This is a genomic window from Providencia sp. PROV261 (genome assembly GCF_028477945.1).
Taxonomy (GTDB): Bacteria; Pseudomonadota; Gammaproteobacteria; order Enterobacterales; family Enterobacteriaceae; genus Providencia; species Providencia stuartii.
This window is the reverse complement of sequence record NZ_JAMPMC010000011.1, coordinates 57,672-115,342: the sequence shown is the minus strand read 5'-3', so window position 1 is coordinate 115,342 and position 57,671 is coordinate 57,672. Positions and strand designations below refer to the sequence as shown.

The following is a 57,671-nucleotide window of genomic DNA, read 5'->3' as shown; positions in this document are numbered from 1 at the left end:
ATGGCAAAAATATCGGGCACGCTAAATTATCAAGGGTTTGAGCACGCTGATATTGTGGTTGAAGCTGTCTTTGAAGATCTCTCACTAAAACAAAAGATGGTTGCAGAGGTACAAGAGGTCACCCACGGGAAGGCGATTTTTGCCTCGAACACCTCTTCATTACCTATTCATCAAATCGCTGAAAATGCAGCTCACCCTGAAAAAGTGATTGGCCTACATTATTTTAGCCCTGTTGACAAAATGCCACTGGTTGAAGTGATCCCTCATCAGCAAACAGATGCAGAAACCATTGCGACGGTGGTGGCTTTTGCGAAACGCCAAGGTAAAACGGCCATTGTTGTGGGGGATGATGCAGGCTTTTATGTGAATCGTATTTTAGCGCCTTATTTGTGTGAAGCGGCTGAATGTTTAATGAGTGGCGAATCAATTGAACATATTGATAGTGCGCTTGTTGATTTTGGCTTCCCTGTTGGGCCATTTAACTTATTAGATGAAGTCGGTATTGATGTCGGAACTAAAATTTTACCTATTTTAGTCAATCGCTTTGGTGATAGGTTTAAGGCTCCTGAGCTTCTGGATAAAGTGAATAAAGACGACCGTAAAGGCAAGAAAAATGGGAAAGGCTTTTATTTGTATGGGCATCAACCCGCATCTAAATTGATGTTCTGGAAAAAATCTAAAAAGCGTCAGGTAGATAGCAGTATCTATTCATTAATCGGTATTCAGCCACAAAATCATTTGAGCAAAATTGATATTGCTGAACGCTGTGTGATGTTGATGCTCAATGAGGCTGTTCGCTGTTTAGATGAGAATATTATCCAAAATCCACGAGATGGGGATATTGGCGCGGTATTTGGTATTGGCTTCCCGCCATTCTTTGGTGGGCCATTCCGATATATGGATAACTTAGGTATTCAAAAAACAGTAGATACGATGAATCAGTTAGCTGAGCGTTACGGTGATAAATTCCGCCCTTGTGAACGCTTGTGTCAGATGGCACAAACAAATGAAACCTTTTTTCCAGCAAACAAAAGTTGAGTATTGTGAAGCCACTTTCAAGCAGCCATAACGGTGGCTTCTTTAATTAACAACCTGAAATACCACTTAGCGTACAACTGTGTATTTTAAGGTACGATGATGTAACCAAAAAGCCTGATGTATTTGCTTTAATATAGCAATCATCGGGTTTTTTATTGATTGAAAATAGAAAAAGCTAGATGGTCTCTAATGTAGTTAATTGGTAGGTCAGAGGGGCCGATGGGAGCGGGAGCAATAAGGTAATTAGGCCACTGCTGCATGCTTTTCAGACAAAATTAAACGCAAAAAATTACTTAAATCATTTTATTTGTCGGTAGTTTGATGCAGAATCACTTTTCGCCCCACTGATGGTGACTCTGACAATAAATTATTTTAACAAAAAGATTAGCCAGTGCTATTTGCTAGGCTACTCAGATGGTGGATTATGCAAGTTTATATTATGCGTCATGGTGATGCCGCACTACAGGCTGCAAGTGATGCGGCAAGAGCGTTAACTCAAAAAGGGAAAGATGATTCGGTATTGATGGCTCAATGGTTGAATAAACGTCATCCAGAGATTGATCATGTCCTAGTAAGTCCTTATCTTCGAGCAGAGCAAACACTACAAACTGTCCGTGAGCATCTTAGCCTACCTGAACAAGCTACGGTAATGGAGATGTTAACACCCGGTGGGAATGCGGCATTTGTGGCAGATCATATTCGTGACCTAGCAATAATGGGAGCGAATGCCGTATTGGTGGTATCTCATCTACCTCTTGTCGGGTATTTAGTTTCAGAGTTATGCCCTCATGAAGCACCTCCGATGTTTATCACTTCTTCGATTGCCTGCATTGAAATGGATGTGAAGCACCATAAAGCCCATTTAGATTGGATGCTCAGCCCAGCTCAATTACTCTCAGTCAATCAGTAATGGCGACCAGTTAGCCCCTAGGGGCTTTTAAACGGTCTGTTGTCGTGATGAAAAATGGCTAAAGTTGTATTGTGTAATATGAAGACGCTGAAAATTGCTAGCGCCTAATGTGTTCTTGAGTTTCAATTAATAAGAGTAGTGACGCATTCCCGCCCCATTCTTTAGGTGCTTGATGAAAAGCAAGAATATCTGGGTGTTGGGCTAACCACAGTGGCGTTTGCTGCTTTAAAATATGCTTACCATGGCCGTGCATAATGCACGCACAAAAGACATTTTCGCGTTTACATGCGGCAATCAGCGCCCCAATTTCCTGTTTCGCTTCTAATTGCGTTAAGCCATGCAAATCAAGAAAAAGTTCAGGAACATAATCGCCTCGACGCAATTTTTTCAGTTCGTAAGGGCTAGAGCCGGGTTTCAAATAGCGAGTTGGGCCTTCATCTTCCAATTGAGGTTGAAATTCATCTGAAAAATAAAATGAAGCATCGATTTGTTCTTGTTGGACTTTTTTACTTGAAGGATGAGTGACTTTTGTTCGCACAGGAGTATGCAAGATTTGATCTTGTGCTATCTTTTTTGTGCCGCGAATAGCTTCTTTAAATAGATGAATGTCATCTTTGTCTAATTCAAATTTATTTTTCATTCGATTAATTATCTTAGCTAGCTGTTTAATTATCTTTTTCAGATAGTACTTATCTACATTAGTGTAACCTATTTTTGATGACGAAGGTTATAGCTGTGGATTATAAGATTTAACTAACAAAATTTTAACGTTATGGGCAGTTTACATTGACAATTGTAGCTGTATTGACTAATTGTATATACATATATATACCTGTTATCTATTGCAGTGGTAAATGTACTTATTAAACCCATAGGATCTGTTATGTCATTTAAAACACTTGCTCATGATGTCGTCTGGCGAAATGGCCGCATTGCTACAATGGATCTGGGATCTAACGTGGCATATGGACTCTTAGAAAATCACGATATGGTCACGCGAGAGAATAAGATCGTGGCGATTGAACCAAAAGGTGAGTTAGATACAGCTAATTGTAAAGTAGTGGATCTAGAAGGGCGCTTAATTACACCAGGTTTAATTGATTGCCATACGCATTTGGTTTTTGGTGGCAATCGTGCGGCCGAGTGGGAGCAGCGGATGAATGGTGTCTCTTATGAGACTATTAGCCAACAAGGTGGTGGGATTAACTCTACTGTACGTGCCACGCGAGCGTTAAATGAAGATGAACTCTATCAGGTTTCACAACCGCGATTAGAGGCGCTGATCCGTGAAGGTGTCACAACCATTGAGATGAAGTCAGGCTATGGCTTGGATTTGAAGAGTGAGCAAAAACAGCTCATGGTTGCCAAAAAATTAGCCGAAGCATACCCAGTAACAGTCAGTTCAACTTTGCTATCAGCGCATACGGTACCGCCTGAGTATAAAGATAAAGCTGATGAATATATCGATCTAATTTGTACGGATATTATGCCAACATTGTGGCAGCAAGGGTTATTTGAAGCCGTTGACGTCTTTTGTGAGACGGTGGGCTTTTCGCTAGAACAGAGCCAAAAACTATTTGCAGCCGCACAAAAATTGGGGATCCCAGTCAAGGGGCATGTTGAGCAGTTGTCCAACCTTGGAGGCAGCGAACTGGTTGCTAGTTATCGGGGGTTGTCGGTTGATCATATTGAGTATCTTGATCTTAATGGTATTCGTGCACTAAAAGAGAGTGGAACAGTAGCCGTTTTACTTCCGGGCGCCTTTTATTTCTTGAGAGAGAAAAAATTGCCACCTATAGAACTGTTGCGTGAACATCAAATACCAATGGCGGTATCAACGGATTTTAACCCTGGCACAAGCCCTTTCGCTTCACTACGTATGATCATGAATATGGCTGCTGTACTATTTAGATTAACACCTGAAGAAGTATGGGCTGGAGTTACCTGTCATGCTGCGAAAGCATTAGGTCGCGAGGCAAGCCATGGACAGCTTAAGGTCGGCTATCAGGCTGACTTTGTGGTTTGGAATGCGGTTGACCCCGTTGAGATGATTTATGAGCAAGGTAGCCAGCCATTATATATGCGAGTTTATCAAGGCAATATTAGTCATCATAACTCATAAGTGAATTAAAGTATCAGATAGTTTGCACGCTGGTGGAGTAGGAACGGGATGAGAATATAAACCGTTCCTTCAAATAGAATAATGTCGATAAAATCAGCTGATTATTAGTTATTTTTGTTAGAAATTCATTAAATCATAAAATTCCTATTGTTTGGTGTTGCCAACATTATCAATTTGTTGTGTGGTAATATATGCCGTAAGGGGTTTTTGTTAGCCTTTAATTGGTAAATAGACTTGTAGGATATTTACAGAGGGTTAAGTTTTATTTGCGACTGTCAGAATATCCGCTATTTGATAGCACAACTTAATAGTATAACGGTAACCCTAAGTTTTTACTTTAAGGGTTTGGCATTTTACTTTTTAAAATGGAAACGATTGTGACAGCAGAAAAAAAAGGTAATAGAGACAACCCGATCCCGCTCTATTTGCAAGTAAAACAGTTAATAACAGAAAAAATCCATACAGGTGAGTGGCAGGCGAATGATCGTGTTCCCTCGGAATCTGAATTGGTCAAACAATTCGAATGTAGCCGTATGACGGCAAATCGTGCATTAAGGGAGCTGACAGCAGAAGGGCTGTTAGTCAGGGTTCAAGGGGTCGGTACATTCGTCGCAGAGCCAAAAGGCCAATCAGCGCTATTTGAAGTTCATAGCATCGAGTCCGAAATTCTGGCAAGAAATCATCAATATAGCTGTAAAATTATCAAGCTAGAAGAGGTTGCTGCATCGGTTTCGTTGGCTGCGGAATTGAATATCGCCCCTGAAACAAGGGTATTCCATTCAATTATTATTCATTACGAAAATGATGTACCAGTGCAAATTGAAGATCGGTATGTCAATGCGCTAGCGGCTCCTGATTATCTACAACAAGACTTTTTGACCATCACTCCTCATGATTACCTTTCTATGGTGGCGCCATTAACAGAAGGTGAGCATATCGTTGAGGCCATTGAAGCCGATGAGCGCGCCGCTAAATGGCTGAATATTGCGTTAGGCTCTTCTTGCTTATTAATTTCAAGACGTACATGGTCCCAATCATTTGTGGTGACTAGCACGAAATTATTATTTCCGGGGCATCGCTATAAATTGAAAGGGCATTTTACCTCTTAGTATCTCAAGGCAACGCTATTTTATGGGGTTGCTTTCCTAGCGTATTTTATCGAATAAATGTTGAAAATCACGTCTATATTGACCATGAGTAGAAGGTTTATCTTAATCTCATGGTGAATTTTGATATTTCCCGCTAAAACCCTTGAAATATGTGAATTAATTGTAAATTTAATGTGATCTCACTGGCAGATTTAGAAGAAAATTTAACCACCAATTTGATGTGGTTTTTTTATAATCCATTGAAACATAATATGTAATTATTATTTATCTGCATTTCATTCTCAATTTTGATGTTAAATAGGGTATTGATTGTACATGTATATACAACTATACCTATATAAAGACGTTATCAGTACAAGCTGAATCTATCGAAAGAGGGTATGAATGTGACAACGATAAATAATAAATACAGAAATGGTGATATCAGAGCACCACGAGGTAACACTCTCAGCGCGAAAAGCTGGTTGACTGAAGCCCCTTTACGTATGCTGATGAATAACCTAGATCCTGATGTTGCCGAAAATCCACATGAACTGGTCGTTTATGGCGGTATTGGTCGTGCGGCACGTAATTGGCAGTGCTATGACAAAATTGTTGAAACACTTAAAAATTTAGAGAGTGATGAAACTCTACTGGTCCAATCTGGCAAGCCCGTTGGCGTCTTTAAAACCCATGAAAATGCCCCTCGCGTATTAATCGCAAACTCAAACCTTGTACCACATTGGGCTAACTGGGAACACTTTAACGAATTGGATGCGAAAGGGTTGGCAATGTATGGTCAAATGACGGCGGGTAGCTGGATTTACATTGGTAGCCAAGGCATTGTTCAAGGGACTTATGAAACTTTCGTTGAAGCAGGGCGCCAACATTATAATGGTGACTTAACTGGGCGCTGGGTACTCACGGCAGGGTTAGGCGGTATGGGCGGGGCGCAGCCGTTAGCAGCAACACTCGCGGGTGCCTGTTCACTGAATATTGAATGTCAACAAAGCCGTATTGATTTTCGCTTGCGTACCCGTTATGTGGATGAGCAAGCGACCGATCTGGATGATGCATTGGCGCGTATCAAAAAATACACCTCGGAAGGGAAAGCTGTATCAATCGCCTTATGTGCTAACGCGGCTGAAATCTTACCAGAGTTAGTGAAACGTGGCGTTCGCCCAGATATGGTTACCGACCAAACGAGTGCTCACGATCCTCTCAATGGTTATTTACCTGTTGGGATGAGTTGGGAAGAGTATCGCGAGCGTAGCGTGAAAGATCCTGAAGGCACAGCGAAAGCAGCAAAAGCATCGATGGCTGAACATGTTAAAGCGATGCTCGCCTTCCAAAAACAAGGCATTCCAACATTTGATTATGGTAACAATATCCGTCAAATGGCCCTTGAAATGGGCGTCAAAAATGCTTTTGATTTCCCTGGGTTTGTACCTGCTTATATTCGCCCATTATTCTGTCGCGGTATTGGTCCTTTCCGCTGGGTGGCGTTATCCGGTGATCCTGAAGATATTTATAAAACAGATGCAAAAGTAAAACAGCTTTTACCTGACGATAAGCATTTACATCGTTGGTTAGATATGGCGCGTGAACGTATCAGCTTCCAAGGCTTACCCGCACGTATTTGTTGGGTTGGCTTGGGGGATAGGGCGAAATTAGGTTTAGCTTTTAATGAAATGGTAAGAAGCGGTGAAGTTTCAGCGCCGATCGTGATTGGTCGAGATCACCTTGATTCAGGATCAGTTGCCAGCCCAAACCGCGAAACAGAAGCGATGAAAGATGGTTCAGATGCCGTCTCTGATTGGCCTTTACTGAATGCCTTATTGAATACAGCAAGTGGAGCAACATGGGTTTCATTACACCATGGTGGAGGGGTCGGTATGGGCTTCTCTCAACATTCAGGGGTGGTGATTGTGTGCGATGGCACTGATGAAGCTGCTGAGCGGATTGCTCGTGTTCTACACAATGACCCAGCGACAGGTGTCATGCGCCACGCTGATGCGGGTTATGATATAGCGATTCAGTGCGCACAAGAAAAAAATCTTAACCTACCGATGTTAAAAACACGCTAAGAGGAGCCGGGCATGACTAAGTTAACTATCCATCCAGGAAAAATGTCACTGAATGATTTGCGTATTGTGCTTGCACAGCCTGTAACGGTTGCTCTCGATAAACGCTCTCATTTGGCAATCGAAAAAAGTGTGGCAACGGTAAATAAGATTATTGCTGAAGATAAGACGGCATACGGTATTAATACAGGATTCGGTTTATTAGCCAATACCCGAATCGCTGCAAAAGATCTGCAATCGCTGCAACGCTCTATTGTGATGTCACATGCAGCGGGCGTGGGTGAACCGCTTGATGACGAATTGGTTCGTCTGATTATGGTTTTAAAAATTAATAGTTTAGCTCGTGGCTTCTCTGGTATTCGATTAGAAGTGATTGAAGCCCTAATTGCGTTAGTGAATCACCAAGTTTATCCCTTTATTCCTGCTAAAGGTTCAGTTGGTGCCTCTGGTGATTTAGCACCTTTAGCGCATATGAGTTTGCTGCTACTTGGTGAAGGGAAAGCACGCTATCAAGGTAAATGGCTCAGCGCTAAATCGGCACTTGAAAAAGCAGGGCTAAAACCGTTGAAACTGGAAGCGAAAGAAGGTCTAGCACTATTAAACGGCACCCAAGTATCAACGGCGTTTGCGCTAAAAGGGTTATTTGAAGCTGAGAACTTGCTGCTAAGCGGTATTGTTTGTGGCTCTCTGAGTGTGGAAGCGGCATTGGGGTCACGCAAACCATTTGATGCGCGCGTCCACGAGGTGCGTGGTCAAAAAGGGCAAATTGATGTTGCAAGACTATTTCGTGAGGTGTTAACACCAACGAGTGAGTTGGCTCAATCTCATGAAAATTGCGTTAAAGTACAAGACCCTTATTCGTTACGTTGCCAGCCTCAAGTGATGGGGGCCTGTTTGACGCAAATTCGTCAAGCGGCTGAGGTAATTTTAATCGAGTCGAATGCTGTTTCTGACAACCCATTAGTCTTTACTGATAATGGTGACATTATCTCTGGCGGTAACTTCCACGCGGAGCCAGTGGCAATGGCTGCGGACAACATCGCGCTTGCTTTAGCCGAAATCGGTGCACTGTCTGAACGACGTATTGCGTTATTGATGGATACGCACATGTCTCAATTGCCACCATTCCTCGTTAATAATGGCGGGGTCAACTCTGGTTTTATGATTGCTCAGGTAACTGCGGCAGCATTGGCGAGTGAAAATAAAGCATTAGCACACCCATCCAGTGTTGATAGTTTACCGACCTCGGCAAACCAAGAGGACCATGTCTCTATGGCGCCAGCAGCAGGCCGCCGCTTGTGGGAAATGGCAAAAAATGTGACAGGCATTTTAGCCATTGAATGGTTATCGGCATGTCAAGGGATCGACTTCCGTGAGGGCTTAAAATCAAGCGAGGTATTAGAAAAAGCCCGTCACATATTGCGTGATAAAGTCGCGTATTATGATAAAGACCGCTATTTTGCCCCTGATATTGATGCGGCAATTCAGCTCATTACGGAACAAAAGCTATCAACATTGTTCCCTGAAAACTCGGTTTTTCCTAAATAATACATCACGCAAATAATAAGCGGTCGGCAATGTATCGGCCGCTTGTAGTATTTATCTGCACGACCATTATTAAAAATAGTACCCATTAATCTTCAAGCGACATGAGAGATAGATATCTGTCTGTCACCTTAGTGAGCTTGTGTCTACTCATCATTCTGATAAGTAGCTTGAATGATTTAGGGTATATAAAAAACGAAGGATAAATCATGCAAAGCACAACAAAACTTACGCGTGGACTTTCTGCGCGTCACATCCGGTTTATGGCCCTCGGGGCAGCGATTGGTACAGGTCTTTTTTATGGTTCAGCAAAAGCGATTGAAACGGCAGGCCCTGCGGTTTTAATTGCTTATATTATTGGTGGCGCGGCGGTTTTTATGGTGATGCGCGCCCTAGGGGAAATGGCGGTACATAATCCCCTTGCTGGCTCCTTCTCACAGTATGCAAGTCACTATTTAGGTCCACGAGCAGGTTTTTTTGCTGGTTGGACATATGTTTTTGAAATGCTCATTGTCTGCTTAGCAGACGTCACCGCATTTGGTTTTTATATGAAGCTCTGGTTTCCTGAGGTCGCTCAGTGGATCTGGGTTTTGAGTATCATCTGTTTTATCGGGGCAATTAACCTTTGTCATGTAAAAGTATTTGGTGAAATGGAGTTCTGGCTCTCTATCATCAAAATTGTTGCAATTATCGCGATGATCATCGGCGGTGCGGCGATTATGGTGTTTGGTTTTGGGCAAGCCTCTGAGCATGCAGTCGGTATTACAAACCTATTTGAGCACGGTGGCTTTATGCCAAATGGGATCGGAGGGGTTATCGCATCGTTTGCCGTGGTAATGTTCGCCTTTGGGGGCATTGAAGTCATTGGTATTACGGCAAGTGAAGCTAAAAATCCTGACGTAACAATTCCTCGTGCTATCAATGCGGTACCAATTCGTATCCTACTCTTTTATGTCTTAACTTTATTTGTCTTAATGTGTATTTACCCTTGGAATCAAATTGGTCACCAAGGCAGTCCATTTGTACAAATTTTTGATAGCCTAGGCATTGCATCGGCCGCAAACATTTTGAACGTGGTAGTGATCACCGCAGCAATCTCCGCTATCAACAGTGACATCTTTGGGGCGGGCCGTATGATGTATGGTATGGCACACGAAGGGCAGGCGCCGAAAGTATTCACTAAACTGACCAAAAATGGTGTGCCATGGATGACCGTACTGGTGATGTCAATTATTTTGCTGGTTGGGGTGGTATTGAATTATCTGATCCCTGAAAAAGTGTTCTTAGTGATTGCATCGATTGCAACCTTTGCCACGATTTGGGTATGGCTGATGATCTTGGTATCACAGGTAGCCATGCGCCGCAAAATGACGCCAGAGCAGGTGAGTAAACTGAAATTCCCTGTACCATTATGGCCAGTTGGTCCAGCACTTGCCATCATATTTATGCTATTTATCTTTGGGGTACTCGGTTATTTTGAAGATACACGTATTGCTTTATATGTGGGTATTGTTTGGTTGGTGATTTTAGCCGTCGTTTATGCACTGTGGGTTAAACAACCCAATGCGGAGACTGACGTAAATTACAACGCTGAGTCGGTAGAATAACGACTTATCCTAAGAGGCCTCCAGTTTAAACAGGGGGCCTTTTGACATTAAATAGCTTCCCCTCTGTTTTCCTCGCGATTTTATTGTATTAATCTGCTGATTTGTGTCTCACTTCGTGGCAAACTTGAACACTTTCGATATACAGTCTGGAGAAACCCTTCTTGGAAAAGATCTTCGTTGATGAAGCTGTTGCTGAGCTTCATACCATTCAGGACATTTTACGTTGGACAATGAGCCGCTTTAATGCTGCCAATGTTTATTATGGTCACGGTACTGATAATGCATGGGATGAAGCGTTACAATTAGTGCTACCAACGCTTTACTTACCTCTTGATGTACCGGATGAACTATTGACCTCGCGCCTGACTCCAACGGAGCGTCATCGTATCATTGAACGTGTATTGCGTCGTATTAATGAGCGTGTTCCAGTGGCTTACCTGACTAACTGTTCGTGGTTCTGTGGACATGAGTTCTATGTGGATGAGCGTGTATTAATTCCTCGTTCACCAATTGGAGAGCTTATCAACAACCATTTTGTTGGCTTGTTGGCTGATGAGCCGCGAACGATACTTGATATGTGTACAGGGAGTGGCTGTATCGCAATCGCCTGTGCGTATGAATTCCCTGAAGCGGAAGTGGATGCGGTCGATATCTCGACCGATGTGCTTGCCGTTACTGAACACAATATTGCGAATCATGGTTTAGAGCACCGCGTTATTCCTATCCGCTCTGATCTGTTTAGGGATATGCCTGACGTTAAGTATGATTTAATTGTGACTAATCCACCTTATGTTGATGCTGAGGATATGGATGATTTACCGGAAGAGTTCCGCGTTGAGCCTGAATTGGCGCTAGCGGCGGGAAGCGATGGTTTAAAATTGGTGCGTCGTATTTTAGCAAATGCACCACGCTTTCTGAGTGATGAGGGTGTATTGATCTGCGAAGTCGGTAACAGTATGGTACATCTGATTGAACAATACCCAGAAATTCCCTTTATTTGGTTAGAGTTTGAGTATGGTGGTGATGGAGTATTTATGTTGACGCGTGAGCAATTAGTTGAACATCATGCTCATTTTCAACTTTATATTGATTAAGAAAATATTGCGCGGCATTCTAATCAACCACAACATCAAAATAACAATCATGAAATATTAATTAGGAATTTGGTATGGCAGGAAATTCAATAGGGCAACTGTTTCGGGTTACCACTTTTGGGGAATCTCATGGCTTGGCTTTGGGGTGCATCATTGATGGTGTGCCACCAGGGCTAGCATTAACAGAAGCCGATCTACAAGGGGATCTTGACCGCCGCCGTCCGGGAACGTCTCGTTATACTACTGCACGTCGAGAGCCTGATCAGGTCAAAATTCTATCTGGGGTATTTAATGGCGTCACTACGGGAACCAGCATAGGCCTATTGATTGAAAATACCGATCAACGTTCTCAAGACTACAGCGCAATTAAAGATGTCTTTAGACCAGGGCACGCAGATTATACCTACGAACAAAAATATGGTCAGCGCGACTACCGTGGAGGCGGGCGCTCTTCTGCTCGTGAAACGGCTATGCGTGTTGCGGCTGGAGCAATCGCTAAAAAATACCTACAAGAAAAATTGGGGATCACGATACGTGCCTGTTTGACACAAATGGGGCCAGTGAAATGTGAAATCAAAGATTGGTCTATTGTTGAGCAAAACCCTTTTTTCAGCCCTGACCCTAGTCAATTAGAAGCGCTAGATGAGTTACTAAGAGGGCTAAAAAAAGAGGGAGATTCGATTGGCGCGAAAGTGACTGTCGTGGCTGAGAATGTACCAGCAGGATTGGGAGAGCCTGTATTTGACCGCTTAGATGCAGATATTGCTCATGCTTTAATGAGTATTAATGCTGTTAAAGGGGTTGAAATTGGGGATGGTTTTGGAGTAATTGGCCTGAAAGGGAGTGAAAACCGCGATGAAATCACTCGCGAGGGCTTCACTTCAAACCACGCTGGGGGCATTCTAGGGGGGATAAGTAGCAGCCAACCTATTATTGCGCATATCGCGATGAAGCCAACCTCCAGTATTACCGTTTCAGGTAAAACGCTAAATCGTGATGGTGAAGAAGTTGAAATGATCACCAAAGGTCGACATGACCCTTGTGTTGGTATTCGAGCCGTACCTATTGCAGAAGCAATGATGGCGATTGTATTGATGGACCACTATTTGCGTCACCGTGGGCAATGTGCTGATGTTATACCCACAATGAAACCATTTTCAGGATTGTCGTAAAGAGTGCGTAAGGGGGCATCGTCTCCCTTATTGTTAATATGAAGGTTTGGATGATGCCTCCTTAAAAATACCTCATCTGGGCAGTGATACTCTGTGGGCTTATATTTGTTTATCAGCGGCAGAGTAGATTACGTATCGCCGTAATGGCAATTCTGTTACTTGGATTAAAAATGGATTGGCTGACTGTTGTTGCACCTGAAATTTATTTATTACTTTTCTGTGTTGCATTGTTCGCGGGATTTATTGACTCCATAGCTGGCGGCGGGGGGTTATTAACCATCCCTGCATTACTTTCTGTCGGTATAACGCCTGTTGAGGCACTTGCAACTAACAAACTCCAAGCAGTTGGAGGTTCGTTTTCATCGTCACTCTATTTTGTTCGACGTAAAGCGATTAACTTACGAGAGCAAATGTTCCCCTTTATCATGACGATCATTGGTGCCATGTTAGGCGCCATCTTGATCCAAATGATTAATACGGATTTTCTCAAACAGCTCTTGCCTATCATGGTTATCTGCGTTGGCCTGTACTTTTTGTTAACACCGTCAATTGGTGCACAAGATCGTAAGCAACGTATTAGTATGCCTGTTTTTGGGGTTGCTGTTGGTATGACGATGGGTTTTTATGATGGCGCATTTGGGCCGGGAACTGGGTCATTTTTAGCATTAGGCTATGTGTTATTGTTGGGGTATAACCTTGCTAAAGCGACTGCCCATGCTAAGTTACTGAACTTTGCCTCAAATTTTGGCTCTTTAATATTTTTTATTATCGGAGGTCATGTTCTTTGGGTGCTCGGTTTTGTTATGCTTATCGGCCAAATGGTTGGCGCAAGACTAGGCGCTCGCTTGGTGTTAACGAAAGGGCAAAAACTGATCAGGCCAATGATTGTGATCATCTCTTTGCTGATGAGTATTAAATTGCTCCATGACAGCCATGGCGATGCCATCAAAGCTTGGGTTGTTTCATTATTTTAAAATGATTTGAATTTCCATGATTAAACATCATTATCAGCAGTTGATTGATATTTTTGAACAGTGCTTTGGCGAAGAGTACAACACCAAATTGGTGAAAGGTGACGATGAGCCAGTTTATTTACCGGCCGATGAGCAAACACCTTATCATCGCATTGTCTTTGCACATGGTTTTTTCACCAGCGCACTGCATGAAATTTCGCATTGGTGCATTGCGGGAGAGGCAAGACGCCAGCAAGTCGATTATGACTACTGGTATTGCCCCGATGGTCGTGATGAAAAAACGCAATGTGCATTTGAAGTCGTTGAAATCAAACCTCAGGCGTTAGATTGGTTATTTTGTGTAGCGGCTGGCATTCCTTTTAATGTCAGTTGCGACAATCTAGAAGGGGATTTTGAGCCTGACCGTATCGCATTTCAGCGCAAAGTACATGGCCAAGTGATGGAATATTTAGCAAATGGTATTCCTGAAAGGCCATTACGCTTTGTGAACGCGTTACAAACGTTTTACAATACTCCACCACTTTGTGCAGAAGACTTCCCTTATCCGGAAGATATTTTTGCCTAATGACACATTAACGAGAGTAAGGATTAAGCATGCTTGCGGATTTTGAAACACGCATACTGACAAAAATTGATGATATGGTCGAACACGCAAGTGACGATGAATTATTTGCGGGCGGCTATTTGCGTGGGCATCTAACCCTTGCTGTCGCAGAGCTTGAACAAGAGAATGAAACCAGTGTTGATGCACTTTATCAACGTGTTGAAGAGAGTATTCAGCAGGCAATTAAAGGGGGAGAGCTCACCCCACCAGATCAAGTGCTGGTTTTAGGTATGTGGAAATCCTTACTGGATGACGTGCGTTAATCTCACACTATATTGATTATTAAGAGGAGGAAGCTCCTCTTTTTTATAGGTTTATTTTATGTTTCATATTCGCCAAGCACAGCCGTGCGACGCAAAAAAACTCCCTACTATCGAGCGCTCTGCCGCGCAAGTATTTCGTGGTCATCATCAATTTGCTTGGATTGCTGACGATGAAGTGCAATCAGAGCAAGATCATCTACAGTTTATTCAGGACAATAGGGAATGGGTGGCGGTAGATAATGACGATCAGCCCATTGGCTTTATTAATGTCGACAAATTAACGCATAGCCTCCATATCGGTGAAATTTCTGTGTGCCAATCGTGGCAGGGTAAGGGCGTAGGTCGGGCATTAATTCAGCATATTCTCCATTATGCGTTACAACATCACTTTGACTATGTGACGCTAACCACTTTCCGTGAAATCCCTTGGAATGCACCGTATTATCAGCGTTTTGGATTTTCTATCATTGATGAAGAGGCTCTACCCACTGAGCTAGAAGAAATTCTACAACAAGAAATTGATGCTGGGTTTAATGCTGCTGATCGTTGTGCAATGAGGATTAAAACAGTCCGTCCGAATTAAGATAGCAGTAACTTACTGTTTTTAGACGTTAATAGCCGCATTGAACGAATGCGGCTATTTTTTGCTGTTCATTCATATCGCTTTTTAAGCGATAAAGCGCTCGATATTATTACGTCAATAGAGCACAGGATTCAGTTATTTTATGATGTTTTCTTGTAGCATCACTTTAACTTCACGGCCTTTGAGCAATTTTCTCACCCAAAAGCGGTTAGGGTGCAATGCGGCTAACGTTTCATCATCTAAAGGCAGTGGTTCATTAAAGATTTGTGCGGCGAGTAACTCACCACACAAAGGCGCGGTTGAAAGCCCTCGTGAGCCTAACGCCCCTAAGATAAAGAGATTAGGATAGGTTGGGGCGAGTACAATATTTGCCTGTTTTTCCATCTGTTCAGGTAAATTTTCATAAGCTGCCATTAATTGCGTAAAGTGAGGGATATTCCCCACTAGTGGCATATGGTCGCGGATCACACAGCGGATCCCTTGGCGAGCTTGTTGAGCAGAAACATCAACCTCTTCTGGCCAACTCACATCGGGCAAACTATTGAGCAGTTTTTGGCGATTATCTTGCTGGTCTACTTCACTGTATGCAAAATCTAAGTGGTTACGCTGGTAACTTGCCCCAATACAGTGCTGCTGGTTATTGGGATTTACTGGGGTTAAATAACCTTCATAGCATAATACATTGTTAAGTTGGCTTAATGATGGTGTCGTTGGGATATGACTCACTTGCCCTTTCACGGGGGTCACTGGAAGTTGTTGGGTTTGTTGAAACTGGGTAAGTAAATGACCATTAGCAATGACAACCGTTTGATGCAAATATTGTTGCTGTTTGCCGGAAACATTCGCTGATAAAGTCCACCCTTCCTCAGAATGCTGTAATTGCTCAACATCGTGATTAAAATGAAATTGAACGCCTTTTTCAGCGAGATAGCGCATAAGGCTTTCACATAATTGAGCGGGGCAAAGCCATCCCCCTTTAGCATAATGAATACCAGCATGGTTAACATCAAGACCTGCTAACTCGGTTAACTGCTCACGTGTCTTTGCAGCCGCGAACGCAGCAGGCCACTCAGTTTGCAGCATCGCATCAATTTTTTTGCGGCTTCTTTCATGGTAGGCTAGCTCAGAAACACCACACCATTGGCTATCAAATGGGATCCCCGATTGGGAAAGATGACGATAAAAGCGGTGCGCATAAGGGAACGCACTGACGAAAAAACGCTCTAGAGGGTTATCACGCCCATTGAGAAGTGGGTAGACCGCCCCTTGGCGGTTGCCAGAAGCATTTTGTGCCACTTGTTGGTCTTTGCAATAGAGCGTGACGTTAGCACCGCGCTGATTTAAGGCATAGGCGGTGGTTAAACTGGCGAGACCTCCGCCTATGATAGCAACATCGGTTGGTATTGCAGCTGGCTGACGAGCGAACCAAGGTGTCATCATTTCGTCATGCTTATCCGCTAAGCTGCCTGTTAACATTTCCCGTTTACGACCAAAACCTTTAATTTTTTTGATAGTGAAACCCGCTTGTTGTAATCCGCGTTTCACAAAACCCGCAGAGGTAAAGGTCGCAAAAGTGCCTCCTTGGCGGGCAAATTTAGCCATTGCAGTGAACAGTTGTTCGCTCCACATTTGTGGGTTTTTAGAAGGTGCAAATCCATCTAAAAACCAAGCATCTATCTTATTGTTTAAATTGCTATTAAGTAGAGGTAATTGTTCATTTACGTCACCAAACCATAAATCAAGAATGATTTCCCCATTTTTTAAGATAATACGTTGGTTACCGGGTAGGGGATCAGGCCATTTTTCACAGAGCATTTGGGAGAGTGGATCTAGCTCAGGCCAACGGCTGTGGGCTGCTTTTAGGTCTTCTTGGCTGAGGGGGTATTTTTCAAAACTGATAAAGTGTAAGCGTTGTAGTTTTGCGTTGGGATGATTTTGCTTAAACTCTTCAAAACATTGGCATAAAGTAAGAAAGTTTAACCCAGTACCGAAGCCTGTTTCGGCAATAACACAGGTTTCAAAAGGATGTATTTCAAAGCGCGTTGGAAATTGATTTCCTTGTAAAAAAACGTAGCGAGTTTCTTCAAGTCCATCTTGATTAGAAAAATAGACATCATCAAATTGTTCTGATACTGGCGTACCTTCATCATTCCAGCTAAGGCGGGCTGTTTGCACGGCTGACTTTTTCACACTTATGCCTGTTCTTATCCAAATAATCATTGAATTTTAGCGCCGAACAGGCATCAAGGCTACCTTTGAACAAAAATGTTATTATGTTCGATGAAAAAAAAATACAAATATTTACCCTGATCGGACTTGTTCAGCTTACAAGTGTAAGCTAAAGTGACAACCTGTAATCCCGTACTCACATTATTAAAAGACATGAGGTAATGAATGAAGCGTGCAGTCATCACTGGCCTGGGTATTGTTTCCAGTATTGGTAATAACCAGGAAGAAGTACTGGCTTCTCTGAAGGAAGGTCGTTCCGGGATCACTTTCTCAGAAGAATTCAAAGAGGCGGGGCTGCGTAGCCACGTCTGGGGTAATGTAAAAATGGATACTGACGGTCTGATTGATCGTAAGATCCGCCGTTTCATGAGTGATTGCTCAGTTTACGCCTATCTGTCTATGGAGCAGGCAATTAGTGATTCGGGTTTAACAGACGAACAAGTTTCGAATTTACGTACTGGTTTAGTGGTTGGTTCTGGCGGGGGCTCTCCGCGTAACCAAGTTGCTGGCTCTGATGGTATGCGTGCAAAAGGCCTTCGTGGTGTAGGCCCTTACATGGTTACACGAGCTATGGCATCTGGGATCTCAGCTTGCTTAGCAACACCTTTTAAAATTAAAGGGGTGAACTACTCAATCAGCTCTGCTTGCTCCACTTCTGCACACTGTATTGGTCATGCAGTTGAATTGATCCAGTTAGGTAAACAAGACGTTGTATTTGCAGGTGGCGGTGAAGAGTTGAGCTGGGAAATGACCTGTGAATTCGATGCAATGGGTGCATTGTCAACAAAATACAATGATACTCCAAGCAAAGCATCAAGAACCTACGATACTGACCGCGATGGTTTTGTTATTGCAGGTGGCGGTGGTATCGTGGTGGTTGAAGAGCTTGAGCACGCGCTCGCTCGTGGTGCCCATATCTACGCTGAAATTGTTGGTTATGGCGCAACGTCAGATGGTGCTGACATGGTTGCCCCTTCAGGTGAAGGTGCAGTACGTTGCATGCAAATGGCTATGCAAAGCATTGATGGTAAGGTTGATTACATCAATACACATGGTACTTCTACCCCTGTGGGTGATACGAAAGAGCTCGAAGCGATTCAAGAAGTATTTGGTAATGACTCACCCGCTATTTCTGCCACTAAGGCAATGACAGGGCACTCTTTAGGTGCTGCGGGTGTTCACGAAGCCATTTATAGCTTATTAATGTTAGAGCATGGCTTTATTGCACCAAGTATCAACGTCGAAAACTTAGACCCTAAAGCTCAAGGGCTGAATATTGTTACGAAACCGACAGAGCAAGCATTAGAGACAGTTATGTCTAACAGCTTTGGCTTTGGGGGGACTAACGCAACGTTAGTGATGAGCAAATATAAAGGCTAATTGGTCTTTCACGCTATCAAATTAAAAGCGAGAACCTCGATTCTCGCTTTTTTTTATGGTCAATCACCGCCGCCGCCACCGCCACAATCTCCTCCACCTGAATCACCGCCTGAAAAGTGGCCACTATGGTTATCGTCAGAACGACTTGTATGATGATGGCTGTCTGAATCACTGCTTGGTGATAAATAGGGCGGATGTGATGATGATGTATTTGACGGAAAACGGAACACATCTTTTTTAATATTAATCACTTTTGCTTTGTTATCCACTACGCCAATTGTAATGACACTGACATTCTTAGTGAGGCGTAGTACCAATTTGCCATCGCAATACAGATGGACTTTACCAACCGTTTTCGCTAATAGCTCACCATTATCTTTATACGTTATTGTGGCAGGGTACTCGCTACTGATTTGGTATAGGTTATTGAATACAGTCACAAATTGATTATGATGAAGTGGCTTAGGCTGCCATTTAAAAAAAGCTTGTAACAATTTAAGCATAACAAATAATGTCGTCTAAGAGTGCTCACTGAGTATAAATAGGTAAAGGGAACATTGGCTGACTTGCTGAATGTTTAACGCCTTGTACTAAATGCAATGTGATGCTCAGTAATAAAAAATGCCCCTAACTACCGGTCGGGGCAAAGTTTACAGAGAAATCGATGAGATAATATAAGCTTAATCCGAGAGGGTGGATGGTTGGTGTTGGCGCTTTTTACGTATTAATTTAATAATTGGTGGTAGAGCGAGAACAAGTACAGCTATTACCAGTAAGCATTGAGAAATCGAACTACTCCAAAGAATATCGAAATCACCATTACTGATAGATAAAGAGCGACGTAAATTTTGTTCCAACATCTCGCCAAGAACAAAGCCAAGGATCAACGGCGATAATGGGAAATTCATTTTCCGTAGGATATAGCCAAATATGCCAAGTCCCATCATGAGTAGTAAGTCAAATGTAGTACTGTGAACCGCGTATACTCCAACGGCTGATATGGTGGCGATTGTCGGTACTAAGAACCAAAGTGGCACAGAGAGCATGCGTGTGAATAGCCCAATTAATGGAATATTCATGATCAATAAAACGATATTGGCTATCAACAATGCCGCGACTAATCCCCACACAATATCCGGTTGTTCCGTGAACATGCCAGGACCTGGAGTAATGTTATACAGTGTTAATGCGCCCATCATAACGGCGGTCGTACCTGAACCGGGAACCCCAAGGGTCAACATTGGGATAAATGAGCCACAGGCTGAAGCATTATTAGCAGCTTCTGGCGCTGCAACACCTCGTACATCACCGTTACCAAACTGGTTGTTAGCCCCACTGATTTTTTTCTCTGTCATATAGGTAATAGCACTGGCGATGGTAGCACCTGCTCCGGGGAGGACACCGACAAAAAAACCGATAAAAGAGGAGCGTAACGTAGGGCCAGCACAAGCTTTAGCCTCTTTACGATTGAACAGCATACGGCCTGTTTTACGGATCAGCCCTTGGCCTGTTGCAGTTCCTTCTAACATCAATAGAATTTCACTAACGGAAAATAGCCCAATAACGAGCACAATAAATTGGATGCCATCCGATAAATTGACACTATTGAAAGTAAAGCGGTACTCACCAGAGTTTGCATCAACACCCACCGTGGCGAATGCGAGGCCAATTAATGCAGCCAGTAGGGATTTAACTGGGTTTTGGCTCATCATACTGCCAAGGCACGCGATGGCAAATACCATGAGCGCAAAGTATTCGGCGGGGCCGAACGCCAGCGCCCATTGTGCAAGTAATGGGGCGAATAGAATGATCCCGAAGATAGCGATAGTAGAGCCGATAAAGGAACTTACCGCTGAAATTGATAACGCCACCCCACCTTTACCCTGTTTTGCCATAGGGTAGCCATCAAGGGTTGTCATAATCGCGGCAGCATCACCGGGCACGTTTAATAAAATAGACGAGATTCGACCGCCATATTCACAGCCTAGGTAGACGGTTGCCAACAATATTAAAGCCGATTCAGCAGGCAGTTTAAGGGCAAAAGCGAGCGGTAAAAGTATTGCAACGCCGTTTACTGGCCCTAATCCAGGCAACATACCGACAACCGTACCAATAAAGCAACCGATAAGTGCGATCACTAGGTTTTGTGGAATTAGTGCCACTTCAAAGCCTTGTGAAAGGTACATCCAAGTTTCCATGGCTATCTCCTTAATTAAACAAGTTGCCAATTGGCAAAGTGACATCCAGTAGCTTGTCGAAAGCATAAAAAAGCGTGATACCTAATACTGGGCCGGAAATGATGGCAGCAATAGGTGTCGCGCCAAACAGCAACGCAATACTGATAGTCAATAGAGAGGTCGATAACGGGAAGCCTAGCCACTCAAATACCCAAGCATAGATAACCAATGAAAGGATGAGTAATACTAAGCGACGTAACACATATGCCTTAGGCCATTCAATCGCTTCTTGTTTACCAACAAGTAAGATGAATGCGCATAAAGCCATTAACGAAAGTATGGCTATCGGAAAAGGGCGGGGGCCAAGTGGTTCATAGGCGTATTCACTTTGTATCCCCCAGCCAATATAGAGGCCGATACCACACAATATTAGCCAGACAATGGCGAATATGCGTTGGCTCATTATTGGCCTCCGTTATTTCGCTAAGCCAAATGAACGAGCTTGTTCGCGGTATTGCTCGATCTCTTTTTTGACATAACTATCCAGCTCTTGACCTGTTAAGTTATATTCAAATAACCCGCGTAGCTCACGTTGTTTCTTGAACTCATCGGTTTGTTGGAGTTTTTTGAAGGCTTCAACCCATTGATTATAATCTTCATCTGAGACTTTTGGCCCCATATAGAAACCACGAATAATCGGCCACTCAATGTCGTAACCTTGTTCTTTCGCTGTTGGAATATTTTCAAGGCCATCACCAAGGCGCTTATCGGAATAAACGGCTAATACACGCACTTTCCCATCATTAAGGTAAGGAGCCATTTCACTCATATCACCCGACATGACTTGGATGTGATTACCTAACAGTGCAGTTAAAGTTTCGCCACCGCCTTCAAAGGCCACATAGCGCATTTTGCGCGGATCCACATCAATCTGTTTCGCGAGTAATGCCGTCTTCATCCAATCTTGGCTACCTACCGATCCACCAGCACCAAAGACGATACTGTTAGGGTCTTTTTTGAATGCTTCCATCAGATCTTTTAGATTTTTATAAGGAGAGTCTTCACGAACCGCTATCATGCCGTAATCACTTCCCACACTGGCGAGCCAACGTACATCATTTTCGTTGTAACGACCAAATTTCCCTTGCGCTAGGTTAAGCAGTGAGCCGCCTGAGAAAGCAACGATTGTGCCAGCTTCGGCTGGGCGTTGTGCAACGATGGCATTATAAGCCACCGCGCCAATACCACCAGGCATATAGGTAACACGCATGGGTTTTTCAATTTCTTTGGTTTCGAGTAGGGAAACTTGCACTAACTTACAGGTTAAATCAAATCCACCGCCGGGTTTTGCTGGTGCGATACATTCAGTACGCTCAGGTAGAGCCGCAGCTTGGTTAAGACCAGCAAAGAAAAGGGCAGCAGCGAGTGTCGCTAATGATGTTTTTTTCATTCTTTATTTCCTCACAAAAAAGCAGACAAAAAGAGATGTCATTGTTGTTTTTCTAATCATCATCATGGGCTCATAAAGCTTTCATTTACCTTTCATTAACAAATGAAGTTGTTTTTTTGTGATGAATATCAGATTGTTTATTATTAGTAGTTTTAACTTGTTAATTTAATGTTAATTTGTATTCATATAATATTCTTGTGAGCCACCTTGAAAATATTGTGCTTAAGTATTTTATTTCTCAGGGGTTAATGCGAACGTATACTCAGTATTGAATGAATTGAGAGCATACAAATGAGAATATTATTGGTTGAGGATCATGACGAGTTGTCGTTATGGTTACAAAAAGCGCTTAGTTCGACCGGCTTTGCTGTCGATATTGCGAGTGATGGCGCGATTGCTGATCAATTATTACAAACAGAAAGCTACTCATTAGTGGTATTAGATGTGTCGTTGCCAAGGCTCAGCGGGTTAGAAGTACTTGCCCAAATGAGAAAACGGGGTCAAGAGATCCCCGTGTTGTTGTTAACGGCAAACTCAGATGTCTCAGATAGGGTCAAAGGGTTAAATGCAGGGGCAGATGATTATCTCACTAAACCGTTTGATTTAGCGGAATTAGAAGCTCGGATCAGAGCATTATTACGGCGGAGCCAAGGGCAGGTGAATGAGCCACAACGTTTTGGTTCACTTTGCTACCATGAAGAAGGCTATTTCTTAGTGGATAAAGAGCCGCTGGCCTTAACACCAAGAGAATTCGCAGTACTTAATACATTATTTCATCGTCGTGGGCGGCCTGTCTCAAAGACACAATTATTCGAACAGGTTTTTTCATTGTCCGATGAAGCTAACTTACAGAGTATTGAATTGTATGTGCATCGAGTAAGAAAAAAACTCACAGGAACCGATGTCAATATCAATACGCTTCGCGGATTAGGATACCGATTAGAGCAGTGTAGTGTATGAAATTAGTCTCTCATCCACGCTCTCTCTTTCATCAGTTACTGCTCTTTTTCGGTATCCCCCTCATTATGTTGGGGGGATTCTCCGTTTATACTCACTATTACAGTGCCAAAAACGCGGCAAATCAGGCCTATGATCGGACATTATTGGCTTCGGCTCGTACTGTTGCCGAGCGGCTAAAGGTTGAAAACGGTCATTTGATTGTTGATGTTCCTTATGTCGTTTTAGACAGTTTCGAACGAAATATTAATGACCGATTGTTTTACCAAGTGATTGCGCCTAATGGTGAAACGATTTCTGGCTATGATGACCTACCTGAAATCCCCCCAAATTGGATGCGCTCTCAGTACTATACGGCGCTGGTCTATTTTTATGATGCCGAATATAAAGGTTTGCCTATCCGTGTGGCCACGTTTTATCAACCGATAAATGAAGGTGGCATGATGGGAATGGTGCAAATTCGCGTTGCTGAAACAGTCTCTTCGCGGCATGAGTTTGCTCGTCAACTATTAATATCCTCATTAATGAGCCAAGGTACTGTCGTGTTCCTGACATTAGTGCTGGCCTATTTATTACTGAGTAAGCTATTAACGCCGTTGAAAAAGTTATCTCAGTTAATGATGGGGCGCTCTGCTAATGATCTCACACCTATTCCTGATATTCTGCCATGGTCTGAATTATCGCCACTCGTGGACGCCCTGAATCGCTATATTGAAAGGCTAAAACGGATGGTTAAACGCCAAGAGCGCTTTAGTGCCGACGCTTCTCATCAATTGAAAACACCTTTAACGGTACTTAAAACCCAAGTGTCGGTTGCCCTGAATAGTACAAATGAAGTTCAGCGGCAGCAAAGTCTGCATGCGATTAATAAAACCCTCGACAGTACGATTGTCTTAACTGATAGGTTATTGCAACTCGCGCGTTTAAAAGCGCATGAGAAAGAGGCTATTCGTCACTATCGCGCGATTAATTTAGTGGAGTTAGTCCAACAGGCTTGTTTTACACGATTGGGGCAAGCCGAAAGTAAAGGAATTGACCTTGGTTATGAAGGACAAGAGCAATCATGGATTAAAGGTGAGCCTATTTTATTGGCAGAAATGTGTGCGAACTTAATCGATAATGCCATTAAATATACCCCTGATAACGGCATTGTAACGGTACGGATATTATTAAGTGAAAACAAACAGCATACCATATTAGAAGTTGAAGATTCAGGACCCGGTATCCCCGATAAAAAAATCAGTCGCTCAATGGAAGCATTTACACGCTTAAATAATGCATTAGCTATGGAAGGATCAGGTCTCGGGCTTGCGTTAGTGAAAGATATTGCGATTTATCATGGTACCGACCTGCAATTATTGAAGGGAAGAGAACTCGGTGGTTTGTTGGCAAAGGTGGTGTTTCAAACTAGCCAGTGATAAGTCAGATGAGGGTATTAATATAATCAACATTAGCACCCTCATTGCTGTAATTAACTTATTTATTCGTATTTTTGTTATCAAAATAATCTTGTACACGTGTTTTGATAGCTTCACGTTGTACATCTGTTAGCGTATTAAACATGGTGACATTATCCGTATCTTTATTGAGAATTAATGCATAGTAATAAGCTTCATTGGTATTTCCGTTTAGGATATGTGACTCATAAAGTTTTTCTAAAGCAATTTCAGGTTCATATTTTAATAAATATTGATACATCTCAATTGCCTTATCTAGATCTCGTGGCATATCGTAAAAGCCTTCGAAATAGATATCAGCAATGCCGATTATATGTTCAGTAGGAAGAGTAAGCTCATTGATAATCTTCTCATCAGCACTTTCCCTCATATTGAGATATTTTTTGAGATATTGAGTAGTACGCTTAAGATTTTCATGATTGACATCAAGGTGAGCATAATAAAAATTATATAGATATTTAGCTGCTCTGATATCACCTTTTTCATAAGCCTTTTGAGCATAATCTAGAGCCTTTTGGGGATTTTGGGTTGTGTAATATTCTGACAATAACATGAGAACATCATCACGATTTTTAGACTGTGACTCCAATAATTCTACATACGCTTTCTCATTTATCGGGCGACGGAATATATAACTATACTGTTCGGTTCCATCTCTATAGGCAGTAAGTAAAGAGTTAAATGCAAGATCTGAAATGATAGGATCGCTTGAGCCTAATCCCTCATGTAGAAATTGAATCATAGACTGGTAGAGTTCAGGGTTTGCAGCGACTTTTTTATTATTTACAGCTAAAGACGCAAAGTGTACTTTAGAATATAAGTCATTTTTCAAGGTTCCCGCTGAGTACAATTCACGCTTTTTGCCATCATTCGTAATGATTTTATCAAGCGCAGGAATAATGATATTTAAATCTTTTTTATCAAGTAATTTGTTATACCAATAGGCCGCAGCAGTATGTTGTTGTTGCTCAATATACCAATGAGAAAGTTTTAATGTCGCATTAATATCATTATTTAAAGCCGGTAATACCAGTGTATTATAGCGAAGCAGTTCATCTTCCTGACAACATGCGAGAGGGTATTGTTTTAGCCACGAAATAGCTTCATACCAATTAGGTTCTGCGATCCAGCGATTTTTTTTATAATCATAAATACCATTTTGCAATGACCTAATATATGTGTAAGCAGATTCTTGATGGCCTTGTTCTCCTGCGGTTTTAAAAAATTGCCTCGCTTTTAAATGATCAATGCTGGCGCCCCGACCATATGTGTGTGCAACGCCTAGTTGATAATTAGTGGTGGCATTTTTATCTTTTAATGTATATTTCTCATCAAACTTATCCATTTCAGCGAGATAGCGCTCACCATCTTTACCTGATTTCTTCAATAATTCACGCGCTTTCGTTCGGTTCGCATTAACAAGGTGTAACCCATATAAATAATTTAAGCCTAAGGTGAGAGCAGCAGATTGATTCCCAGAGGCGATCTGCTTGCTATAATAGCTCATGATTTTAGCTCTGTTTTTTTCGAGCTGACCTTCATCCTCATAATAGGACCATAATTCATGTAATGCTTTAGCACTACCTAAGTTTGCTGCTTGATCTAGATATTTAAGCCACTTAACATTGTCTTCTTTTTGCCCATATTTACCAAATCGATAGACATCGGCTAGCCTGTGGGTGGCTTCGGCATCATTATTGTTGTATTGATTGAGTAGCTCATTGAATTTTTGTTGTTCTTTTTCAATAAGCTTCATATCGGATTCATAATTAAGAAATTCATAATTATCCGGTGTAATATGAATGCGCTTATAATATTTAAGTGCTTTTGAATAGTCTTTTTCGACGCCAAATTTACCATATTGGTAGCGATAACCAAGTTCGGCTAAACAGCGGTTACTTCCTTGGTCAGCGCATTTATTGTGCCACATCCAACGATCATCATTCGTTATCCCCGTGAGTTGGTCAAATCTATTATCATCAAAAAGAGTTCCGGGTAGACGGTCATCATCGACTTTACCATGAATAATAAACAGCATTGCATCAATGGAACCCAGTTCTGCGGCTGTAATTATGTCTTGATAATGTAATGCTAACGCCTTGTCATCAATTGTATTCTTGATGCTCATACGGTTAACATTCGCTATGGCATATTTAAACTTTGCGTCAGGGTTTTGCTTTAATAGAGGTTGAATAGCTGATTTTACTTGCTCATTATTAAGTGACTGTTCAACAAGAAATTGAATTGTTCCAGGATAGTCAAGAAAGTGTTTAAAGAGCAAGTTATAAGCGTTTTGACGCTCTATTGTGGTGAGATAATGATATTTTTGATCCGCTTTTAAAGTTGATAAAATAAGGTAGGCGGCTTGTTCTTTTTCGTGTTTTTCATATTTTATTAGCGCTAATGCATGATGTATATTCGCATCAGTAAAATAATGACTTGCTCTATTGTATAAGGAAAAAGCATATTCTCTATTATTAATCGGATCTTGTTCTAAAAGGTAGTCTGCATAGTAATGCGCTAAGCTATAATCTGGAAACAAGGCGGACTTATTTCTTTCAACACTTTCTCTGAGTATATCCATAACGAAATCTTTTCCAATTTCATCGGATACATCAAATTGAAAATAGAGTCGTGCTAATGCATATTGACTATCTTGTACTAATTTATCATTCGTAATATTTTCTTGTAAAAGACTGATCGCCTTTTTTAAATTTTGCTCTGTACCTAGCGCTAGAGCGTACTTTTTTGCGAGATCATAGTTGATTTCTGCTGATGGTGAGATTTCACTAGCTTTTTGAATTAGTTCAAATGATTTTTCAGGATTATAAAAATGCTTTCTATAGTCTGCATAGAGGTTTCCTACAGTGATCAGTGTTTTTGGAGAATTCGGATATTTTTCTAGCAGCATATTGATATATTTTTTGGCTTGACTATCAAGATACTTCCCTGGTGCATTATAAAGGTTGGTTGATTGGTCAATCATTTCGATTAATGCATCTTGATGCCCAAGTTCGGCAGCTAGCTGAAGGTATTTTTGAGCCTGCAATTGATCGGGTTTTAAACTTTTTCCATATTTGTCACCATTATAGATTTGATACAGTAAATAAGCTTTTTTTGCATAATGATCGTCAACAATCATTGAAAAAATAGTAGGGAGATTAACCGTTGATGATAAGTCATTATTGGCACTTTCGGTCAGTGATATTAAATCCTTTTGGGGGGCATCGGATTGAGAAAATGCATAACTAGGTGATAGTGGTGATATCTGACTTATTGATGGAATAAAACTTAGGCTTATCAATGCAGTTAAAAGCACAGTCGGTGTTATCAGTGGCTTAATATTAGGGAGCATGGTTATCCTTTTTCATATTCATCATAAATCAAGTTGTACTATTATTTTAAACGCGATTACTTATATATTATCAATGCTAGTTTACAGTTGTTAACGCTTGGGGTATTAAAGAATAAACTGATCTTTTTCAGGAAAACCTGAAGCAAAAATTGCGTCAGGTTGTTTTAGCCAGCATGCCGTGATTTGCACGATATCTAACGGCAGTGGAATAAAAAATTTCCTTTTCCTGATAATATTAATTGCTTAGCGAATAACTTGTCCAAAACGGAATGTTTTGCTTATTTATATTTAGTTCAAACTATTCTAATTAATAGGTCATAATAAAAAACATAGCCCCACAAGTGTGGGGCATATGGATTACGACATTGCATTGCTTGAAGCTTAATTTTACTGCTAGGAGTCGTTTAAGCAATCTTTTTTCTGCTCAATTTTTTTCTTGCTCTTAAAAAGATGAGTCAGAGGGGTACGTAATTGCTGTGCTAACATAACACCTAATAATACCACGCCACCACCAATTAAATGGTAGCTTTGCAGCTCTTCACCGAGCGCAAAGATAGCGATGATTGCTGTAAATACTGGCGCTAAATTCATAAAAATCGAGGTCGTATTGGCGCCTAGGCGCATAACCCCTTGGATCCACAATGCAGGTGCGAGGATAGAGGCTGCAATACCCGCGAAGGCCACAAGACCAATGTTGTGACGGTTAAGCGACACGTCATCTGCCAATAAGAAATTGGGAATTAATAAAATAACGCCAAAGAAAACTTGTACATACAGTGAATCCCAACTTGATAATTGAATAGCCCAACGCTTAGTTAAGACGCCATATAAGGCATAAGCGGCAGAGGCAATCAACATCAACAGCTCACCGGTGCCTAATCCTTGGGAAAAGAGCGTTGCAGGGTTACCTTGGCTGACTAACCAAGTTAAACCCGCCAGCGATAACAGAGTACCGATAAAAATACCAACGGTTGGGATCACTCGCAGGACAAAAATACTGATGACAACGGTTAATAATGGGATTAAGGAGTTCATAATTCCCATAAAGGTTGCACTGACAGAATGAGCGGCATAATAGGCTAAGCTTTGGTAGAGCATCATACCCAGCGCCCCTAAAATGGCGAGTTGCCACCAATGTTTTCTGACTATCGACCAGTGACGCAAGACAGAGCGTAGCACAAATGGAGTCATGACAAGCAGAGCTAATGCCCAACGGTAAAAGGATATTGCGGCGGGATCGATAGCGGTTGCCGCGGCTTTATTCACTATCGCATTCATTGACCAAAGTAAAACCGCTATTAGCGGAAATAATAAATTTTTCATTAAAAGTTTCTCCCTAATGAGTGGCGTTAGTATACCGTTGTCAGATTTTTTATATATACTGATATCCAGACATTCGATAACGGTTTTCAGACAACATTTATGCAACAAGATCAAAAATCACCAACATGGCTGATTAATGAATGCAATATTATCGAACCTGCATTCATTGCATTGCGCCATGAACAAATTGATACTCAAAGCGAGTACAAATCGCATTCCCATCCATTTGGTCAATTGTTATATGTGGTGTGTGGCATTATGGAAATGGAAGTCGAAGGCAAACACTACCTTGCACCACCGGAATTTTGTGTTTGGATCCCCGCAAATACACAGCATGCAAGCTTTAATAAGCAGAGTGTGAAATTTCGTATTATCGATTTCGCGCAACGTTTTAGCGATAAATTATCATCCCGTGCTGGTGTGATTAAGCTCAGTCCTATTTTTCAAACAATTATGGCCGATCTTTATCAAAGGGGGGTCGTCGAGCCACAAACGGAGGAGGACATACGATTAGCCAGTGTACTGATTGACCAATTTGCAGTGTCACCTTGCCAAAAAACGTATCTGCCTATCACCAAAGATAAATTCTTATCGCCAATCCTAGCGTCTTTGCAAAAAGACCCTTCCGATAACACCACACTTGCGGATTGGGCAAAACGGAGTTACACCTCAGAGCGTACATTGTCGCGTCGTTGCCAGCAAGAGCTGGGAATGTCGTTTAGCGAATGGCGTCAGCGTTTACGCTATTTGCACGCCGTTTCTGCACTGGAACGAGGGAAAAGCGTACATGAAGTCGCACTGGATGTTGGCTATAGCTCAGCGTCTGCATTTATTGCGATGTTCCAACAGATCTCAGGGGTAACACCCGACCGTTTCCGTGCGAAAGAATAGTGAAATCACAGTAATCGCACATAGGCAATGTGCGTGGAACGTGGCAAAATAAGCACTCATAAAATGAAACAACCATACAGTAGTTTGTATGTTGATCATTGAGCATACAATGACATGATTGGGGCGAATAAAGTGAAAATTTTGGTTGATGAAAATATGCCGTATGCTCAGCAGTTGTTTAGCAAACTGGGTGAGGTTAAAGCCGTACCTGGGCGTCCAGTACCTGAAGTTGAACTTCTGGATGCAGATGCGTTAATGGTACGTTCGATAACAAAAGTTAACCGAGCACTATTAAGTGAAACGCCTGTCAAATTTGTTGGTACTGCCACGGCAGGTTTTGATCATGTAGATACGGCATGGTTGAAGGAAGCCAATATCGCCTTTTCTTCGGCTCCGGGGTGTAATGCCATTGCGGTGGTTGAGTATGTTTTTTCGGCCTTATTGATGCTTGCTGAACGTGACCATTTCGATTTGCGTGATAAAACGGTCGGTATTGTTGGTGTCGGGAATGTGGGTGGACGCCTCGCTAACCGATTATCCGCTTGGGGAGTGAAAACGCTTTTATGTGACCCGCCTCGTAAAGCAAAGGAGGAACAAGGGGCGTTTTTACCGCTGGAAACCTTGTTAGCTGATGCGGATATCCTAACGTTCCATACCCCATTGAATATGGATGGCGCAGATAAAACCTATCATTTAATGGATGCTGAACGCTTATCTAACTTACGTGATGGTACGATTTTAATTAATGCGAGTCGTGGTGAGGTTGTTGATAATCAAGCACTATTGTCTTTGTTAAAGCAAGGCAAAAACATGAGCGTTGTGTTAGATGTTTGGGAGCCAGAGCCTAATTTAGACACTGAATTATTAGAATGGGTAGATATTGGCACACCGCATATCGCAGGTTATACCTTAGAAGGGAAAGCGCGTGGTACGACTCAAGTTTATGAAGCGTACTGCCAATTTTTAGGTCAACCGGACCGTATCGCGCTATCATCGTTATTACCGAAACCGGAGATCAGCGCCATCACTTTTCTCGGTAAATTAACGCAAAGTCAACTCAAAAGGTTAGTTCATCTGGTGTATGATGTGCGTCGCGATGATGCCGCACTACGTGAAGTAGCGGCAATCCCTGGTGAATTTGACAAATTACGTAAACACTACCAAGAACGCCGTGAGTGGTCCTCTCTTGAAGTGCACTGTGATGATGAACAAACGGTATCTCAACTTGCTGCACTGGGTTTTAATGCACATTTAATTAAGTGATCACAGCGTGTCTCGATAAAGGTTGGTGAATGTAACATCAACCTTTTATTAAGACGCGTAGATGATTTCATTTAATGGTTATATTTTTGGAGAAACAGCAATGACTGAAGGTTGGAATATTGCGTTATTGGGAGCCACCGGGGCTGTCGGTGAAGCTATTTTAGCATTATTACAAGAACGCGAGTTCCCTGTTGGCGAATTGCATCTATTGGCGAGTGAACGAAGCGCTGGAGAAAGCCTGCGTTTTAATAATAAAAGTTATCAAGTTCAAGACGCTACCGATTTTGATTGGTCACAAGCTCAAATCGCGTTTTTCGCCGCTGGGGAAGAAGCCAGTTTATATTATGCAGAGCGTGCCGCCCAAGAAGGGTGCATCGTGATTGATACGAGTGGTGTATTTGCGCTTGAACCTGACGTACCTTTAGTTGTTCCCAGCGTGAACCCTCATGTGCTTGCTGATTACCGTAACCGCAATATTATTGCACTAGCGGATAGTTATGTAAGTCAGTTACTTAGTGCGACGAAGCCATTGATTGAAGCGGCGGGTATCGGCCGTATCACCTTAACAAACATGTTGTCTGTTTCCTCCTATGGCAAAGCGGCTGTTGATGAGTTAGCGGGGCAGAGTGCTCGCTTATTAAACGGTATTCCTGCGGAAGAAGGGCGTTTTAGTAAACAATTGGCGTTTAATATGTTGCCTATGCTGGCAGATATGGAAGGCAGTGTACAGCAAGAACGCCGTTTAGTTGAACAAGTCAGAAAAGTTTTACAAGACGATGGACTACCTGTTGCGGTGAGTTTTATTCAATCGCCTGTGTTTTATGGCAATGCTCAAGTGGTGTATCTCGAAACATTGCGTCCTGTTGGAGTAGAAGAAGCTCGAGATGAACTGGAACGTTTTGATGATATTCAGGTCTCAGAAGAAGGTGATTATCCAACTCAGGTCACTGAAGCATCGGGTAATGATCGCTTAAGTATTGGCTGTATTCGTAATGATTATGGTATCCCTGAAATTTTGCAATTTTGGTCGGTGGCCGATAATGTGCGTTTCGGTGGCGCTTTAATGGCAGTGGAAACGGCTGAAAAACTGGCTCAGGAGTTGTTTTACTGATGTCAGAGTCAACAAAGTTGTCTCGCATTGCGTTAGGCATCGAATACAATGGGAGTCGTTATTATGGATGGCAGCGCCAACAGGAAGTGAAAAGTGTGCAAGGCTGTCTTGAAGACGCTTTGTCAAAAGTAGCGAATCATCCGATTAATGTATTTTGTGCAGGTCGCACGGATGCAGGGGTTCACGCAACGGGGCAGGTGGTGCATTTTGATACCCCTGTGATCCGCAAAGAAGCCGCATGGACAATGGGAGTCAATACCCATTTGCCAGAGGATATTGCGGTACGTTGGTGTAAACCTGTCGATGAAGAGTTTCATGCGAGGTTTAGTGCAACAGCACGCCGTTACCGTTATGTCATCTTTAATCACCGTTATCGGCCAGCGATTTTGTCCAGTGGAGTGACACATTTTCACTATCCACTAGATGAAAAAAAGATGCATGAAGCGGCGCAAGCTCTGTTGGGGGAAAATGATTTTACCTCATTCAGAGCAGTCCAGTGTCAGTCGCGGACACCTTGGCGTAATGTGATGCATGTGCAAGTCACACGTCACGGTAATTATGTCGTGGTGGATATTAAAGCCAATGCTTTTGTTCACCATATGGTCAGAAATATAGTGGGAAGTTTGCTAGAAATTGGCTGCGGTAATCAGGATATTAATTGGATGGCACAATTGCTCGAACTAAAAGACAGAACGAAAGCTGCGGCAACTGCCAAAGCTGATGGTTTGTATTTAGTATCCGTTGATTATCCTGAAAAATTCGCTTTACCGTCGAATGTGATGGGGCCGTTGTTCTTAGCGGACGAACTGATGTGAATCTAATTTTATATACTCTAAATAATTTCAGAAGCAGCTAGGTGACTTGTGTGGATGTGCAGAGTCAACAGTGCCGTCATTGAAGGTATCATGAGTATAGCATGGATGCTATTGATAATGAGGTTTGTATGGAGTTTATCAGTTTTATTATCGACTTTATTTTGCATATCGATGTCCATCTAGCAGAGTTAGTTGCTGAGTATGGTGTATGGGTGTACGGTATTTTATTTCTGATCTTGTTTTGCGAAACTGGGCTGGTCGTTACCCCATTTTTGCCGGGAGATTCGCTGCTGTTTGTCGCAGGGGCTATTTCCGCGTTAGATAGCAATGATTTAAACGTACATTTAATGGTCGCATTGATGATTACAGCCGCTATTCTTGGTGATGCTGTTAATTATGCGATCGGGCGTATTTTCGGCGATAAACTGTTTAAAAACCCGGATTCAAAAATATTCCGTCGTGTTTATCTGGAAAAAACCCATGCTTTCTATGAGAAGCATGGTGGTAAAGCAATTATTTTGGCTCGTTTTGTGCCGATTGTTAGAACATTTGCGCCATTTGTTGCGGGAATGGGCAAAATGTCTTATCGTCATTTCGCCTTTTATAATGTGACAGGGGCGTTATTATGGGTACTGTCATTCACTTATGCAGGTTATCTGTTTGGTGATCTACCCGTTATACAACAGAATTTGAAATTATTGATAGTGGCAATTATCTTTATTTCAATTCTTCCGGGGGTGATCGAAGTGATTCGTCATCGTCGTGCCGCCGCGAAAGAAAAACGTGTTGCGGTTGAAAAAAGTGATAATCCATAACGGATTTAAAAGTTTTTATCCACAGTGGTGTACCATTGTGGTTTAATGGCACAAAATTACATACTGGCGTTTTACCTGAGTGAGTTGATGTGGCAATTATTTTTGTTGCTTGAATTCGCTAAGGAAAGTCAGAGATCAATCAGACGAAAAGGTCCATTAATGAGCTGGATTGAAAAAATATTAAAAAAAGGTAACTTGACCCAATCAAACAAAGTCAACATCCCTGAGGGTGTTTGGACAAAATGTGATAGCTGTGGGCAAGTCCTCTATGGGGCTGAATTAGAGCGTAACTTACAAGTATGCCCTAAATGTGATCATCACATGCGTATTCATGCACGCCAGCGTCTTGAAGCTTTCCTCGATGAAAACTCGACAACAGAATTAGGCAGTGAGCTTGAGCCAAAAGATGCGCTGAAGTTCCGTGATTCCAAAAAATATAAAGATAGACTCTCAGCGGCTCAAAAAGAGACCGGTGAAAAAGATGCTATCGTCGTAATGAAAGGAACGTTAAAAGGAATGCCAGTTGTCGTGGCGGCTTTTGAGTTCTCTTTCATGGGAGGCTCTATGGCTTCCGTGGTAGGTGCACGTTTTGTGCGTGCGGTTGAACAAGCTCTAGAAGATAACTGCCCATTGGTTTGTTTCTCTGCTAGTGGCGGTGCGCGTATGCAAGAAGCGCTGTTATCACTGATGCAAATGGCAAAAACCAGCGCGGCATTGGCCAAAATGCAAGAGCGTGGGTTACCTTACATTTCTGTGTTAACTGACCCAACCATGGGGGGGGTTTCTGCAAGTTTGGCGATGCTAGGTGATATCAACGTGGCTGAACCAAAAGCGCTGATCGGTTTTGCAGGTCCTCGCGTTATCGAGCAAACTGTGCGTGAAAAGCTACCTCAAGGCTTCCAGCGTAGTGAGTTCTTACTGGAAAAAGGGGCGATTGATATGATTGTTCGTCGCCCTGAAATGCGTGATACCTTGGCAGATGTATTGGCAATGTTGACTAACAAGCCAAGTTTTAATACCACTGAAGATACATTAGTCGTCGAAGAAGAGGATGTGAAAATCGATATCGCCAGTGACGATGCTGTCATCGATGCTCCTGAGCAAGTAAAGGACTCTGCTAAGCATAAAAAAGATGATGAATAATCAGTTTACAATCCCTAATGCCGAGTCTCCGCTGGAGGCTTGGCTCTCTTATCAGACAAACTTGCACAGCCAAAATATTGATATGGGGCTAGAGCGAGTTGGCTTAGTCGCCCGCAAAATGGGTTTAACACAACCCGCACCTCGCGTCATTACCGTCGGTGGTACTAATGGTAAAGGTACAACCTGCCATACGATTGAATCTATTTTGATGGCTGCCGGTCTGAAAGTAGGTGTTTACAGCTCACCACACCTTGTTCGTTATACGGAACGTGTTCGTATCCAAGGTTCGGAATTGACCGAGTCCGACTTTTGCCGTGCCTTTGCTGAGATTGAACAAGAGCGAGGCGATATTTCTTTAACCTATTTTGAATATGGCACGCTGGCGGCATTAACGTTATTTAAGCAAGCCTCATTGGATGTCGTGATCCTTGAAGTGGGTTTAGGTGGTCGCTTGGATGCGACGAATATCGTCGATGCAGATGTCGCGGCGGTGACCAGTATTGCACTCGACCATACCGATTGGTTAGGGTCAGATAGGGAACATATCGGTTTTGAGAAAGCCGGTATATTCCGCGGTGGTCGCTATGCGGTTGTCGGTGAACCTGATATGCCTCAGTCAATTGGTCAACATGCCGAAAATATCGGTGCGTTGCTGTTTCGTCGGGATAAAGATTGGTCATTTGAACAACAGCATGATTGTTGGGCATGGCAGAGTCGTCAATGCCAATGGCTGAATTTACCACTACCTAATGTGCCGTTAGCAAATGCAGCGACCGCATTGGGGGTGATATGTTGCCTTAAAGAGATTGATAGCCAACTTGCGATTAAAATCACTGATCAGGCAATTCATGACGGCTTGCGATCGGCTCAGTTACCGGGGCGCTTCCAAATTATTGGTGAAAAGCCATTAATGATTTTGGATGTCGCGCATAACCCGCACGCTGCTGGATATTTGATAAACCGCTTAGCACAACTGCCTGCTGTGGAAGGGCGTCGTGTCAGAGCCGTGGTGGGAATGCTTGGAGATAAAGATATTCAAGGTACACTCACCTGTTTATCAGAGCAAGTGACGGATTGGTATGTGGCTCCTCTTACTGAGTTTCGTGGGGCGCCTGCCTCGCAGTTGAGTCAATATCTTGATTCACCTCAAGTATTTGATTCAGTCGATGACGCGTGGCAAAAAGCGTGCCTTGATGCAACAGATAACGACATCATTGTTGTTTGTGGCTCATTCCATACGGTCGCTCACGTAATGATGTTGTTAGAAAATTCAAAAGGATAAAATCGGTGGCGAGTAAATTTCAGAATCGTCTTGTCGGTGCCATTGTTTTAATCGCGGCGGGGGTCATTGTATTGCCTGCGCTACTTGATGGCGATAAGAAATATAATGAAAATGAATTTGCGGCCATTCCTATTATTCCTAAACCTGGTGATGAACAGGATATCGAAGCTATTGCACCGCTGGCACAAAATCCGGCGTCAGGCCAAGCTTCTGAGGCTATGCTGTCAGAAGCGATTTCCGAGCAGAAGCAGGAGGAGCAACAGCGACAGCGTGAGCAACAAGCCGCTGCAAATTCTGCCTCTCAACCTCAAGAGGTGCCGAATATCCCTGCTGAGGCACCTAAACAGGTGGAGCCAAAGCCTGAACCTAAACCAACGCCAAAACCTGAGGTTAAAGTAGAGCCGAAGCCAAAACCTGAGCCTAAGCCAGAAGTACAGGCCCCACAAGGTAAAGCTTTTGTGGTACAGCTTGGGGCGTTGAAAAATGCAGCAAAAGTTGAGGAAATTGTCGCAAAATTGAGGTTGTCAGGGTATCAGGTTTATACCGTACCTTCACGGCCAGTCAATGGGCAACTGACGCGAATTTTTGTCGGACCAGAAGCTTCAAGGCAATTGTTAGAAGGCGCACTACCTGAGCTACGTTCAATCACGGGGCTACAGGGAGAGATTAGGGCTTTTAAGCCATGATATTAAAATAGGAATATCACAAAAAGCCTGAGCTTTTAATCAATTACAGCGGCGAAGATGAATTTTTCTTTTCGCCGCTGGTTTTTTTAAATTGTATGTAAATTGGTTACGCAAACGTTTTCGTTTTCTGTTAGAATGCACTCCAGCCACTGCCGTGGGTGCGAATTTTGGAATAAGATATGGTCTGGTTAGATTACGCAATTATTGCCATCATTGGCTTCTCGGCATTGGTAAGCCTGATCCGTGGGTTTGTTCGAGAGGCGTTGTCACTAATCACATGGGGTTGTGCTTTTTTTGTTGCTAGTACATTTTATCCTTACTTGGCGGAATACTTTACGCGCTTTGAGGATATACTGGTACGAAATGGTATCGCCATTGCAGCATTATTTATTGCGACATTAATTGTCGGTGCTGTTGTGAACTATGTCATTAGTTCTCTGGTTCAAAAGACTGGCTTATCGGGTACAGATCGTGTTCTGGGGATCTGCTTCGGAGCGTTGCGTGGGGTATTGATTGTATCGGCATTACTCTTTTTTCTCGATACTTTTACGCCCCTACCTCAAAGTGAGGATTGGCAACGTTCGGAACTTATTCCGCAGTTCAGTCATATAATCAGGTGGTTCTTTGACTACCTGCAAAATGCGTCAAGTTTCCTACCGGAGAATATTTCTCCGTCTGGCTGATGAGGAAAGACTAAATGTGCGGTATTGTCGGTATCGCCGGTGTTACGCCGGTTAACCAATCAATTTATGATGCTTTGACGGTGCTTCAGCACCGTGGGCAAGATGCAGCAGGGATTGCTACCATTGATGGCAAAAATAATATTCGCTTACGTAAAGCGAATGGCCTCGTCAAAGATGTCTTTGAAACGCGGCACATGCTCCGACTACAAGGTAATATGGGGATCGGTCATGTCCGTTACCCAACCGCAGGTAGTTCGAGTGCATCAGAAGCGCAGCCCTTCTATGTGAATTCACCTTTTGGTATCACCCTTGCTCATAATGGTAATCTGACAAATGCGCATGAATTAACGCGCCGTTTATTTGAAACCGCCCGCCGCCATGTCAACACAACCTCCGACTCTGAGATTTTGTTGAATATATTGGCTTATGAATTAGACCGTTTTGACCACTTTCCGTTAGAGCCAGACAATGTGTTTACGGCGGTTGCGGCAATGCATAAAAGGTTGCGTGGCGCATACGCATGTGTTGCATTGATTATTGGGCACGGTATGTTGGCGTTTCGTGACCCTTATGGTATCCGTCCATTGGTCTTGGGGCGCCGCATATTAGAAAACGGTGCACAAGAGTACATGGTCGCTTCAGAAAGTGTTGCGTTGGATACGTTAGGCTTTGAATTCTTACGTGATGTCGCACCCGGTGAAGCGGTTTATGTGACAGAGCAGGGGCAGTTGTATACTCGCCAATGTGCAGAAAACCCACAATTAACGCCTTGTTTATTTGAATACGTCTATTTTGCTCGTCCAGACTCTTTTATTGATAAGATCTCGGTTTACAATGCGAGACTACGTATGGGGCAGAAATTAGGTGCTAAAATTGCCCGTGAATGGGAAGATCTGCAAATTGATGTGGTTATTCCAATTCCAGAAACCTCTTGCGATATCGCCCTAGAAATTGCCCACATATTAGATAAACCATATCGCCAAGGATTTGTCAAAAATCGCTATGTGGGGCGCACCTTTATCATGCCAGGCCAGCAGGAGCGTCGTAAGTCGGTGCGTCGTAAGCTCAATGCAAATCGTGCAGAGTTTCGTGATAAAAACGTATTGTTAGTGGATGACTCTATCGTGCGTGGCACGACCTCAGAGCAGATTGTCGAACTCGCTCGTGAAGCTGGCGCGAAAAACGTCTATTTTGCTTCCGCTGCACCAGAAGTGCGCTTCCCAAATGTGTATGGCATTGATATGCCGAACGCGAATGAATTGATCGCCCATGGGCGTGAAGTCGATGAAATTCGTAAACTGATTGGGGCAGATGGATTAATTTTCCAAGATCTGAATGACTTGGTTGATGCCGTTCGTGAAGAGAATCCAGAAATTAATGAGTTCGAGTGCTCTGTATTTGATGGTATCTATGTCACAAAAGATATTGATCAAACTTATTTAGATTATTTAGAAAATCTCCGTAAAGACGATGAATTAAAAATTAAAGATCAAAATGAAATTGAGAACCTAGAAATTTATAACGAAGGTTAATCATTTCTTTATACATATTAAGAATGCCAGCGAGATGATTGCTGGCATTTTTTTATTCACCGCGATTGATTCTACAAATACTTTTCAATAAAAACATTCAAAAAAACTGCATATATTTTAATCTTTAAATTAGTCAGTGATGAAAACAGTTGCTAACCTGAAATCGGTTTCTTGCTCTTATTTAATCACCATAAGCGATTTTTATTTGATTACCAGATACCAAAAGACAATAAAGATATTAGGCTCTTATTTGAGATAAAATAGGTAATTAATCGTTGTGAAATCAATATTTAAGTTAGGAATTAAAAGCACGTTATTAAAATAAAAATTTCCAGTTATATCTGATATATTGCTGTTTTTAATTGAGTATCTTGTTGTGAATATCCTCATGCATCTGGAGTTCTCATGATTGACCTAACAGCCTTACCCGATAACTTAAAGCCTTTTGTTGATAAAATCACGGCTACAGCTAAACCAACCATAGAGATGCAACTCACGCCTGTTGAACAGCCGATTTTGTGGGAAAGTCGTATTGGTGGCATGCCTTATTTGCCTTTAGGCTCAGATTTTCCTGTCGATAGTGATGGCATTCCTTTAAAACTATTGGCACAAATTAATTTCGCACAAATGCCGCCACTTGAAAACTATCCAACAACTGGATTATTGCAGTTTTTTATCGGCGGTGATGATTTGTATGGTGCGGATTTTGATGATCTACAAACCCAAAACGGTTTTCGCGTCATCTATTGGGAGAGTGTTATTGAAGATAACGCAAAACTCCAACAAGACTTCTCCGCCATTGAAGCCGCTTATGAAGATGAGTATTACTCACCAATAGAAGGGCAGTTTAGTCTCGAATTCACACCCGCGACACAATATATCAGCTCGAACGACTTTCAGTTTGGCCGCAAAATTTTAGATGTTGATGATCTGTATGATTACGAAGATCAGTTTGAAGGCGAGGATTTTTACGATGAATGGCTAGAACCTTACAATGAACACTTTGTGTCGAACGGTCATCGTATTGGCGGCTATCCTTTCTTTACTCAAACCGACCCTAGAGAGTATCGTAAAGAAATTCAGGACTATGTATTGTTACTGCAAATCGACAGTGATTATGAAACTGGCATTTTATGGGGCGATATTGGCGTCGGTAACTTTTTTATTCATCCTGAAGATTTAAAAAATAAAGATTTCAGCAAAGTGGTCTATAACTGGGATTGTGGTTGATAGATTTAAGGGCTTTTCATTGCGATAATTGCTACTATGGTTGTTGGTGATATCGAATCGTGCGGGGAGCAGAATGAAGAAGCTAATCATTGGGTTAACAGGAGCAAGTGGCGCAATCTATGGCGTTAGGTTATTAGAGGTGCTAAAACCTGTTAAGAATGTGGAAACCCATTTAGTGATGAGCGCAGCGGCCCGTCAAACCTTATCATTAGAAACACATTATAGTGTCAAAGAGGTTCAGCAATTAGCTGATCATCATTATGATAGCCGCGATATCGCCGCGGCTATTTCTTCCGGCTCCTTTCGTACAACGGGTATGGTGATTATGCCATGCACCATGAAAACACTTTCTGGCATTGTACACAGCTATACCGATACATTAGTCACTCGTGCTGCCGATGTGGTCTTGAAAGAAGGTAAAAAACTCGTTCTAGGGGTACGTGAAACACCGCTGCATTTAGGGCATTTAAAGTTACTGGTGCAAGCGGCTGAAATGGGAGCGGTCATTATGCCGCCAATGCCAGCCTTTTATCATCAGCCTAAATCCATTCAAGATATTGTTGACCAAACAGTGAACCGAATCCTCGATCAATTTGATATTGAATTAGACCAAGATTTATTTACCCGCTGGCAGGGTGGGAAATAGTTTTATTCGATTGCCAGTTATAAATTGTCGCCGTTTAGTTAATCTACTGACCATGACGCATTGAATGGTCAGTAGCCTGCTCAAACTAGCTCGTTGAACTATCACGTGTTTTAAATAAATCTTCTAAGGCGATTTTTAACTCAATATATTCAAATTGAAAACCCGCCTCTTCCAAGCGTTTTGGGATAGCTTGCTGCCCACCAAGCACTAACGTCGCTGCTTCACCCAAAATGGCCTTAATCATAAAGGCGGGAGTTCGAACAAAAGCGGGGCGGTTAATGACCTCGCCTAAAATAGCGGCAAATTGGTCATTATGGACAGGATAAGGCGCTGTCATATTAAAGGGGCCTGATAAAGTTGGGTTATCGAGCAAAAAACAGATAGCATTGACCATATCGTTAATATGTATCCATGGCATAAATTGTTTGCCATGACCAATTGGGCCACCAGCCCCCATTTTAAAGATAGGAAGGACTTTTGCGAGCGCACCTCCGTTTAATGACATCACAATGCCTGTACGTAATAAACAAACGCGGGTCGATGGTGATTGCGCATTTTGAGCAAGGGCTTCCCAATGTTGGCAGAGTTGATGAGTAAATTCATCGTGTGGCTGCTCTGATTCTGTGACAACGGCTTGGCCTTGATCGCCATAATAACCAACCGCAGAGCCAGATAAAAAAGTATGCGGTGGTGTTTTACTTGCAGCGATTAATTCAGTTAAGCGTTGAGTGATTTTCCATCGGCTATCACACAACAATTTTTTTTGTTCATCACTCCAGCGCTTTTCAGCGATAGGCTCCCCAGCAAGGTTAATCACAGCATCAAAATCATTGAGATCTTGCTTATCCTGTAGTGAAGTCCAACATTCGATAGCCTTACAAAAGCGGCTGTAGACTTTCTGCGGGGAACGGCTTAGTACTGTTACCTTATCAGAGCGAGCAACAAGCCGTTGTACGAGAGGTGTACCAATTAAACCGGTACCACCGGTAATAAGTATCCGCATAATCGCCTCCTGTGAAAAATTGGACTAATCAGTGTAAAGCTTATCTGAGCTAACTATAGCAGCTACTCAGAAAATTTGCTGAGACTGCATTGCATTTCCTAAAAATTCGCTTGTTGTTCCTGTAAATAGCCTATTATTAAAGCTCCTGCAACATGAAATCAATACTCAAATTTGTGTGCTATCACTTGCAAGGGGAACGTGAAAAGCATACCTTGTTACAGACTGTTTGCTTGACCGATTTCGGCAATAGTTCTATGGCATAAAAACTGTGTTAACAGGTTAAAAAAAGGTTTTAAGGATGGAAGAACAAACCGAAGTGGTTGAATGGGTTGACATTGTTGATGAGAACAATGAGGTTATCGCTCAGGCCACACGTAGCCAGATGCGAGCAGAGAACTTGCGCCATCGTGCTACTTACATTGTTGTCCATGATGGAATGGGCAAAATATTGGTACAAAGGCGAACGGATAGTAAAGATTTCTATCCGGGCTACTTAGATGCGACTGCTGGCGGAGTGGTGACTCAAGGTGAAAATATTTTAGATTCTGCTAAGCGTGAAGCAGAAGAAGAATTAGGCATTGCAGGCGTGCCGTTTGCTGAACATGGCTTATTTTATTATGAAGGCGAAAACTGCCGTATATGGGGTGGTCTGTTTAGTTGTGTGAGCCATGGCCCTTTTGCATTGCAAGAGTCTGAGGTGGTTGAGGTGAATTGGTTAACGCCAGCCGAAATTAGTGCTCGTTGTGATGAATTTACCCCTGACTCCTTAAAAGCGCTCTCTTTATGGTTAACACGGAATAATGAGTTTGAGAAAGCTATTTCGTGTGCAAATAATTCGTAACTTAACGACTTAAATTGATAAGGGCTATGCTTTAGCCCTTTAATTCATACTGTCTTCTATTCTATAGTGTTACTGATACTATATTATAACTATTAGTTATAATTAATAAGTGGGCTATTTGATATATTTATATGCCCACTGAATTATGCCTTCCTGCTAATTAATTCTTGGTCACCATGTTGCACCATCCGAGAGAATAAATAATGACAATTCATAAAGATGTATCTTCTTTAAAACAACAACACCTACAAAATGTCACGAATAAAGCCCGTGCGATTATGGAGCGAGAGGGGATTGAAGCCCTCGTAGCTACCGTGGGAGATAATTTTTATCACTTAACCGGTTTTGCTAGTTTCTTCATGTATACCTTTAGGCAAACAGGCTCGGCGATCGCGGTAATTTTTCGTGACCCATCAGTGAAATCGCTGGTGATTATGAATGAATTTGAGGCTGCAAATTTGCAATTGGAAATGCCTAATGCACAAGTGCGTACATTCCCAATATGGGTTGATGTGGATGATCCTTATCACCCTGATAATGGCAAAGTTGTTAAGCAAAGGCCTATTCATAGCCCGATTGAGACTATCTTTACGCTATTAAAAGATGCGCTGACCGAAGCCGATGTATATGGTAAACCTGTCGCCATTGAATTGGGTCAAATCAGCCATATGGGGAAAGTGTGGCTAGACAAGGTGATCCCAGAATTAAATCTAGTGGATTCCGCTCCGCTCTTCAATGAATTGCGCGTTATCAAGAGTGAATGGGAAATCGCTCACTTAAGAAAAAGTGCTCAAATTACAGAAGCGGGTATTCAAGCTGCTAGCGAATTAATCAAAGTGGGTTGTACTTCCGCTGAATTAACCGCAGCTTTTAAAGCTAAAGTGATGGAGTTTCCAGAAACTAACTACAGTCGTTTCAATTTAATTTCAGTCGGCAGTGATTTCTCCCCAAAAATGCTACCGGAAAATGTGCCTGCGAAAGAAGGGGATCTTATTAAATTCGATTGTGGTGTTGATGTTGCGGGATATGGGGCTGATATTGCAAGAACCTTTGTTGTTGGCAATGCTAACGATAAAGTTAAAGAGATTTATCAAACCATACATAAAGGCCATGAATACATGCTCAACCGTGTCGCTCCCGGGGTACGTTTAAGTGATGTGTTCAATGAAACTATGGCATTAATTCGCTGTTCTGGCTTACCACACTATAACCGTGGTCACTTAGGGCATGGAGATGGCGTATTTGTCGGGTTAGAAGAAGCCCCTTTTGTGAGTGCAGCGACGACTGATGTGTTTCAGCCGGGAATGGTGATGAGCCTAGAAACACCTTATTACGGTATCGGCATTGGCAGCATTATGATTGAAGACATGCTGCTAGTCACTGAAGAGGGAGTTGAGATGCTCAGCCATTTGCCACGTCATTTGGTTTCTGGTGGTTAAGTAAGAAGGAATTAATGTATGAAATGGTATCACTTTTTGGTGCTCTTCCCGCTACTGGCTCTAACTGTGGGTATTTACTATGCCAATCGCGTAGAGCCTTTTGTTATGGGATTGCCTTTTTTAATGTTTTGGATTGTGGCTTGGGTGGTGATCAGCGCTTTAATTATGCTGCTAATTAATATTTTAGACTCTAAAAAGAATAAGGAAAAACAATGAGCTACGCTTTAGTTGTCATTACACTGTTTTTCCTATTGAGTATCTACCTTGCATTAAGGTCGAAAAAAGGTAAAACCATGGATCACGAAGGGTGGTCTGTTGGTGGACGTAGTTATGGCGCTTTATTAGTCTTTTTACTCAGTGCAGGTGAAATTTATACTACCTTTACTTTTTTAGGGGGGAGTGGCTGGGCATATGGGAAAGGGCCTGCCATATTATACACATTGGCGGTTAACGCTTTTATGGGGATATTTCTATATTGGGTGCATCCTCGTGTATGGCGATTTGCTAAGCAGAATGATATTAGAACCATCTCTGACTTTTTTGGGGCAAAATATCAAAGCCAAGGCTTAGCACTATTGATTAGCCTAATTTCCATTGTGGCGATGGTACCCCTTTTCGTATTGCAGCTTAAAGGGCTTGGTATTATTGTTTCTCAAGCCTCTTATGGTGCTATTCCCGCAGATATGGCGATTTGGATAGGCATCATTGCAGTGACCTTGTTTGTGATGATTTCAGGTATTCATGGTTCAGCATGGACATCGGCATTAAAAGATTTGATGATCTTAATTGTTGTTGTCTTTATCGGTGTTTATATTCCCTTGCATTACTACGGTAGTTTTGGCGATATGTTCCGTGCTATCGATACGGCTAGCCCAGGCTTTCTGACATTTTCTGAGCAGGGATTGAATATTCCGTGGTATATCTCAACTATCTTTTTATCTGTAGTGGCTTATTTTTGCTGGCCGCACTATATGGCCGCCGTATTTACAGCTAAAGATGAAAAGTCATTAAAGCGTAATAGTATTCTCATTCCTGCATACAGCTTGATTATGCTGTTTGCGTTCTTTGTTGGTTATGCTGCAATATTACAAATACCGCATCTTGATGGCTCAATGGTGGATTTATCGTTATTTGAGATCGCTAAAACCACATTTTCACCGCTTATTGTTGGTCTTATTGGTGCCGCGGGTATGCTGACGGCATTAGTACCTGGTTCAATGTTATTATTGACGACGTCTAATATGTTGGCGGGAGTGGTGCAAAAAGCATTAAATGTGAGTGAAGAGAAACGTCAATCAGGAATTTATGCGCGTTTTATGGTGCCTTTGGTTGCGTTAGTGAGTTTGTACTTTATTTTTCACAGCAACGACACATTAGTGGCTATCATGTTATTAGGTGTTAATATTGTTGCACAATTTTTCCCCGCGTTATTGATGAGCTTTAGAAAACATAACCCTATGACGGCGACGGGGGCAATGGCTGGTATTATCGCAGGGGTCATTTTCCTTGCAGTGACTTATATTGAGCACATTTCGTTATCGCAACTGTTCCCTTGGTTAGGCAAAGGGCTTGAATTTATGAATATCGGTATCGCTGCATTTGTGTTAAATATTATTGTTGCAACGGTCGTATCGTTATTGATGTGTAGAAAGCAAAAAGCGATTTAGATGCTATTGTTGATAGGGCAGTGTTTTTGCCCTATCAATCAGTTAGTTATTTCTAATAGGTGGTGTAGCGGTTATTTGCTGGTATGGTTTTTAATATTTTAGTTTTATAACCCCATAAGTTAAATTGTTTTTCTGTGATGTTTTAATTTGCTACTTTTCATTCTTAATGCTTTTGCATCTTGGTTTACCAAGCGCTCATCTATTCTTGGTGCTTGGATATAATTGAATGTTTGATTTGCAGCCAGTGAGCTAGACAAACTGACAGTTTTTTTCTTCAGTTTTGGCTCTCATTTCAAACTTATATGACTTATCATTAAACAGAGCATCTAAGAAGTTAAAAAAATGACTTTTATCGGTTGTTTTAAATAGTCCTTTATTCGGTTCGAAAAATTCAAAAATAGGTTTACCATTTCTATATTTAACGACAATTCCCATTGAGTGCGTTTGACTGCACAGGTTACCAATAATATCCTTTTTCTTTATTAAGCAATCTTCAATGTGTGCTTTTAATTCTTTGGATGTAAAGGTGATATCGAAATCAATAGATGTAATTGAGTCATAATGTATATTTTGTATATTTTCAAGCTGTGTTAATCTTTCTTTTGTAAGCTCTAAATAATAATCTTTCACTAAAGAGAAAAATAGTGGAAAGCGCAGTGAGTCTATTTCGCTTTCATTCTGAAAACATTTTGAAGAGACATCACTAACTAAGTTATTATAACGGTTTTTTTCTAATTTAAGAGGAGGATTAAGTGCATCATGGTAAACTTTATTGATAAACTCGTGTAGCTCTAGATATAAATGTTTTTCATCCTCTTTAATTGATAACGTGTTTTTTTGAAATAACCTATTTATGTAATCACAGTCATCTTCATTATATTCTTTTTTTATTTTATTGAATTTATTCAGTATATCTCTTAAAAAATAAATCATGTGATGATGATTTTGAATGTTCCTAGCTTTATTGAAATTCTGATTTAACAAGGCCTCACTATGTTTTTTAAAGGCTTTATAATGATAGGTGTCTTTTAAAAAATCAACCAACTTTATTTTTTTTATGTTTTTATAAGCGTTATATGTCTCAGTGACATAGATCTCTTCTTGGTTTGCATGAGCATAATATAAAAAAGAGTTAGTTAGCCCATAACAGATCCCATCTTGTAAACTTTTCATATTATCTACCCCAATTATTTTTTTAGAAAAATTATTTTTTGAGGTGTTTTTAAAATGGTTGATAATATCAACTTGCTCAAATTTTACTGAATATTTAAAAGCATCTAGCATGCTCATCTCCGCGCTTAATTATATTTTAAATGTTCCTTTATTATTACTATTAATGGTAATTAATCTTGCAATTTTCAGCAGTTAAGAGGAGATGAGGAAAAGCGTCTCGCGTATTTTTGTTAGATAAAACAAAGCCAACCGTTTTTGTTCAGTTGGCTTTTTAATTAAGACAAAATGCTAATAATTTATATTAGGCATTTTCATTTTGTACGGCTTGGATCGCTGTCAGAGCAACGGTGTAAACAATATCATCGACCAATGCACCACGTGATAGGTCGTTAACCGGTTTACGCATACCTTGCAGCATTGGACCAATAGAAACGAGGTCGGCTGAACGCTGAACCGCTTTATAAGTCGTGTTACCCGTGTTCAAGTCAGGGAAAATAAACACGGTAGCTTTACCTGCAACAGGTGAGTTTGGTGCTTTTGATTTCGCGACATCTGCCATCACAGCCGCATCATACTGCAATGGACCATCAATCATTAAGTCTGGACGTTTTTCTTGTGCTAAACGAGTTGCTTCACGCACTTTCTCAACGTCACTTCCTGCACCTGAATTACCAGTAGAGTAGGAGATCATTGCAACACGAGGTTCGATACCAAAGGCTTTCGCGGAATCTGCTGATTGGATAGCAATCTCTGACAGTTGCTCTGCGGTTGGGTCTGGGTTGATCGCACAGTCACCATAAACGAAGACTTGCTCAGGGAGTAGCATAAAGAAGACAGAAGAGACTAATGAGCTACCCGGCGCTGTTTTGATCAATTGCAGAGGTGGACGGATAGTATTTGCTGTGGTGTGGACGGCACCGGATACGAGACCATCAACTTCACCTTTTTCGAGCATTAATGTACCCAAAACAACATTGTCTTCAAGTTGCTCACGAGCAACAACTTCGGTCATGCCTTTGTTTTTGCGTAGCTCAACTAGGCGAGCAACATAATCTTCGCGTACCTTCACAGGATCAACGATTTCGATGCCTGTACCAAGCTCAATACCTTGCGCAGCAGCGACACGGCGAATATCTTCTGGATTACCTAACAGTACGCAAGTTGCAATACCACGCTCTGCACAGATAGAGGCAGCCTTAACCGTACGTGGCTCATCACCTTCTGGTAAAACAATACGCTTACCGGCTTTACGTGCTAGTTCAGTTAATTGATAACGGAAAGCAGGTGGTGATAGGCGGTTAGGACGCTCAGAATCAGCCACGAGTGATTCAATCCATTCACTGCTAATATGACGAGCAACGTAGTTTTGAATTTTTTCAATACGTTCATGGTCATCCGCAGGCACTTCTAAGCTGAAACTTTGTAGATTCAGTGAAGTTTGCCATGTATTGCTTTTCACCATAAATACAGGTAGACCTGTTTCAAAAGCTTGTTCACAGAGTTGGCGAATAGGCTCGTCGATTTGGTAGCCGCCAGTTAGCAGGATTGCACCAATTTCAACGCCATTCATTGCCGCAAGAGACGCAGAAACTAATACATCTGGGCGGTCTGCCGAAGTCACTAAGAGTGAACCCGGGCGGAAATGCTCAAGCATATGAGGAATACTACGAGCACAAAAAGTCACTGATTTCACGCGGCGAGTATTGATTTCACCTTCATTAACAACGTCGGCATTCAAGTGTCTTGCCATGTCGATGGCACGCGTTGCAATCAGGTCAAAGTTCCAAGGGATTGATGCTAGAACCGGTAGACTTAGGCACTCTAAATCTTTTGCTGTGATATTCGCAATGGTTGCTTTGGTCGAATCATCAAAGATTTCAGAGAGGTCAGGGCGAGTACGACCTTGCTCATCAACAGGGGCATTCACTTTATTGACGATAACCCCGATAATATTTTTATTGCGTTGGCCGCCGAATTCGTTACGTACTAACTCAAGGCGCTCTTTCATTTGAGTTATATTGCTGTTACCCGGTGCGGTGACAAACACAATTTCTGCACCTAAGGTTTTTGCGATGTCATAGTTCAGAGACTGTGCAAAAGAGTGCTTACGCGTTGGCACTAAACCTTCGATTAATACCACTTCAGCATTTTTAGTTTGCTCATGATAACGGGCAACAATCTCTTCCATAAGCACGTCTTTTTTTGAAGAGGTCAGTAATGACTCTACATATTCCATTTTTAATGGTTCGACGATAGTGGTGAGACTTGAATGAGAGCGTAAAACTTCAGTGGTTTGATCTTTACTACCGGAAATACGTGGCTGAGCGATAGGTTTAAATACGCTCAACTGGACACCTTTTTGTTCCATTGAACGAACGACACCTAAGCTGACGCTGGTCAAACCAACGCTAGTGCCGGTAGGAATTAACATAATTGTACGAGACACGGGAACCTCTTTAATCGGTTACTCTAATAAAACAGTATCATAAAGTAGTACCGCCAGCGGGTTAGGCTGGCGGTAGAGAATCTTAAGCGGTTAAGCGTGCTGAATCTTGAGCAATCACTAACTCTTCGTTAGTTGGGATAACCAGCGCAGGGCGGCTGTTATCTGTGGTGATTAAGCCTTCTTTACCGAAACGTGCAGCTAAGTTGCGCTCATGGTCGCACTCGAAGCCAAGTAGAGCCAGTTTCTTCAGCGTTAACTCACGTACTTGCGCAGAGTTTTCGCCGATACCGCCAGTAAAGATAATGGCATCAAGACGGCCTTCCATCAATGCACAGTATGCACCGACATATTTCGCTAAGCGATGGCAGAAAACGTCCATAGCGCGTTTAGCGTCGGCTTTGGTTGCATAGTTATCTTCAACATAACGGCAGTCACTAGTCACACCGGTTAAGCCGAGAAGGCCAGACTCTTTTGTTAGCAACTTGTTGATCTGCTCAACGCTCATGCCGAGTGAGTCATGTAGATGGAAAATGATCGCAGGGTCGATATCACCACTACGCGTTCCCATGACTAATCCTTCTAATGGTGTCAGACCCATAGAGGTGTCAACACATTGACCGTTAACAACCGCCGTCACCGAGCCACCATTACCTAAATGGCAGGTAATAACGTTAAGCTCTTCAACCGGTTTATTCAATTTTTTCGCCGCTTCACGGGAGACATAGTAGTGGCTAGTTCCGTGAGCGCCATAACGACGGATACCATGCTCTTCATATAATTCATATGGTAGTGCATATAGGTAAGCTTCTTCAGGCATAGTTTGATGGAACGCAGTGTCGAAAACCGCTACGTTTTTGTGTACTAAATGAGGGAATGCCTTTCTCGCTTCCTCGATACCAATCAAGTGAGCTGGATTATGCAAAGGTGCAAATGGCACTGCTGCTTTAATGCCTTCAACGACGTCGTCATTGATCAAAACAGATGAGGTGAATTTCTCGCCACCATGAACAATACGGTGACCAATAGAAGAAATTTGAGCAGACAACTCAGGTTTTGCTGCAAGAATAGTGTTAACAATGAAATTCAGTGCTTCACTGTGTGCCGCGCCTGCACCTAATTCAGCTTCATGCTTAGCGCCGTCCATTTTCCACTTAATACGAGCTTCAGGCAGATTAAAGCATTCAGCTAATCCAGATAAATATTCATCGCCATTGGTTGGATCGATGATGGCGAATTTCAGTGAGGAGCTACCGCAGTTTAGTACCAGTACCAGCTTACTTGACATGGAAATACCTATCGTTAATTGTTGTTGTGAAGCCTTTAAGTTGCAAAAGCATAAAAAGACTTTGTAAAAAGTATGGTATCGCTAGAGACTAGCGCATTTGACACCTGATATTTCATGATTGATATCAATGATAATGTCAAAACTACATGTATCGGTGCCTAATAAAGGGTTAAAAAAGCCGTGTTTTTAATTGCATTAAGCGCATGATGAGTGAACTTAATGACTGGCGTTGAAATAACACGCAAAAACCCCAATATATATCAAAGCTGTAGAACAATTGAAACCAAGCATAAATTAACAGACTTCTACAGCGATGCTAAATGCGGCCAATTCTACTAAAATTATTTTATATTTTGTATGTTTTTTTTAGAAATGGCCGGTTTGATTGATTAAAATCATAAGCACCGTAAAAAATACGCATTTTATGCAAATTTACCTATCAATCAGGATAGCTGATTTCGCCAAAAATGATCAGATTTGTGCGGCAATAATTGAAAATTATCTATTTGTGCTTATTCATAGGCATTGCTGTTAAAATGGCGTAAGGTAAGTATTAAATGTGTTATTTCTTTATATAGGTTTGCGAGTCATAGGAAGGAATGTATGAGTACATTACAAAACTCACCATCGGGTTTTTTTAAACGATTTAGGTTGGGGAATCTGTACCTAAAAACGTTTCCTATGGAGAAAAAGTTAACCCCAATCTTCCCTGAATTGCGCATGATCAAGGCGACTCGGTTTGGTATTCGCTATATGCCGCCTATTGCTATCTTTACACTGACTTGGCAAATCGCACTAGGGGGAGACCTCGGTCCTGCGGTTGCAACAGCACTATTTGCTTGCAGTTTACCGATGCAGGGTTTGTGGTGGCTTGGTAAAAGAGCATCAACTCCACTTCCCGCCAGTTTGTTGAGTTGGTTCTACGAAATTCGAGAAAAATTTGTACAAGCAGGGATTGCGATGGCGCCTGTAGAAGGGCAGCCTGATTACTTGGCATTAGCACAATTGTTACAACGAGCATTTAAGCAATTAGATAAGTCATTTATGGACGATATTTAAATTAAAAGTCCGATTTAACAACAAGTAACGCAAAAAGCCTGTCTAGATCAATAAAAGTGATGTTTTCACTGTCCATCATGAAATTTGAATGCGAAGATGAGCTAAAAATTTTCCGAGGAGAAGCATGATGGAAATGACCAACGCACAACGCCTAATTTTATCTAACCAATATAAAATGATGACTATGCTCGATCCTGAAAATGCGGATCGTTATCGCCGTCTACAAACGATTGTAGAGCGGGGTTTTGGTTTGCAAATGCGTGAGCTTGATAGAGATTTTGGTGAATTAAGTGAAAGCACTTGCCGTACCGTCATTGATATTATGGAAATGTATCATGCTTTACAGGTCTCATATGGCAATATGAGTGACCCACAAGGCATTGACGCGCGTCGAGTACAATTTTTAGGTTTTGATGCAGCAACAGAGGCGCGTTATTTGAGTTATGTTCGCTTTATGGTTAATACGGAAGGTCGCTATACGCATTTCGATAGCGGAACTCATGGTTTCAACTCACAAACACCAATGTGGGATAAATATGTGCGGATGCTGGGGATCTGGCGTGCATGTCCTCGCCAATACCACCTATCTGCGGTAGAGATTAGTCAAATTATTAACGCATAATGCGTTTGTAAGGGGTAAAAGTGGAGTTAAAAGCAAAAGGTTTACTATTTGATCTTGATGGTACACTTGTCGATTCATTAGCTGTTGTTGAGCGCTGCTGGTGCTTATTTGGTAAAGAGATAGGGGTAGCGCCAGAAGAAATCATTCGTTTTATCCATGGGAAACCTGCGCTAACCAGTTTACGCCACTTTATGCCTGATGCCAGTGAAGACGAAATTAATGCTCGTTTTCGCTGGTTAGAAGAAATGGAAGCTTCCGACACTGAAGGTGTTATTGCGTTATCAGGCGCCGTAGCACTGCTCACCCGTTTAGAGGAGTTAGGGGTGCCTTGGGCTATCGTAACCTCAGGAACCGTACCGATAGCGCATGGTCGTCAACAAGCAGCAGGATTACCCGAACCCAAACATTGGGTCACATTTGAAAAAGTGACAAAAGGTAAGCCTGATCCTGAACCTTTCCTATTAGGGGCAAAATGCCTAAATTTAGATCCACAAGCGTGTATTGCATTTGAAGATGCACAAGCAGGCATTCACTCAGCCCTTGATGCAGGCTGCCAAGTGGTCGCTGTTCATGCCCCAGAGAGTATGCCAAGAAGAGAACAAATTCATGCAATAATCAGTTCATTAACGCAAATTTCGGTATCTGGCCCAGACAAAAATGGTGTTTTCACACTATCTGTATCAAAAAATGTTTAATACCGAATTAATCAAAGAAATTCTCCGCTAAACATGGTTAACTAAAGGAATTGATTAGCACTGTTTTTTTCGTCGAAAGGGGATGCTTTGAACGGAGAATTGCTGTGGGTGTTAACCCTGCTACTGATAGCTATCGTACTGTTTACCACAAACAAAATTCGGATGGATGTGGTCGCGTTATTGGTTATCGTTGCATTTGTTCTAAGTGATACTTTAACTTTAGAGCAAGCCACTGCGGGTTTCGCCGATCCTAACGTATTATTGATAGCGGCGTTATTTGTGATTGGTGATGGCTTGGTTCGAACAGGGATCGCCTATCAAATGGGCGATTGGCTGGTTCGTGTTGCAGGTAGTAGTGAAAGCAAGATGTTAGTATTTTTAATGCTAACGGTTGCTGGGCTAGGCGCTTTTATGAGTTCTACAGGGGTGGTGGCTATTTTCATCCCTGTTGTACTGAGTGTTGCCGCCCGCATGAAAATCTCTCCAGGTCGCATGATGATGCCATTAGGCTTTGCGGGCTTAATTAGTGGCATGATGACATTAGTTGCGACACCACCGAACATGGTGGTCAATAGTGAATTGGTCAGGGAAGGCATCAAAGGGTTTCAATTCTTCTCCATTACACCAATTGGTATTGTGATTTTATTGGCGGGTATCGCCTATATGTGGGTTGCCCGCCGCTGGTTAGGAAGTAGTGAACCCGATAAGCTCCCCGAACGTTATCAACGTACCTTTCGTGACCTCATTCGTGACTATAAATTAACCGGTAGAGCGCGCCGTCTTGCCATCCGTAAAGGCTCGCCATTAATTGGTCATTCCCTTGATGAATTGCATTTACGCTCTCGCTATGAAGCTAACGTGGTAGGCATTGAGCGCTGGCGGAAATTTCGCCGTGTTATGGTCAGTGCAACAGGGGGAACAGAACTTAGAGAGCAAGATGTATTGCTGGTAGATATTTCTGTCAGTGATGATGAGTTACGCCAATTCTGTTTTGAACAGAAACTGGAACCGATGATTTTACGCGGTGACTATTTTTCTGATCAATCTCGAGATGTTGGTATGGCGGAAGTGTCTATGAACCCAGATTCTGAATTATTGGGTAAAAGTCTTCGCGATATTAAGTTTCGTACTCGTTATGGCCTAAATGTTGTGGGGATCCGCAGAGATGGCAAGGCCATGGATGGTAAATTAGTTGATGAACCATTGAGGCTCGGTGATATTCTCTTGGTCATTGGGGATTGGAAACTGATCCGCATTTTGTCGACGAAACCGCGCAATTTTATTGTGTTAAACCTTGCTGCTGAAGTAGAGGCCGTCGCTCCAGCCGCCTCACAAGCTCCCCATGCGCTGTTTTGTCTGGCATTGATGGTCGCTATGATGGTAACAAATGAAATTCCTAACTTTGTTGCAGCGTTGATTGCGTGTTTATTAATGGGGAAATTCCGTTGCATTGATATGGAGAGCGCCTATAAGTCTATTCACTGGCCCAGTATCATTCTGATTGTTGGGATGATGCCGTTTGCATTGGCGCTTCAAAAAACGGGCGGGATCTCATTGGCGGTTGATGCCCTCATGGAGGTCGCGGGTAATTTGGGGCCACATGTCATGCTGCTATGTCTATTTATACTTTGTGCCACAATAGGTTTATTTATTTCTAATACCGCTACGGCCGTTTTAATGGCGCCTATCGCGATTGCTGCGGCACGTCAGATGGAGGTTTCACCACTACCGTTTGCGATGATTGTTGGGATTGCAGCTTCTGCGGCATTTATGACGCCAGTCTCGTCACCAGTGAACACATTAGTGCTAGGCCCTGGGGGCTATAAGTTTGGTGATTTTGTCAAAATTGGTGTGCCATTTACCATCATCGTGATGATTATAAGCGTATTATTAGTACCTATTCTTTTTCCTTTCTAATGAGAATGAAGCCCTTTATCAGAGGGCTTCTACTTCTTTTTGTATTCATTAAAAAACGTAACCCTTAATAGCTTAAATAACTTGAGATCGGCTTAAGCTGACTTCAGATTAACGCTTATGATAATTGGCCTGTAAAATACATGATTAAAAGTGGCAAAAAATAGCAAACAAAAAACAATGTCTATTGTTCTCATAGAGAGAGTGATCATGGAAAAGTTATATTAGGTATTAATGGTGATTCAAGACGACTGGATATCGATTTCCCGACAGTATTAAAAGAATGAGAGTGAGTGTTATTGATTAAACTGGAATGAAAAGTACCATTCCAGTTTTGAAGATTAATGGCTAATTTCATCAAGAGATAGTTTAAAACCAGGTACAAAAATCTCGATAAAATAATCCATCTCGGGGCTTTGTCGCTCAGCAAGGATTTTTTCAAGGCGTTTTTTGGCTAATTTAAATTCACTATTTCCGGCAGATAACTCTTCTAAACATTTTAAATAAGCGCACAGCGAGTCAGCCTGTTTAACAATGCTGTGCTCTTCATCCGATTGCAACTCTTCAATGAGAAGTGGCTTGAAATCCTCTTGTAGCTCTTCTGGAAGCATATCTAGCAATTTTTGCTGGGCAAATTGTTCTATCTTTTTATATTCATGCGCAATCTGTGAATTGTGATACTTAATCGGGGTGGGAAGGTCACCCGTAATCACTTCACTGGCATCATGGTACATTGCTAATAAAGCAATGCGTTCAGCGTTAACGTGACCACCGAATTTGCGGTTTTTGATAATCGCCAGCGCGTGAGCGACCATGGCAACTTGTAAGCTATGCTCTGAGACATTCTCAGTACGGACATTACGCATTAGCGGCCAGCGATAGATGAGTTTCATTCGTGCAAGATGGGCAAAAAAGTAGCTCATAAAACCTCATTAAATGGGCAAAGAAACGATTATATTATAGTCTATTTAAAATAGATATTGGTTTGTCAAAGGTTAAGGAAATTAAAATAGAAGTAAATTAATAATTTAAGTGATTTTATATCGCTAATCATTCATTTATTTTATATCTGCTGTAAAACAGCATTAATTAAATTTATTTCTATTGATAGCATGAGAAACTATATGGAGGGTTTATGCCTTGGAATTTGGGGTTTATTACATTTGAAAATTTTTGGCATGAAAAATTAAAATATGTCAGATTACATCATACGGCCGCTCATGGTAAGCCAACAGATATGACACTTTATAATATTGAGCATGGGAAGATTATAAAAAAAGCAGGTTCATTTGAGTATTCAGGCTATGAAGATTATTGGCGACTAGAAATAATAACAGAGCGAGGAGAAAGATTTATTACAAAAAATAACTTTTACTGTTCTATTACTGAAGATGATGACCCAACAGTTATTGTTGGTGTTAATGGTGATGCAAGAACCATGTATATTGCATTTTCTCACTCAAGTGGTTGCAAAACTAAACTACTAAGAGCCTAGTAAAGCTAATTTAAAAGAGAAGAGATAATGCTATCATAATAAGATAGTAGCTTTAATTTTATTAGGCCAATATACTTTTATAGAACGTCTGTTTATGATGTTCTTTTATTGTTGTTTTATTTGTTTTTAATTATTGTTTGATCTGCGGTGATAAAAATCTATAATCAGGAATAACATTCTTAATAAATAATGGTAGGGGATAATATGAAATACTTTCCAATTATATTATTGCTATTCTTTTTAGCAGCAGTTTATTTTATTTCTATTATATGATTATTGATAAACGATAATAAATAAGTCTGAATCATCTTTTTAAGAGTATTAACAAAACGTTGTTCAATAAAGAGGTGATAGGCCGTCTATTGTGTTTGCTGAATGCTTAGCTCTATTGTCTCAATAAGACAGCAGGGCTTTTTTATTTTCTAGCTTAAATTGGAAAAGTAATAAATGTTAAGCCGTAACAGACGATTCATAAAAAACACTCCCTTTTTTGAGGGAGTGTTTCTGTCTTAACGATTAATGA

At 41.9% G+C, this 57,671-nt stretch carries 50 protein-coding genes (1 of these 50 only partly in view); 37 read left to right on the top strand and 13 right to left on the bottom strand.

Features of this window, described 5'->3' with window-relative positions:
• Both fadJ and sixA read left to right on the top strand, forming a co-directional pair.
• Positions 1–1,038: the 3' portion of a fatty acid oxidation complex subunit alpha FadJ gene (fadJ, locus tag PR675_RS07835; protein ID WP_272582717.1), read on the top strand. 1,152 nt of this gene lie to the left of the window's left edge; the window shows 1,038 of its 2,190 coding nt (coding positions 1,153–2,190); the start codon falls outside the window, past its left edge; it ends in the stop codon at positions 1,036–1,038.
• A 424-nt stretch (positions 1,039–1,462) separates the two neighbouring features.
• Positions 1,463–1,948, top strand: a complete 486-nt coding sequence (sixA, locus tag PR675_RS07830) for a phosphohistidine phosphatase SixA (RefSeq protein ID WP_004921240.1) — start codon at positions 1,463–1,465, stop codon at positions 1,946–1,948.
• Positions 1,949–2,045: 97 nt separating this feature from the next.
• Here the strand turns inward: sixA and smrB are convergent, their stop codons facing one another.
• On the bottom strand, positions 2,046–2,588 hold the full coding sequence (smrB, locus tag PR675_RS07825; protein ID WP_004921238.1) for an endonuclease SmrB: 543 nt from the start codon (positions 2,586–2,588) through the stop codon (positions 2,046–2,048).
• 243 nt (positions 2,589–2,831) lie between these two features.
• On the opposite strand from smrB, the gene hutI reads away from it, so the two are divergent.
• From hutI to PR675_RS07770, 11 genes are all read left to right on the top strand, one after another.
• The gene (hutI, locus tag PR675_RS07820; protein ID WP_014656290.1) at positions 2,832–4,070 is read left to right on the top strand and encodes an imidazolonepropionase; all 1,239 of its coding nucleotides are present in this window, start codon (positions 2,832–2,834) and stop codon (positions 4,068–4,070) included.
• Positions 4,071–4,435: 365 nt separating this feature from the next.
• Positions 4,436–5,179, top strand: a complete 744-nt coding sequence (gene hutC / locus PR675_RS07815; RefSeq protein ID WP_004921235.1) for a histidine utilization repressor — start codon at positions 4,436–4,438, stop codon at positions 5,177–5,179.
• Between the two features lie 380 nt (positions 5,180–5,559).
• Complete coding sequence (gene hutU / locus PR675_RS07810; protein WP_004921233.1) at positions 5,560–7,245, top strand: urocanate hydratase; 1,686 nt, start codon at positions 5,560–5,562, stop codon at positions 7,243–7,245.
• Positions 7,246–7,257: 12 nt separating this feature from the next.
• A complete protein-coding gene (hutH, locus tag PR675_RS07805) occupies positions 7,258–8,790 on the top strand; it encodes a histidine ammonia-lyase (protein ID WP_040133301.1) in 1,533 nt (510 codons plus the stop codon).
• Between the two features lie 206 nt (positions 8,791–8,996).
• Positions 8,997–10,394, top strand: a complete 1,398-nt coding sequence (locus tag PR675_RS07800) for an amino acid permease (RefSeq protein WP_014656287.1) — start codon at positions 8,997–8,999, stop codon at positions 10,392–10,394.
• A 161-nt stretch (positions 10,395–10,555) separates the two neighbouring features.
• On the top strand, positions 10,556–11,488 hold the full coding sequence (gene prmB, locus PR675_RS07795) for a 50S ribosomal protein L3 N(5)-glutamine methyltransferase (RefSeq protein ID WP_004921227.1): 933 nt from the start codon (positions 10,556–10,558) through the stop codon (positions 11,486–11,488).
• A 74-nt stretch (positions 11,489–11,562) separates the two neighbouring features.
• On the top strand, positions 11,563–12,660 hold the full coding sequence (gene aroC / locus PR675_RS07790) for a chorismate synthase (protein ID WP_004921225.1): 1,098 nt from the start codon (positions 11,563–11,565) through the stop codon (positions 12,658–12,660).
• 170 nt (positions 12,661–12,830) lie between these two features.
• Positions 12,831–13,634, top strand: coding sequence for a TSUP family transporter (locus PR675_RS07785; RefSeq protein ID WP_014656286.1), 804 nt, complete (start codon positions 12,831–12,833; stop codon positions 13,632–13,634).
• 16 nt (positions 13,635–13,650) lie between these two features.
• Positions 13,651–14,199, top strand: coding sequence for an elongation factor P hydroxylase (locus tag PR675_RS07780; RefSeq protein WP_060561132.1), 549 nt, complete (start codon positions 13,651–13,653; stop codon positions 14,197–14,199).
• A 29-nt stretch (positions 14,200–14,228) separates the two neighbouring features.
• Positions 14,229–14,501, top strand: a complete 273-nt coding sequence (locus PR675_RS07775) for a YfcL family protein (RefSeq protein ID WP_004921219.1) — start codon at positions 14,229–14,231, stop codon at positions 14,499–14,501.
• 58 nt (positions 14,502–14,559) lie between these two features.
• Entirely contained in the window at positions 14,560–15,084 is a 525-nt protein-coding gene (locus PR675_RS07770) for a GNAT family N-acetyltransferase (RefSeq protein ID WP_004921217.1), read from the top strand.
• 135 nt (positions 15,085–15,219) lie between these two features.
• On the opposite strand, the gene mnmC is transcribed toward PR675_RS07770, so the two are convergent.
• Positions 15,220–17,274 carry a bifunctional tRNA (5-methylaminomethyl-2-thiouridine)(34)-methyltransferase MnmD/FAD-dependent 5-carboxymethylaminomethyl-2-thiouridine(34) oxidoreductase MnmC gene (mnmC, locus tag PR675_RS07765; protein WP_204375572.1) on the bottom strand — a complete coding sequence of 685 codons (2,055 nt, stop codon included), beginning with the start codon at positions 17,272–17,274 and terminating at the stop codon, positions 15,220–15,222.
• Positions 17,275–17,478: 204 nt separating this feature from the next.
• Between mnmC and fabB the strand changes: the two genes are divergently transcribed.
• Entirely contained in the window at positions 17,479–18,693 is a 1,215-nt protein-coding gene (fabB, locus tag PR675_RS07760) for a beta-ketoacyl-ACP synthase I (protein ID WP_060561130.1), read from the top strand.
• A gap of 59 nt (positions 18,694–18,752) precedes the next feature.
• On the opposite strand, the gene PR675_RS07755 is transcribed toward fabB, so the two are convergent.
• The 4 genes from PR675_RS07755 to PR675_RS07740 all read right to left on the bottom strand — a co-directional run bounded on the left by PR675_RS07755 (position 18,753) and on the right by PR675_RS07740 (position 22,320).
• Positions 18,753–19,196, bottom strand: coding sequence for a hypothetical protein (locus PR675_RS07755; RefSeq protein WP_060561129.1), 444 nt, complete (start codon positions 19,194–19,196; stop codon positions 18,753–18,755).
• Positions 19,197–19,373: 177 nt separating this feature from the next.
• On the bottom strand, positions 19,374–20,891 hold the full coding sequence (locus PR675_RS07750) for a tripartite tricarboxylate transporter permease (protein ID WP_060561128.1): 1,518 nt from the start codon (positions 20,889–20,891) through the stop codon (positions 19,374–19,376).
• A 10-nt stretch (positions 20,892–20,901) separates the two neighbouring features.
• Entirely contained in the window at positions 20,902–21,333 is a 432-nt protein-coding gene (locus PR675_RS07745) for a tripartite tricarboxylate transporter TctB family protein (RefSeq protein ID WP_004921207.1), read from the bottom strand.
• 12 nt (positions 21,334–21,345) lie between these two features.
• Positions 21,346–22,320, bottom strand: coding sequence for a Bug family tripartite tricarboxylate transporter substrate binding protein (locus tag PR675_RS07740; RefSeq protein ID WP_004921205.1), 975 nt, complete (start codon positions 22,318–22,320; stop codon positions 21,346–21,348).
• Positions 22,321–22,611: 291 nt separating this feature from the next.
• Between PR675_RS07740 and tctD the strand changes: the two genes are divergently transcribed.
• On the top strand, positions 22,612–23,280 hold the full coding sequence (gene tctD / locus PR675_RS07735) for a transcriptional regulator TctD (RefSeq protein ID WP_004921202.1): 669 nt from the start codon (positions 22,612–22,614) through the stop codon (positions 23,278–23,280).
• Complete coding sequence (locus tag PR675_RS07730) at positions 23,277–24,695, top strand: sensor histidine kinase (protein WP_014656281.1); 1,419 nt, start codon at positions 23,277–23,279, stop codon at positions 24,693–24,695. The genes tctD and PR675_RS07730 overlap by 4 nt, the downstream gene beginning before the upstream one ends.
• A gap of 58 nt (positions 24,696–24,753) precedes the next feature.
• Here the strand turns inward: PR675_RS07730 and PR675_RS07725 are convergent, their stop codons facing one another.
• Positions 24,754–28,089 (bottom strand): SEL1-like repeat protein, encoded by a 3,336-nt coding sequence (locus tag PR675_RS07725; RefSeq protein WP_060561127.1) that lies wholly within the window; start codon positions 28,087–28,089, stop codon positions 24,754–24,756.
• Positions 28,090–28,482: 393 nt separating this feature from the next.
• Positions 28,483–29,412, bottom strand: coding sequence for a DMT family transporter (locus PR675_RS07720; RefSeq protein ID WP_014656279.1), 930 nt, complete (start codon positions 29,410–29,412; stop codon positions 28,483–28,485).
• 99 nt (positions 29,413–29,511) lie between these two features.
• Between PR675_RS07720 and PR675_RS07715 the strand changes: the two genes are divergently transcribed.
• From PR675_RS07715 to PR675_RS07660, 12 genes are all read left to right on the top strand, one after another.
• On the top strand, positions 29,512–30,303 hold the full coding sequence (locus tag PR675_RS07715) for an AraC family transcriptional regulator (RefSeq protein ID WP_004921194.1): 792 nt from the start codon (positions 29,512–29,514) through the stop codon (positions 30,301–30,303).
• 132 nt (positions 30,304–30,435) lie between these two features.
• Positions 30,436–31,566: a 4-phosphoerythronate dehydrogenase PdxB gene (gene pdxB, locus PR675_RS07710; RefSeq protein ID WP_060561182.1), complete on the top strand. Its 1,131-nt coding sequence runs from the start codon at positions 30,436–30,438 to the stop codon at positions 31,564–31,566.
• A 100-nt stretch (positions 31,567–31,666) separates the two neighbouring features.
• Positions 31,667–32,677, top strand: coding sequence for an aspartate-semialdehyde dehydrogenase (locus PR675_RS07705; protein WP_014656277.1), 1,011 nt, complete (start codon positions 31,667–31,669; stop codon positions 32,675–32,677).
• Positions 32,677–33,492, top strand: coding sequence for a tRNA pseudouridine(38-40) synthase TruA (gene truA, locus PR675_RS07700; RefSeq protein ID WP_004921188.1), 816 nt, complete (start codon positions 32,677–32,679; stop codon positions 33,490–33,492). The genes PR675_RS07705 and truA overlap by 1 nt, the downstream gene beginning before the upstream one ends.
• 128 nt (positions 33,493–33,620) lie before the next feature.
• On the top strand, positions 33,621–34,307 hold the full coding sequence (locus tag PR675_RS07695) for a DedA family protein (protein ID WP_036943938.1): 687 nt from the start codon (positions 33,621–33,623) through the stop codon (positions 34,305–34,307).
• A 159-nt stretch (positions 34,308–34,466) separates the two neighbouring features.
• Positions 34,467–35,450 carry an acetyl-CoA carboxylase, carboxyltransferase subunit beta gene (gene accD, locus PR675_RS07690; RefSeq protein WP_036943936.1) on the top strand — a complete coding sequence of 328 codons (984 nt, stop codon included), beginning with the start codon at positions 34,467–34,469 and terminating at the stop codon, positions 35,448–35,450.
• Positions 35,443–36,732 (top strand): bifunctional tetrahydrofolate synthase/dihydrofolate synthase, encoded by a 1,290-nt coding sequence (folC, locus tag PR675_RS07685; RefSeq protein WP_192840893.1) that lies wholly within the window; start codon positions 35,443–35,445, stop codon positions 36,730–36,732. Before accD ends, folC begins: the two co-directional genes overlap by 8 nt.
• A 5-nt stretch (positions 36,733–36,737) precedes the next feature.
• Positions 36,738–37,418: a cell division protein DedD gene (gene dedD, locus PR675_RS07680; RefSeq protein WP_004921181.1), complete on the top strand. Its 681-nt coding sequence runs from the start codon at positions 36,738–36,740 to the stop codon at positions 37,416–37,418.
• 179 nt (positions 37,419–37,597) lie between these two features.
• Positions 37,598–38,101 carry a colicin V production protein gene (gene cvpA, locus PR675_RS07675; RefSeq protein WP_004921179.1) on the top strand — a complete coding sequence of 168 codons (504 nt, stop codon included), beginning with the start codon at positions 37,598–37,600 and terminating at the stop codon, positions 38,099–38,101.
• A 14-nt stretch (positions 38,102–38,115) separates the two neighbouring features.
• On the top strand, positions 38,116–39,633 hold the full coding sequence (gene purF / locus PR675_RS07670) for an amidophosphoribosyltransferase (RefSeq protein ID WP_036940930.1): 1,518 nt from the start codon (positions 38,116–38,118) through the stop codon (positions 39,631–39,633).
• Between the two features lie 405 nt (positions 39,634–40,038).
• Positions 40,039–40,863: a YwqG family protein gene (locus tag PR675_RS07665; protein WP_060561125.1), complete on the top strand. Its 825-nt coding sequence runs from the start codon at positions 40,039–40,041 to the stop codon at positions 40,861–40,863.
• A gap of 73 nt (positions 40,864–40,936) precedes the next feature.
• The gene (locus PR675_RS07660; protein ID WP_004921169.1) at positions 40,937–41,509 is read left to right on the top strand and encodes a UbiX family flavin prenyltransferase; all 573 of its coding nucleotides are present in this window, start codon (positions 40,937–40,939) and stop codon (positions 41,507–41,509) included.
• Positions 41,510–41,594: 85 nt separating this feature from the next.
• On the opposite strand, the gene PR675_RS07655 is transcribed toward PR675_RS07660, so the two are convergent.
• Positions 41,595–42,512, bottom strand: coding sequence for a TIGR01777 family oxidoreductase (locus tag PR675_RS07655; RefSeq protein WP_004921167.1), 918 nt, complete (start codon positions 42,510–42,512; stop codon positions 41,595–41,597).
• Between the two features lie 298 nt (positions 42,513–42,810).
• On the opposite strand from PR675_RS07655, the gene yfcD reads away from it, so the two are divergent.
• The 4 genes from yfcD (at position 42,811) to PR675_RS07635 (ending at position 46,459) form a co-directional block, all read left to right on the top strand.
• On the top strand, positions 42,811–43,353 hold the full coding sequence (gene yfcD, locus PR675_RS07650) for an NUDIX hydrolase YfcD (RefSeq protein WP_004921163.1): 543 nt from the start codon (positions 42,811–42,813) through the stop codon (positions 43,351–43,353).
• Positions 43,354–43,556: 203 nt separating this feature from the next.
• A complete protein-coding gene (locus PR675_RS07645; RefSeq protein ID WP_014656275.1) occupies positions 43,557–44,792 on the top strand; it encodes a M24 family metallopeptidase in 1,236 nt (411 codons plus the stop codon).
• Between the two features lie 18 nt (positions 44,793–44,810).
• Positions 44,811–45,008 (top strand): DUF3311 domain-containing protein, encoded by a 198-nt coding sequence (locus tag PR675_RS07640; RefSeq protein WP_060561124.1) that lies wholly within the window; start codon positions 44,811–44,813, stop codon positions 45,006–45,008.
• Positions 45,005–46,459, top strand: a complete 1,455-nt coding sequence (locus tag PR675_RS07635; protein ID WP_060561123.1) for a sodium:solute symporter family protein — start codon at positions 45,005–45,007, stop codon at positions 46,457–46,459. Before PR675_RS07640 ends, PR675_RS07635 begins: the two co-directional genes overlap by 4 nt.
• Positions 46,460–46,708: 249 nt before the next feature.
• Here PR675_RS07635 and PR675_RS07630 read toward each other — a convergent pair whose 3' ends face one another.
• The 3 genes from PR675_RS07630 to ackA form a co-directional block, all read right to left on the bottom strand.
• Positions 46,709–47,743, bottom strand: coding sequence for a YopT-type cysteine protease domain-containing protein (locus PR675_RS07630; RefSeq protein ID WP_060561122.1), 1,035 nt, complete (start codon positions 47,741–47,743; stop codon positions 46,709–46,711).
• A 190-nt stretch (positions 47,744–47,933) separates the two neighbouring features.
• Complete coding sequence (gene pta, locus PR675_RS07625; RefSeq protein ID WP_014656270.1) at positions 47,934–50,078, bottom strand: phosphate acetyltransferase; 2,145 nt, start codon at positions 50,076–50,078, stop codon at positions 47,934–47,936.
• A gap of 82 nt (positions 50,079–50,160) precedes the next feature.
• Positions 50,161–51,363, bottom strand: a complete 1,203-nt coding sequence (gene ackA / locus PR675_RS07620) for an acetate kinase (RefSeq protein WP_004921151.1) — start codon at positions 51,361–51,363, stop codon at positions 50,161–50,163.
• A gap of 603 nt (positions 51,364–51,966) precedes the next feature.
• On the opposite strand from ackA, the gene yfbV reads away from it, so the two are divergent.
• The 4 genes from yfbV (at position 51,967) to PR675_RS07600 (ending at position 55,656) form a co-directional block, all read left to right on the top strand.
• On the top strand, positions 51,967–52,422 hold the full coding sequence (gene yfbV / locus PR675_RS07615; protein ID WP_004921149.1) for a terminus macrodomain insulation protein YfbV: 456 nt from the start codon (positions 51,967–51,969) through the stop codon (positions 52,420–52,422).
• A 127-nt stretch (positions 52,423–52,549) separates the two neighbouring features.
• The gene (locus PR675_RS07610; RefSeq protein WP_014656269.1) at positions 52,550–53,044 is read left to right on the top strand and encodes a YfbU family protein; all 495 of its coding nucleotides are present in this window, start codon (positions 52,550–52,552) and stop codon (positions 53,042–53,044) included.
• Between the two features lie 20 nt (positions 53,045–53,064).
• A complete protein-coding gene (locus tag PR675_RS07605) occupies positions 53,065–53,739 on the top strand; it encodes a sugar phosphatase (protein WP_014656268.1) in 675 nt (224 codons plus the stop codon).
• 87 nt (positions 53,740–53,826) lie between these two features.
• The gene (locus PR675_RS07600) at positions 53,827–55,656 is read left to right on the top strand and encodes an SLC13 family permease (protein ID WP_014656267.1); all 1,830 of its coding nucleotides are present in this window, start codon (positions 53,827–53,829) and stop codon (positions 55,654–55,656) included.
• Positions 55,657–55,994: 338 nt separating this feature from the next.
• Here PR675_RS07600 and yfbR read toward each other — a convergent pair whose 3' ends face one another.
• Positions 55,995–56,576, bottom strand: coding sequence for a 5'-deoxynucleotidase (gene yfbR / locus PR675_RS07595; protein ID WP_014656266.1), 582 nt, complete (start codon positions 56,574–56,576; stop codon positions 55,995–55,997).
• Between the two features lie 212 nt (positions 56,577–56,788).
• Between yfbR and PR675_RS07590 the strand changes: the two genes are divergently transcribed.
• A complete protein-coding gene (locus tag PR675_RS07590) occupies positions 56,789–57,148 on the top strand; it encodes a hypothetical protein (RefSeq protein ID WP_004921139.1) in 360 nt (119 codons plus the stop codon).
• Positions 57,149–57,671 lie beyond the last annotated feature (523 nt).

Bases quoted from the DNA above. Each gene is read 5' to 3' on its own strand.
- sixA (WP_004921240.1), top strand. From the start codon at position 1,463: ATGCAAGTTTATATTATGCGTCATGGTGATGCCGCACTACAGGCTGCA.
- smrB (WP_004921238.1), bottom strand. From the start codon at position 2,588: ATGAAAAATAAATTTGAATTAGACAAAGATGACATTCATCTATTTAAA.
- hutI (WP_014656290.1), top strand. From the start codon at position 2,832: ATGTCATTTAAAACACTTGCTCATGATGTCGTCTGGCGAAATGGCCGC.
- hutC (WP_004921235.1), top strand. From the start codon at position 4,436: ATGGAAACGATTGTGACAGCAGAAAAAAAAGGTAATAGAGACAACCCG.
- hutU (WP_004921233.1), top strand. From the start codon at position 5,560: ATGAATGTGACAACGATAAATAATAAATACAGAAATGGTGATATCAGA.
- hutH (WP_040133301.1), top strand. From the start codon at position 7,258: ATGACTAAGTTAACTATCCATCCAGGAAAAATGTCACTGAATGATTTG.
- PR675_RS07800 (WP_014656287.1), top strand. From the start codon at position 8,997: ATGCAAAGCACAACAAAACTTACGCGTGGACTTTCTGCGCGTCACATC.
- aroC (WP_004921225.1), top strand. From the start codon at position 11,563: ATGGCAGGAAATTCAATAGGGCAACTGTTTCGGGTTACCACTTTTGGG.
- PR675_RS07785 (WP_014656286.1), top strand. From the start codon at position 12,831: ATGGATTGGCTGACTGTTGTTGCACCTGAAATTTATTTATTACTTTTC.
- PR675_RS07780 (WP_060561132.1), top strand. From the start codon at position 13,651: ATGATTAAACATCATTATCAGCAGTTGATTGATATTTTTGAACAGTGC.
- PR675_RS07775 (WP_004921219.1), top strand. From the start codon at position 14,229: ATGCTTGCGGATTTTGAAACACGCATACTGACAAAAATTGATGATATG.
- PR675_RS07770 (WP_004921217.1), top strand. From the start codon at position 14,560: ATGTTTCATATTCGCCAAGCACAGCCGTGCGACGCAAAAAAACTCCCT.
- fabB (WP_060561130.1), top strand. From the start codon at position 17,479: ATGAAGCGTGCAGTCATCACTGGCCTGGGTATTGTTTCCAGTATTGGT.
- PR675_RS07755 (WP_060561129.1), bottom strand. From the start codon at position 19,196: ATGCTTAAATTGTTACAAGCTTTTTTTAAATGGCAGCCTAAGCCACTT.
- PR675_RS07750 (WP_060561128.1), bottom strand. From the start codon at position 20,891: ATGGAAACTTGGATGTACCTTTCACAAGGCTTTGAAGTGGCACTAATT.
- PR675_RS07745 (WP_004921207.1), bottom strand. From the start codon at position 21,333: ATGAGCCAACGCATATTCGCCATTGTCTGGCTAATATTGTGTGGTATC.
- PR675_RS07740 (WP_004921205.1), bottom strand. From the start codon at position 22,320: ATGAAAAAAACATCATTAGCGACACTCGCTGCTGCCCTTTTCTTTGCT.
- tctD (WP_004921202.1), top strand. From the start codon at position 22,612: ATGAGAATATTATTGGTTGAGGATCATGACGAGTTGTCGTTATGGTTA.
- PR675_RS07730 (WP_014656281.1), top strand. From the start codon at position 23,277: ATGAAATTAGTCTCTCATCCACGCTCTCTCTTTCATCAGTTACTGCTC.
- PR675_RS07725 (WP_060561127.1), bottom strand. From the start codon at position 28,089: ATGCTCCCTAATATTAAGCCACTGATAACACCGACTGTGCTTTTAACT.
- PR675_RS07720 (WP_014656279.1), bottom strand. From the start codon at position 29,412: ATGAAAAATTTATTATTTCCGCTAATAGCGGTTTTACTTTGGTCAATG.
- PR675_RS07715 (WP_004921194.1), top strand. From the start codon at position 29,512: ATGCAACAAGATCAAAAATCACCAACATGGCTGATTAATGAATGCAAT.
- PR675_RS07705 (WP_014656277.1), top strand. From the start codon at position 31,667: ATGACTGAAGGTTGGAATATTGCGTTATTGGGAGCCACCGGGGCTGTC.
- truA (WP_004921188.1), top strand. From the start codon at position 32,677: ATGTCAGAGTCAACAAAGTTGTCTCGCATTGCGTTAGGCATCGAATAC.
- PR675_RS07695 (WP_036943938.1), top strand. From the start codon at position 33,621: ATGGAGTTTATCAGTTTTATTATCGACTTTATTTTGCATATCGATGTC.
- accD (WP_036943936.1), top strand. From the start codon at position 34,467: ATGAGCTGGATTGAAAAAATATTAAAAAAAGGTAACTTGACCCAATCA.
- folC (WP_192840893.1), top strand. From the start codon at position 35,443: ATGAATAATCAGTTTACAATCCCTAATGCCGAGTCTCCGCTGGAGGCT.
- cvpA (WP_004921179.1), top strand. From the start codon at position 37,598: ATGGTCTGGTTAGATTACGCAATTATTGCCATCATTGGCTTCTCGGCA.
- purF (WP_036940930.1), top strand. From the start codon at position 38,116: ATGTGCGGTATTGTCGGTATCGCCGGTGTTACGCCGGTTAACCAATCA.
- PR675_RS07665 (WP_060561125.1), top strand. From the start codon at position 40,039: ATGATTGACCTAACAGCCTTACCCGATAACTTAAAGCCTTTTGTTGAT.
- PR675_RS07660 (WP_004921169.1), top strand. From the start codon at position 40,937: ATGAAGAAGCTAATCATTGGGTTAACAGGAGCAAGTGGCGCAATCTAT.
- PR675_RS07655 (WP_004921167.1), bottom strand. From the start codon at position 42,512: ATGCGGATACTTATTACCGGTGGTACCGGTTTAATTGGTACACCTCTC.
- yfcD (WP_004921163.1), top strand. From the start codon at position 42,811: ATGGAAGAACAAACCGAAGTGGTTGAATGGGTTGACATTGTTGATGAG.
- PR675_RS07645 (WP_014656275.1), top strand. From the start codon at position 43,557: ATGACAATTCATAAAGATGTATCTTCTTTAAAACAACAACACCTACAA.
- PR675_RS07640 (WP_060561124.1), top strand. From the start codon at position 44,811: ATGAAATGGTATCACTTTTTGGTGCTCTTCCCGCTACTGGCTCTAACT.
- PR675_RS07635 (WP_060561123.1), top strand. From the start codon at position 45,005: ATGAGCTACGCTTTAGTTGTCATTACACTGTTTTTCCTATTGAGTATC.
- PR675_RS07630 (WP_060561122.1), bottom strand. From the start codon at position 47,743: ATGCTAGATGCTTTTAAATATTCAGTAAAATTTGAGCAAGTTGATATT.
- ackA (WP_004921151.1), bottom strand. From the start codon at position 51,363: ATGTCAAGTAAGCTGGTACTGGTACTAAACTGCGGTAGCTCCTCACTG.
- yfbV (WP_004921149.1), top strand. From the start codon at position 51,967: ATGAGTACATTACAAAACTCACCATCGGGTTTTTTTAAACGATTTAGG.
- PR675_RS07610 (WP_014656269.1), top strand. From the start codon at position 52,550: ATGGAAATGACCAACGCACAACGCCTAATTTTATCTAACCAATATAAA.
- yfbR (WP_014656266.1), bottom strand. From the start codon at position 56,576: ATGAGCTACTTTTTTGCCCATCTTGCACGAATGAAACTCATCTATCGC.
- PR675_RS07590 (WP_004921139.1), top strand. From the start codon at position 56,789: ATGCCTTGGAATTTGGGGTTTATTACATTTGAAAATTTTTGGCATGAA.